This is a genomic window from Xanthomonas bromi, from assembly GCF_900092025.1.
Lineage (GTDB): Bacteria > Pseudomonadota > Gammaproteobacteria > Xanthomonadales > Xanthomonadaceae > Xanthomonas > Xanthomonas bromi.
On record NZ_FLTX01000008.1, the window covers coordinates 171,492 to 220,128 of the forward strand.

37 protein-coding genes and 5 pseudogenes (1 of these 42 running past the window's edge) are annotated in these 48,637 nt (G+C 64.3%); 27 read left to right on the top strand and 15 right to left on the bottom strand.

The window, feature by feature from the left end; all coding sequences use genetic code 11:
* From recG to XBLMG947_RS03425, 4 genes are all read left to right on the top strand, one after another.
* Nucleotides 1-2,099, top strand: partial view of an ATP-dependent DNA helicase RecG gene (gene recG, locus XBLMG947_RS03410; protein WP_065466384.1) — the 3' portion only. It extends 55 nt beyond the left edge of the window; the window shows 2,099 of its 2,154 coding nt (coding positions 56-2,154); its start codon lies off the left edge, out of view; its stop codon occupies nt 2,097-2,099.
* A gap of 138 nt (nt 2,100-2,237) precedes the next feature.
* A complete protein-coding gene (locus XBLMG947_RS03415) occupies nt 2,238-3,176 on the top strand; it encodes a nucleoside hydrolase (protein ID WP_065466385.1) in 939 nt (312 codons plus the stop codon).
* Between the two features lie 71 nt (nt 3,177-3,247).
* Nucleotides 3,248-3,490 (top strand): type B 50S ribosomal protein L31, encoded by a 243-nt coding sequence (locus XBLMG947_RS03420; RefSeq protein WP_065466386.1) that lies wholly within the window; start codon nt 3,248-3,250, stop codon nt 3,488-3,490.
* A gap of 227 nt (nt 3,491-3,717) precedes the next feature.
* Nucleotides 3,718-5,007 (top strand): citrate synthase, encoded by a 1,290-nt coding sequence (locus XBLMG947_RS03425; protein ID WP_065466387.1) that lies wholly within the window; start codon nt 3,718-3,720, stop codon nt 5,005-5,007.
* A gap of 250 nt (nt 5,008-5,257) precedes the next feature.
* On the opposite strand, the gene XBLMG947_RS03430 is transcribed toward XBLMG947_RS03425, so the two are convergent.
* Together XBLMG947_RS03430 and XBLMG947_RS03435 are read right to left on the bottom strand one after the other, a co-directional pair.
* Nucleotides 5,258-5,908: a hypothetical protein gene (locus XBLMG947_RS03430; protein WP_065466388.1), complete on the bottom strand. Its 651-nt coding sequence runs from the start codon at nt 5,906-5,908 to the stop codon at nt 5,258-5,260.
* Between the two features lie 345 nt (nt 5,909-6,253).
* A complete protein-coding gene (locus XBLMG947_RS03435; RefSeq protein WP_065466389.1) occupies nt 6,254-8,680 on the bottom strand; it encodes a penicillin-binding protein 1A in 2,427 nt (808 codons plus the stop codon).
* A 215-nt stretch (nt 8,681-8,895) separates the two neighbouring features.
* On the opposite strand from XBLMG947_RS03435, the gene XBLMG947_RS03440 reads away from it, so the two are divergent.
* From XBLMG947_RS03440 to XBLMG947_RS03505, 15 genes and pseudogenes are all read left to right on the top strand, one after another.
* On the top strand, nt 8,896-9,954 hold the full coding sequence (locus tag XBLMG947_RS03440) for a pilus assembly protein PilM (protein WP_065466390.1): 1,059 nt from the start codon (nt 8,896-8,898) through the stop codon (nt 9,952-9,954).
* On the top strand, nt 9,954-10,739 hold the full coding sequence (locus tag XBLMG947_RS03445; RefSeq protein ID WP_065466391.1) for a PilN domain-containing protein: 786 nt from the start codon (nt 9,954-9,956) through the stop codon (nt 10,737-10,739). Before XBLMG947_RS03440 ends, XBLMG947_RS03445 begins: the two co-directional genes overlap by 1 nt.
* On the top strand, nt 10,736-11,401 hold the full coding sequence (locus XBLMG947_RS03450; RefSeq protein ID WP_065466392.1) for a type IV pilus inner membrane component PilO: 666 nt from the start codon (nt 10,736-10,738) through the stop codon (nt 11,399-11,401). The genes XBLMG947_RS03445 and XBLMG947_RS03450 overlap by 4 nt, the downstream gene beginning before the upstream one ends.
* Nucleotides 11,398-11,931 (top strand): pilus assembly protein PilP, encoded by a 534-nt coding sequence (locus XBLMG947_RS03455; protein ID WP_065466393.1) that lies wholly within the window; start codon nt 11,398-11,400, stop codon nt 11,929-11,931. Before XBLMG947_RS03450 ends, XBLMG947_RS03455 begins: the two co-directional genes overlap by 4 nt.
* A 19-nt stretch (nt 11,932-11,950) precedes the next feature.
* The gene (locus tag XBLMG947_RS03460; protein ID WP_065466394.1) at nt 11,951-13,912 is read left to right on the top strand and encodes a type IV pilus secretin PilQ; all 1,962 of its coding nucleotides are present in this window, start codon (nt 11,951-11,953) and stop codon (nt 13,910-13,912) included.
* Between the two features lie 151 nt (nt 13,913-14,063).
* On the top strand, nt 14,064-14,696 hold the full coding sequence (locus XBLMG947_RS22435) for a hypothetical protein (protein ID WP_139074351.1): 633 nt from the start codon (nt 14,064-14,066) through the stop codon (nt 14,694-14,696).
* Nucleotides 14,697-14,899: 203 nt separating this feature from the next.
* Nucleotides 14,900-15,919, top strand: coding sequence for an AAA family ATPase (locus tag XBLMG947_RS03465; RefSeq protein WP_065466395.1), 1,020 nt, complete (start codon nt 14,900-14,902; stop codon nt 15,917-15,919).
* A 20-nt stretch (nt 15,920-15,939) separates the two neighbouring features.
* Nucleotides 15,940-16,902 carry a DUF58 domain-containing protein gene (locus XBLMG947_RS03470; RefSeq protein ID WP_065466396.1) on the top strand — a complete coding sequence of 321 codons (963 nt, stop codon included), beginning with the start codon at nt 15,940-15,942 and terminating at the stop codon, nt 16,900-16,902.
* Nucleotides 16,903-16,904: 2 nt separating this feature from the next.
* Nucleotides 16,905-17,366: a DUF4381 domain-containing protein gene (locus tag XBLMG947_RS03475; protein ID WP_065466397.1), complete on the top strand. Its 462-nt coding sequence runs from the start codon at nt 16,905-16,907 to the stop codon at nt 17,364-17,366.
* Complete coding sequence (locus XBLMG947_RS03480; RefSeq protein ID WP_065466398.1) at nt 17,363-18,370, top strand: vWA domain-containing protein; 1,008 nt, start codon at nt 17,363-17,365, stop codon at nt 18,368-18,370. Before XBLMG947_RS03475 ends, XBLMG947_RS03480 begins: the two co-directional genes overlap by 4 nt.
* Entirely contained in the window at nt 18,367-20,184 is a 1,818-nt protein-coding gene (locus XBLMG947_RS03485) for a VWA domain-containing protein (RefSeq protein ID WP_065466399.1), read from the top strand. The genes XBLMG947_RS03480 and XBLMG947_RS03485 overlap by 4 nt, the downstream gene beginning before the upstream one ends.
* Nucleotides 20,181-21,950, top strand: a complete 1,770-nt coding sequence (locus XBLMG947_RS03490; RefSeq protein WP_065466400.1) for a BatD family protein — start codon at nt 20,181-20,183, stop codon at nt 21,948-21,950. Before XBLMG947_RS03485 ends, XBLMG947_RS03490 begins: the two co-directional genes overlap by 4 nt.
* A gap of 1,094 nt (nt 21,951-23,044) precedes the next feature.
* Nucleotides 23,045-24,325, top strand: a complete 1,281-nt coding sequence (locus XBLMG947_RS03495) for a dicarboxylate/amino acid:cation symporter (protein WP_083992821.1) — start codon at nt 23,045-23,047, stop codon at nt 24,323-24,325.
* Between the two features lie 225 nt (nt 24,326-24,550).
* Nucleotides 24,551-26,551, top strand: a complete 2,001-nt coding sequence (gene tkt / locus XBLMG947_RS03500; protein WP_065466402.1) for a transketolase — start codon at nt 24,551-24,553, stop codon at nt 26,549-26,551.
* A 140-nt stretch (nt 26,552-26,691) separates the two neighbouring features.
* Nucleotides 26,692-27,082 (top strand): annotated as a pseudogene (locus XBLMG947_RS03505) (TonB-dependent receptor domain-containing protein); the annotation flags it as partial.
* A 491-nt stretch (nt 27,083-27,573) separates the two neighbouring features.
* Here XBLMG947_RS03505 and XBLMG947_RS03510 read toward each other — a convergent pair.
* A pseudogene (locus XBLMG947_RS03510) lies at nt 27,574-28,376 on the bottom strand (LysR family transcriptional regulator).
* 34 nt (nt 28,377-28,410) lie between these two features.
* On the opposite strand from XBLMG947_RS03510, the gene XBLMG947_RS03515 reads away from it, so the two are divergent.
* A complete protein-coding gene (locus tag XBLMG947_RS03515) occupies nt 28,411-29,178 on the top strand; it encodes an SDR family NAD(P)-dependent oxidoreductase (RefSeq protein WP_065466404.1) in 768 nt (255 codons plus the stop codon).
* Nucleotides 29,179-29,384: 206 nt separating this feature from the next.
* Here XBLMG947_RS03515 and XBLMG947_RS03520 read toward each other — a convergent pair whose 3' ends face one another.
* The 5 genes from XBLMG947_RS03520 to XBLMG947_RS03540 form a co-directional block, all read right to left on the bottom strand.
* Nucleotides 29,385-30,092, bottom strand: coding sequence for a M23 family metallopeptidase (locus tag XBLMG947_RS03520; RefSeq protein WP_065466405.1), 708 nt, complete (start codon nt 30,090-30,092; stop codon nt 29,385-29,387).
* Nucleotides 30,093-30,094: 2 nt separating this feature from the next.
* Complete coding sequence (locus XBLMG947_RS03525) at nt 30,095-31,024, bottom strand: L,D-transpeptidase family protein (protein ID WP_181093065.1); 930 nt, start codon at nt 31,022-31,024, stop codon at nt 30,095-30,097.
* Between the two features lie 378 nt (nt 31,025-31,402).
* The gene (locus XBLMG947_RS03530) at nt 31,403-34,117 is read right to left on the bottom strand and encodes a TonB-dependent receptor (protein ID WP_065466407.1); all 2,715 of its coding nucleotides are present in this window, start codon (nt 34,115-34,117) and stop codon (nt 31,403-31,405) included.
* A 137-nt stretch (nt 34,118-34,254) separates the two neighbouring features.
* Nucleotides 34,255-35,430 carry a phosphatidylinositol-specific phospholipase C1-like protein gene (locus XBLMG947_RS03535; protein WP_065466408.1) on the bottom strand — a complete coding sequence of 392 codons (1,176 nt, stop codon included), beginning with the start codon at nt 35,428-35,430 and terminating at the stop codon, nt 34,255-34,257.
* 135 nt (nt 35,431-35,565) lie between these two features.
* A complete protein-coding gene (locus XBLMG947_RS03540; RefSeq protein WP_065466409.1) occupies nt 35,566-37,524 on the bottom strand; it encodes an acetyl-CoA hydrolase/transferase C-terminal domain-containing protein in 1,959 nt (652 codons plus the stop codon).
* Nucleotides 37,525-37,699: 175 nt separating this feature from the next.
* Here XBLMG947_RS03540 and XBLMG947_RS03545 point away from each other — a divergent pair, with 175 nt between their 5' ends.
* From XBLMG947_RS03545 to XBLMG947_RS03575, 7 genes and pseudogenes are all read left to right on the top strand, one after another.
* The gene (locus tag XBLMG947_RS03545) at nt 37,700-38,347 is read left to right on the top strand and encodes a thermostable hemolysin (protein WP_065466410.1); all 648 of its coding nucleotides are present in this window, start codon (nt 37,700-37,702) and stop codon (nt 38,345-38,347) included.
* Nucleotides 38,344-39,069 (top strand): annotated as a pseudogene (locus XBLMG947_RS03550) (AMP-binding protein); the annotation flags it as partial. The gene XBLMG947_RS03545 and the pseudogene XBLMG947_RS03550, both read left to right, overlap by 4 nt.
* Before the next feature lie 2 nt (nt 39,070-39,071).
* A pseudogene (locus tag XBLMG947_RS03555) lies at nt 39,072-39,560 on the top strand (winged helix-turn-helix domain-containing protein); the annotation flags it as partial.
* A 17-nt stretch (nt 39,561-39,577) separates the two neighbouring features.
* Nucleotides 39,578-40,939, top strand: coding sequence for an ATP-binding protein (locus XBLMG947_RS03560; protein ID WP_065466426.1), 1,362 nt, complete (start codon nt 39,578-39,580; stop codon nt 40,937-40,939).
* 98 nt (nt 40,940-41,037) lie between these two features.
* Nucleotides 41,038-41,403 carry a BlaI/MecI/CopY family transcriptional regulator gene (locus XBLMG947_RS03565; RefSeq protein WP_065466411.1) on the top strand — a complete coding sequence of 122 codons (366 nt, stop codon included), beginning with the start codon at nt 41,038-41,040 and terminating at the stop codon, nt 41,401-41,403.
* On the top strand, nt 41,393-42,691 hold the full coding sequence (locus tag XBLMG947_RS03570) for a TonB family protein (protein ID WP_065466412.1): 1,299 nt from the start codon (nt 41,393-41,395) through the stop codon (nt 42,689-42,691). The genes XBLMG947_RS03565 and XBLMG947_RS03570 overlap by 11 nt, the downstream gene beginning before the upstream one ends.
* Nucleotides 42,688-43,272, top strand: a complete 585-nt coding sequence (locus XBLMG947_RS03575; RefSeq protein ID WP_065466413.1) for a hypothetical protein — start codon at nt 42,688-42,690, stop codon at nt 43,270-43,272. The genes XBLMG947_RS03570 and XBLMG947_RS03575 overlap by 4 nt, the downstream gene beginning before the upstream one ends.
* A 205-nt stretch (nt 43,273-43,477) precedes the next feature.
* On the opposite strand, the gene modC is transcribed toward XBLMG947_RS03575, so the two are convergent.
* From modC to XBLMG947_RS23330, 7 genes and pseudogenes are all read right to left on the bottom strand, one after another.
* A complete protein-coding gene (gene modC, locus XBLMG947_RS03580; protein WP_065466414.1) occupies nt 43,478-44,092 on the bottom strand; it encodes a molybdenum ABC transporter ATP-binding protein in 615 nt (204 codons plus the stop codon).
* Nucleotides 44,092-44,778, bottom strand: a complete 687-nt coding sequence (gene modB / locus XBLMG947_RS03585; RefSeq protein WP_181093067.1) for a molybdate ABC transporter permease subunit — start codon at nt 44,776-44,778, stop codon at nt 44,092-44,094. The genes modC and modB overlap by 1 nt, the downstream gene beginning before the upstream one ends.
* A gap of 16 nt (nt 44,779-44,794) precedes the next feature.
* Complete coding sequence (modA, locus tag XBLMG947_RS03590; RefSeq protein ID WP_065466416.1) at nt 44,795-45,571, bottom strand: molybdate ABC transporter substrate-binding protein; 777 nt, start codon at nt 45,569-45,571, stop codon at nt 44,795-44,797.
* Between the two features lie 68 nt (nt 45,572-45,639).
* Nucleotides 45,640-46,473: an MBL fold metallo-hydrolase gene (locus tag XBLMG947_RS03595; protein WP_065466427.1), complete on the bottom strand. Its 834-nt coding sequence runs from the start codon at nt 46,471-46,473 to the stop codon at nt 45,640-45,642.
* Nucleotides 46,474-46,486: 13 nt separating this feature from the next.
* Nucleotides 46,487-47,260, bottom strand: a complete 774-nt coding sequence (locus XBLMG947_RS03600; RefSeq protein WP_065466417.1) for a S1/P1 nuclease — start codon at nt 47,258-47,260, stop codon at nt 46,487-46,489.
* A 259-nt stretch (nt 47,261-47,519) separates the two neighbouring features.
* Nucleotides 47,520-48,134 (bottom strand): annotated as a pseudogene (locus XBLMG947_RS03605) (OmpW/AlkL family protein).
* Nucleotides 48,135-48,349: 215 nt separating this feature from the next.
* Nucleotides 48,350-48,637 (bottom strand): hypothetical protein (locus tag XBLMG947_RS23330; protein ID WP_209437461.1); only part of this gene is annotated, 288 nt, incomplete at its 5' end.

Consider the following 48,637-nt stretch of genomic DNA (forward strand, 5'->3'; position numbering starts at 1 on the left):
TGTCCAGCCTGCCTGGCGTTGGCCCAAGAGTGGCCGACAAATTCGCCGCGCGCGGCATCCTGAGCGTGCAGGACCTGTGGTTGCATCTGCCACTGCGTTACGAAGACCGCACCCGCTTGACCACCATCGCGCAGCTGCAGAGCGGCGTGCCGGCGCAGATCGAAGGGCGCGTGGAGGCGGTGGAGCGTGGCTTCCGCTTCCGGCCGGTGTTGCGTGTGGCAGTGTCGGACGCGTCGCACGGCACGCTGGTGCTGCGCTTCTTTCATTTTCGTGCGGCGCAGGTGGCGCAGTTCGCCGTCGGCACGCGCGTGCGGGTGTTCGGCACGCCCAAGCCCGGCCAGCATGGCTGGGAGATCGTGCACCCCAGTTACCGGGTGCTCGCGCCGGGCGAAGAGGCCGGGTTGGGCGACAGTCTGGATCCGGTCTATCCGGTGCTCGAAGGCGTTGGCCCGGCCACGCTGCGCAAATTGATCGGGCAGGCGCTGGAGCGTCTGCCGCCCGACGCTGCGCTGGAACTGCTGCCGCCACACTGGCTGCAGGACGAGCGCTTGCCATCGCTGCGCGCGGCCTTGCTGACCATGCATCGCCCGCCGGTCGGCACCGACCCGCAGCAATTGCTCGCCGGTGGGCATCCGGCCCAGCAGCGGCTGGCGATCGAAGAACTCCTGGCGCATCAACTCAGCCTGCGCCGCCAACGCATCGCGCTGCAGCGTTTCCACGCGCCCAGCCTGCCTGGCAATGGCACGTTGGTGCAGCAGATGCGCAGCGCCCTGCCGTTCCAGCTCACCGGTGCGCAGCAACGCGTGTTTGAACAGATTGCGCACGATCTTGCACAGCCCTCGCCGATGCTGCGACTGGTGCAGGGCGATGTCGGCAGCGGCAAGACTGTGGTCGCTGCGCTGGCGGCGATGTTGGCGGTGGAGCAGGGCAAACAGGTCGCACTCGCTGCGCCCACCGAGTTGCTGGCCGAGCAGCACCTCAACAATCTGCGCAGCTGGCTGGAGCCGTTGGGGGTTCGCATCGTCTGGCTCGCCGGCAAGGTCACCGGCAAGGCACGCGCTGCCGTGATGGCCGAGGTCGCCTCCGGCCAGGCGCAGGTGGTGGTCGGCACGCATGCGCTGATGCAGGAGGCGGTGGTCTTCCACGATCTGGCCTTGGCCATCATCGATGAGCAGCACCGCTTCGGCGTGCATCAGCGGCTTGCGCTACGCGACAAGGGCGCGGCGGCGGGCAGCGTGCCGCATCAACTGGTGATGACCGCCACGCCCATCCCGCGCACGTTGGCGATGTCGACCTACGCGGATCTGGATGTGTCGGCCATCGACGAACTGCCGCCCGGTCGCACGCCGGTGCAGACGATCGTGTTGAGCGCGGAGCGCCGCCCTGAGTTGGTCGAACGCATCCGCGCCGCCTGCGCGGAGGGACGTCAGGCGTATTGGGTGTGCACGCTGATCGAAGAAAGCGAAGAGCCCGAGAAAGGCGCGCAAGGGCAGCAAAGCGGGCCGCCACGTATCGAAGCGCAGGCCGCGCAAGTCACTTTCGAAGCCTTGTCGGCGCAACTGCCGGGCGTGCGTGTGGCGCTGGTGCACGGCCGCATGAAGCCGGCCGAAAAACAGAAGGCCATGCTGGACTTCAAGCAAGGTCGCAGCGATCTGCTGGTTGCCACCACCGTGATCGAAGTCGGCGTGGATGTGCCCAATGCCTCGCTGATGATCATCGAAAATGCCGAGCGGCTGGGCCTGGCCCAGTTGCATCAGTTGCGCGGTCGGGTCGGACGCGGCGCAGCCGCATCCAGTTGCGTGCTGCTTTACCAGGGGCCGCTGTCGATGATGGCGCGTCAGCGCCTGGAAACCATGCGTCAGACCAACGATGGTTTCGTGATCGCGGAAAAGGATCTGGAATTGCGCGGGCCTGGCGAATTGCTGGGCACACGGCAAACCGGTCTGGCCAGTTTCCGCATCGCCGACCTGGCCCGCGACGCCGGCCTGCTGCCGCGCGTGCAGGTGCTGGCCGAGCGACTGCTGGACGAAGCGCCGGAGATCGCCGACCGTGTCGTCGCACGCTGGATCGGTGGCGCGGTGCGGTATGCGGCGGCTTGAGCGGCGGGGAATCGGGAGTCGGGATTGGGGATTCGCCAAAGCGGGGTTGCTGCAACCTGGACGTCTCCGGGATTCGCGCGGCTCGCCGATCCTTGCGAAGATGCGGCAACGAATCCCGAATGCCCAAGCTCCAATCCCATGACAAAAAAAATTCCGCTGCTGATCGATACCGACCCGGGCGTGGACGACGCGCTGGCGCTGCTGATGGCCTTCAACGACAGCCGCCATGAGGTGGTCGGCCTGACCATCGCCGCCGGTAACGTAGGCCTGGAACACACCGTGCACAACGCCTTGAAGGTCTGCGAGATCGCCGGCCGCGCCGATGTACCGGTCTACGCCGGCTGCCCGCAGCCGTTGCTACACCCCTCGGTGGACGCGGCGCACGTGCACGGGATCGACGGCTTCGGCGATGTGGGGCTGGCACCGGCCAAGCGCACTGCCGAAGCCGAACATGCTGCGCTCGCCATCCTGCGTCTGTCGCACGAACATGCCGGCAAGCTACTGCTGGTCGCGCTCGGCCCGCTGACCAATCTTGCCCTGGCACTGACCCTGGACCCGACCCTGCCGCAGCGCGTGGCGCGGCTGGTGGTGATGGGCGGGGCGTTGACCGGCCACGGCAACATCACCGCTGCGGCCGAATTCAACATCGGCTTCGACCCGGAGGCCGCGCACATCGTGTTCCGTGGTTTTCCGCACTTCGACGTGTCCGACTGGGAAGCCACCATTGCGCACGGACTACTGCACCGGGACGTGGGGCAATGGTTGGCGGCCGATTCCGCCTGCGCCCGCTTCTACGAGGAGATCTCACGCAAGACCCGCTTGTGGTCCGAAGACAGTCGCGGCGAGTACTGGTATGCGGCCGACGCGCTGGCGATGGCGTTCGCCCTGCACCCCGACGGCGCCCAGCGGTTGGAGCAGCGCCCGGTGCACGTCGAACTGGCCGGCACCCACACCCGCGGCATGACCCTGGTGGACTGGAACCGGCAGGGCGGCGCGCCCGACAACGCCAATCTGCTGCTGGAGTACGACCGCCAGCGGTTCTACGGGCTGGTCGGGGCAGCCCTGGCAGCCGGCTAGGGCGACCTTGCGCCGGGCGAACGGAGGCCGCTATAATGACAGGCTTATCCAGGCAGCCCGGCGCCAAGCCCATGAAAGATAACGTGCATCCCAGCTACAAAGAGGTCGTCTTTCAAGACGTGACGTCCGATTTCAAGATCCTGACCCGTTCCACCATGAGTTCGAAAGAAACGGTGAAATGGGAAGACGGCCAGGAATATCCGCTGATCAAGGTGGAAATCTCTTCCGAATCGCACTCGTTCTATACCGGCAAGCAGAAGAAGATCGACACCGGCGGCCGTATCGACAAGTTCCAGAAGCGCTACGCGCGCTGAACTTGCAGGACGGGTTGTCCGGCACCGGCCGCGCATTGCGCGGCCGTTGTCTTTTGGGGCGTCAGCTGCGTTGCGCACGTCCCTGCGCTGTGCATCTACGACTTCTGTCCAAGCGACGGCCAAAATGCTGCTGTGCGATAATGACGTGATCCGAGGCGAGGCCTTGGACTTCCATCATGTGCCTGCCCATGTGGGATCAGGCGCCTTCCACTGAAGGAGCGTACACAGTGTCCGATCTTGATCAGGTCACGCTCAACGCCGGCGACAAGTCGGTTGTTCTGCCGGTTCTCAAGCCCACGTTGGGCAACGATTGCGTCGATATTTCCAAGCTGACCAAAGAAACCGGTCTGTTCACCTACGACTCGGGCTTCACCGCCACCGCCAGTTGCAAGTCGGCCATCACCTACATCGATGGCGACAACGGCGTGCTGTTGTACCGCGGCTATCCGATCGAGCAGCTGGCCGAGAAGTCCAGCTTCCTGGAAGTGTCGTACCTGCTGATGAACGGCGAACTGCCGACGGCGGACGCATTCAAGAAGTTCGACCACGAAGTCACGCATCACACCATGATGCACGAGTCGCTGAAGAACTTCCTCGGCGGTTTCCGCCACGATGCGCACCCGATGGCCATGCTGGCCGGCTCGGTCGCCTCGCTGTCGGCGTTCTACCACGACACCCTGGACCTCAACGATCCGGAGCAGCGCCGTCAGGCTGCCATCCGTCTGATCGCCAAGGTGCCGACCCTGGCAGCTGCCGCGTACCGCTATTCGATCGGCTGGCCGATCCGCTACCCGCGCAACAACCTGAACTACGTCGATCGCTTCCTGCACATGATGTTCGAAGTGCCGAGCGAGCCGCTGGAGATCAACCCGGTTGTGGCCAAGGCGCTGGATCTGTTGTTCATCCTGCACGCCGATCACGAACAGAACGCCTCGACCTCGACCGTGCGTCTGGTCGGTTCGACCGGTGCCAACCCGTATGCGTCGGTTGCCGCCGGCATCACCGCACTGTGGGGCCCGGCACACGGCGGCGCCAACGAAGCGGTGCTGAAGATGCTCGAAGAAATCGGCACTGCCGATAACGTCGAGTCGGCCGTGGCCAAGGCCAAGGACAAGAACTCCTCGTTCCGCCTGATGGGCTTCGGTCACCGCGTCTACAAGAACTTCGACCCCCGCGCCAAGATCATCCGCGAGATGACCCACAAGGTGCTGGGCGAGCTGGGCGTCAACGACCCGCTGCTGGAAGTGGCGCTGAAGCTGGAAGAGGCTGCGCTGAAGGACGACTACTTCGTGCAGCGCAAGCTGTACCCGAACGTCGACTTCTACTCGGGCCTGATCTACAAGGCGCTGAATATCCCGGTGGAAATGTTCACCGTGATGTTCGCCATCGCCCGCACCGCCGGTTGGGTATCGCATTGGCTGGAACAGCAGGTCGACCCGGAAATGAAGATCGGCCGTCCGCGCCAGATCTACACCGGTTACGACAAGCGCGATTACAAAGACGCCGGACAGCGCTAAGCGCCACCTGGCAGATGCTTGAACGAACGCCCCGCACTGCGGGGCGTTTGCATTTGGTGTGGCTGCAGGTGTGATCGATCTTCCAGTTGAGCGTGATGCAGCTATCAGCTATCGAGGATCGGTGGCGGATGGCTTGGTCCCGTCGTGTCTACGCTCATATCAACGGGCGCTGCCGCAGCGACATCGGCGCGCCGAAGCGCATGTGTCCAGGTCTCCGCGCTCGCAGGCTCGGCGGCGCAATGAGCGCGACTCAGCGCAGTAGCTGTGGCAGGTCCGGGCTGGCGTCGTCGCTCAACAACTGTCGTACCTGGGCCGCCGATGCACGCGGCATCGGCTTCTCGTCCAGCTGCGATAGCGGTGCCTGCCGCAACGCGTCGTAGGGCAGCACGGTGAGGTCGAAGGTGAGGTCTTCGGCGCTGAACAGCCACACCGGAAATTCGCCATTGCGTTCGCGATCCAGATGCAATCGTCGCGTCCGCGATTCGGCCGGAATGCGGTGCTCTTCCAGAAACCGCTGCACCGCATCCACATCGTCGCTGTGCAACTGCAAGTGCACTGGCGAATTTGCATCGGCGGTGCCTTCCAGTACCGGGCCGGTCAGTCGCGGCTTGAAGGCACTGAGAAACTCCAGCGCCCGCAGTGCGGCTTCGCGCCGTTGGCGCAGGCGCGCGCCGTGTGCAGGTCCGGCAAACAGGCGCTGGTATTCGCGCAACGCATCCTCGATCTCGCGATTGCGTGGCAATGAGGCGTCGTCGTGAATGCCGAGCCGGCTGGCGGCCTTGAGCTTGGCTTGATGGAAATCGCGGATGCCGCCTTCGGCCATCAAGCGTGCGGCCTCGTGCGCCAGGCGATGGCGACGTTCCCGGGTTCGTGTATCGGCGTGCGCGCGTGCGTGATGCATGACCGGGCTCCCCTGATGAACCTGATCTGGACTCTACATCAGCTGCATGAAGACATGGCGAATGCGTCATGCCATTGCAAACAAGCGATCACGTAGCGGTAATCGATTGCCGTGTTTCGTGCAGGCGGCGCACACAGACCGCCGCTGCATCAGCGGCACTGGCGTGGCGTCATGCAGTGGACAGGGAGCTGTTGCCGGAATCGGCAGAAATGAAGACCAACTATCCGGTTCGGTCCGCTATCCACCACCCTGACACCAGTCAGCGCCGTTCCAATCGGTCGCTACGCGTGGTGGGGAACCGGACAGCCGCGCCGTCACGATTCCCGATTCCCGGATCCCCCGCCATCAGAAAATATCAAACGCCTTTTCGTCCTGCTGTTGCTGCTGGCCGTAGTCGTAATCCTGCAGGCGATCCAGATCTTCGTTCTTTACCCATTCGACCGCGCCATTGATGGTGGCCTGGGTCATGCCTTCCGGCGGGTCATTGGCAGCGATCGGCTTGTCCTTGAGCGCTACGCGCATGTAGTCGATCCAGATCGGCAGGGCGGCCTTGCCGCCGTACTCGCGATAACCGAGCGAGCGGAAGTCGTCGCGACCCACCCACACGGTGGTGGTATAGGGGCCGCCGAAACCGGAGAACCAGGCATCGCGGTGATCGTTGGTCGAGCCGGTCTTGCCGCCCACATCCTCGCGGCCGAGGACCTTGGCCGCAGTACCGGTACCGCGCTGGACCACGTCTCGCATCATCGAGACCAACTGGTAGGCAGTGCGCCCGTCGATGACGCGTGGGGCGATCTTGGTTTCCGCGGCCGCCGCAGGTGCGGTCTGCGCCGGTGCCGGGGTGGCTATGGCTGGGGTCGCGGGAGGCGTCTCCGGTGCCTGCGCGCCGAAGTTGAAGCCATCCACGACCTGGCTCACGGGCGCCGCATTGCCGCCTTGCAGCGCGCAGGTGCGGCAGGCCACCGCCGGCACTTCCTTGAACACGGTATTGCCGTCACGGTCCTTGACCTCATCCACGATCCAGGTGTCAACGCGCGAGCCGCCATTGGCGAACACCGCGTACCCACGTGCCATCGACAATGGCGTCAGCGACGCGGTGCCCAGCGACATCGACAGGTTGGGCGGCAACTCGGCTTCCTGGAAGCCGAACTGGCTGATGTATTTGCGTGCGAAATCGACGCCGATCGCGTCCAGCAGACGCACCGAGACCAGGTTGCGTGACTGCACCAGTGCCTCGCGCAGGCGCATCGGCCCGCGGAAGCCGCCACCATCGTTCTGCGGCGACCACGTCTTGCCGCGCCGGTCGCGGAACACCACTGGCGCATCCAACACGATCGAGGCCGGGTTGAATCCCTTTTCGAAGGCGGCGGCATACACGAACGGCTTGAAGCTGGAGCCGGGCTGGCGCCGTGCCTGGGTGGCGCGGTTGAACTTGTTGCCGGCAAAGCTGAAGCCGCCGACCAGCGCGCGCAACGCGCCGCTGTTGGCATCCAGCGAGACCAGGGCCGCCTGGCCGCGCGGCAGCTGATCGATGATCCACTCGCCTTCCTTTTCGCCGCTGCGGATACGGGTCAGGTCGCCGCGGGTCAACAGCTTGGCCGGTGTCTTGCCGGTCCAGCTGCTGGCGCTGGCCGGCAGGGTCAGTTCGGTCTTGTCGTTTTGCACGACCGTGACTCCGCCATCGGGATTGGTGCGCGCCACGATCACCGCACGCAGGCCACCCTGGACGAACGCACCCGCCAGGTGCTTGGCCAGTGCAGGCGCATCCGCATCGGCGGCCACGTCGAAGTGCTGCTCTACGCCATGCCAGCCATGGCGATGATCGTAAACGCGCAAGCCGTCGGCGATCGCCGCATCCGCACCGGTCTGCAAGGTCGAATCGATGGTCGTGGTGACGTGGTAGCCCTTGTTGAGCACGTCGCCGCCGTACTTGGCGATCATCTCCTGGCGCACCAGCTCGGCCACGTACGGGGCGTACACCTCCACCGGCGGCTCGTGCGGCTTGGCATGCATCGGTACCGCCTTGGCGGCATCGGATTCTGCCTGGGTCACGAAGCCCAGGTCGGCCATGCGCTGCAGCACGTAATAGTCGCGACGTTCGCGCGCGCGCTCGGGGTTGCTGATCGGGTTGCCGCTGGACGGGAATTTGGGGATGCCGGCCAGCGACGCCATCTCGTCCAGGCTCAATTCGCTCATCTTCTTGCCGTAGTAGTACTCGGCAGCGGCGCCGACGCCGTAGGCGCGGTTGCCGAAGAAACTCTTGTTGAGATACAGCTCGAAGATCTCGTCCTTGCTCAGCTCACTTTCGATCTTGCGTGCCAGCAGGATCTCCGCCAGCTTGCGGGTGTAGCTGTATTCGGAGCTGAGGAAGAACTGTCGCGCCACCTGCTGGGTGATGGTCGAGCCACCCGGCACGCGCTTGGCGTCGGTGGTGGTCAGTAACCACACCGCGCGGGCGATGCCCTTGTAGTCCACGCCCCCGTGCTCGTAGAAGCGCGCGTCCTCGGTGGCCAGGAAGGCCTGCTTCAAGCGCAGCGGCACATCCTTCATCTGGATGGGGTAGCGCCGGGTCTCTCCATAGACGGCCATCAGGCGCCCGTCGCTGGAGTAGACGTACATCGGCTCCTGCAGCTCGACTTGCTTGAGCGACTGCACGTCCGGCAACTTCGAGGAAATGGCGTAATACAGGCCGCCGGCAGCAATAGCGCCGAGCAGTGCGAGCACAACGAGCGTGGCCAGGATCCAGCCCAGCCAACGGCGAATACGGGGCATGTAAGAGAGATTCCGATTGCAGATTTCTTGGTCGCAGAGTATAGATGACGCCGAGTTTGGCTGGGGCCGAACTCTGGGGATCGCAGACGACGGCACTGGGGTCACGGTCGCGGGGGCATTGCCTGGCGCGTGAAGGGCTTGTCAACTGTTAAGATTTGATTGTTAATACGAGGGCGCAGACATGCGTCCAAGTGCCCGTCGGCAGGGGAGTTACCGTGGGGCTTTTACCCAAGAGTCAGTCGCCACTGATTGGTGTCGACATCAGTTCCACTGCCGTGAAGCTCTTGCAGCTGTCGCGCAGCGGGAACCGTTTTCGCGTGGAACATTACGCGGTGGAACCACTGCCGCCGAACGCGGTGGTGGAAAAGAATATTGTCGAGGTCGAAGCGGTGGGCGAAGCCATTCGCCGCGCCATCAATCGTTCCGGCAGCAAGGCCAAGAACGCGGCAGCTGCCGTGGCTGGGTCGGCGGTGATCACCAAGTTGATCCCGATGCCGGCCGATCTGGACGATAGCGACATGGAGGCCCAGGTCGAACTGGAAGCCACCAATTACATCCCGTACCCGATCGAGGAAGTGAATCTCGATTTCGAGGTGATCGGCCCGATGCCCAACAACCCGGACATGGTCCAGGTGCTGCTGGCCGCCTCGCGCTCGGAAAACGTCGAACTGCGCCAGTCGGCGCTGGAGCTGGGCGGTTTGACCGCCAAGGTCATGGACGTGGAGGCCTTCGCGGTCGAAAACGCTTTTGCCCTGGTTGCGAGCGAACTCCCCGTCGCTGCCGATGCGGTGGTGGCGCTGGTCGATATCGGCGCAACCATGACCACGCTGAGCGTGCTGCGCTCCGGTCGTAGCCTGTACAGCCGCGAACAGGTCTTCGGCGGCAAGCAGCTCACCGACGAAGTGATGCGCCGCTATGGCCTGACCTACGAAGAAGCCGGCCTGGCGAAGCGTCAGGGCGGGTTGCCGGAAAGCTATGAGGTCGAAGTGCTGGAGCCGTTCAAGGAAGCGACGGTGCAGCAGATCAGCCGTTTGCTGCAGTTCTTCTATGCGGGCAGCGAATTCAATCGCGTGGACTGCATCGTGCTCGCCGGCGGCTGCGCCGCGCTGTCGCGCCTGCCTGAAATGGTGGAAGAGCAGCTGGGCGTGACCACCGTGGTCGCCAACCCGCTCGCGCAAATGACGCTGGGTCCGAAGGTTCAGGCCCACGCGCTGGCGCTGGATGCGCCTGCATTGATGATCGCCACCGGCCTGGCCCTGAGGAGCTTTGACTGATGGCAAGAATCAATCTATTGCCCTGGCGCGCCGAGCGCCGGAAGGCGCGCGAGCGTGAGTTCTATTCGATGCTGGGCTTCGCCGCGCTGGGCGGCGTGCTGTTGTCGGCATTGATCTGGTTCTACTACGACGCGCAGATCAGCGGCCAGACCGAGCGTAATGCGTTTCTGACCACCGAGATCGACAAGGTCAAGGCGCAGAACGAAGAGATCAAGGAACTCGACAAGAAGAAGGACCGCCTGCTTGCGCGCAAGAAGGTCATCGAGGAACTGCAGGCCAACCGCTCGCAGATGGTGCATCTGTTCGATTCGCTGGTGCGCACCATTCCCGATGGCGTGGCGCTGACCAACATCAAGCAGGACGGCGACATCCTGACCCTGGAGGGTCGCTCGCAGTCCAATGCGCGCGTCAGTGCGTACATGCGCAACCTGGAAGGCTCGGGCTGGATGACCAATCCGGACCTGTCGATCATCGAGGCCAAGAGCCAGGACAAGGCGGCCGGCCAGCCCGCGGCCTCATCGATGGATACCAAGGCATTGCCTTATGTGTTCACGTTGAAGGTCAAGCTGGCCAACCCGAACGAGGCCGACAAGAACGGCGCCGCGCCCGCGGTGGTTGATCCGGCCGCGCCGGGCACCGCTGCACCGGGTGCCACGCCGGCTGGGACGACGCCTGCTGCTCCGGCAGCGGCGCCTGGGCCTGCAACGCCGCCGAGCGCACCTGCGACAGCACCGCAGGCCGCGCCGGCGGCCGCCAATCGGCCGCAGGAGGGGGCGGCGTCATGAGTAAGAAATCATTCAAGCTCAGCGATCTGGACTTCAACAACATCGGCGGTTGGCCACAGCAGGCACGCATCGTGTTCTGCGTGGTGGTCGGCCTGTTCATCATGGTGCTGGCCTGGTTCCTGTTGATCAGCAGCAAGCGCGATGAACTCGAAGGCCTAGAAGGTACCGAAACCCAGCTGCGCACCGAGTTCGAGACCCAGCAGGGGCGCGCGGTGAATCTGGAGCCGCTCAAGCAGCAGCTCGCGCAGATGGAACAGGTGCTGCAGCAGATGCTGCGCCAGCTGCCCAGCAAGACCGAGATGCCCGACCTGATCATCGACATCTCGCAGACCGCGTTGTCCAGCGGGCTCTCTAACGAGCTGTTCCAGCCGGGCCCGGAATCGCCGAGAGAGTTCTACGCCGAAAAGCCGATCGCCTTGCGCATGGTGGGCAGCTACCACCAGTTCGGTGCCTTCGTCAGTGGCGTGGCCTCGCTGCCGCGCGTGGTGATCCTGACCATGCACGACATCAATCTCAAGCCCAAGGATCCCAAGGCAGGCATCGGCCCACGCGGCGCACTGGAGCTGTCCGGCACGGTCAAGACCTATCGTTATCTGGACGATGAGGAAATGGCCGAGCAGGAAAAGGCGGCGGCCAACGCTGCGAAGAAGGGCGGCCAATGACCATGAAATTGCTCAAGATCCTGTCCTGCGTGGCGTTAATTGCAGTATTGCCGGCGTGCACGCGCGGTGTGACCAGCACGCCGGGCGATGCGCCGAATCTGGAAGCCTGGGTGGCCGAAGTGCGTGCGCGTCCTGCGCCGCCGCTGGAGCCATTGCCGGTGATGCAGCAATTCGAGACATTCGAATATGCAGCCCAGGCGATGCGCGACCCGTTCAGCGATGCCTGGGTTAGTGCGGAAGGTGGTAACGGCACACGTCCGGATCCGAACCGGCGCAAGGAACCGTTGGAAGCCTTTCCGCTGGACGCCCTCGACATGGTGGGGACCATTGGCGGCGGCTCGGGCCTGATCGCCCTGGTGATGGCGCCTGACAAGGTGACCTACCGGGTGCGGCCGGGTGTTTATCTGGGACAGAGCGATGGCCGGGTGACCGGGGTCTACGAAGACCGCATCGAGCTGATTGAACTTGTGCCGGACGGTGCGGGTGGATGGCTTGAACGGCCGGCCTCACTCGCATTGGATGATCAATAAAGTGATAGGGGATAGCACGATGACGTTTTCCAATGCCCGGCGGCTGCGTCCGGTACGACGCCACGCGATCTTCCAGGCCTGCGCGTTGGGGTTCGCGCTGGTACTGGCGAGCGGCAGCGCGTTCGCAGCGGCGGAGCTGACTCAGCCCGCGCAGGATCCGGCCAAGGTCGCTCCGACGAGCCTGGCGGTCTCCAAAATCGACTTCAAGCGCGGCGAAGACGGCGCTGGCCGGTTGATCCTGCAGTTCGACGGCCAGGGTGCAAGCCCGGACCTGCGGACGCAGGGCGACAAGGTGCTGGTGGACATCAGCAACGCCAAGTTGCCGCCGGAGCTGCAGCGCCCGCTTAACGTCACCGACTTCGCCACGCCGGTGCAGCGCGTGGAAGTGAAGCCGTCCGGCTCCGGTTCGCAGCTGGTGCTGTCGACCAAGGGCGCCTTCGACTCGCTGGCCTACCAGACCGGCAACGAATACGTGGTCGAGATCACCCCGCGCAAGGGCCAGCCGGCCGTGGGCGGTGTGAGCCCGGCGGCGGTGACCCAGGCGGCCGCGCAGATCGCGGCGCGTGGCTACAGTGGCCGCCCGGTGACGTTCAACTTCCAGGACGTGCCGGTGCGCACCGTGCTGCAGCTGATCGCCGAGGAATCCAACCTCAACATCGTCGCCTCCGACACCGTGCAGGGCAACGTCACGCTGCGCCTGATGAACGTGCCGTGGGACCAGGCGCTGGACATCGTGCTGCGGGCCAAGGGACTGGACAAGCGCCGTGATGGCGGCGTGGTGTGGGTGGCCCCGCAGCCGGAATTGGCCAAGTTCGAGCAGGACAAGGAAGACGCCCGCATCGCGATCGAGAACCGTGAGGACTTGATCACCGACTATGTGCAGATCAATTACCACAATGCGGCGGTGATCTTCAAAGCGCTGACGGAAGCCAAGGGAATTGGTGGTGGCGGTGGCGGTGGGCAGGGCGGACAGGGGGGGGCGGGGCAGCAGGACAATGGTTTCCTTTCGCCACGCGGTCGGATTGTTGCCGACGAACGCACCAATACATTGATGATCAGCGATATTCCGAAGAAGGTCGCGCAAATGCGCGAGCTGATTTCGCATATTGACCGCCCGGTGGATCAGGTATTGATCGAGAGCCGGATTGTCATTGCGACCGATACGTTTGCGCGTGATTTGGGTGCGCGGTTTGGTATTTCCGGAGCGACGGGGCGAGGTATCCTGAGTGGCTCGCTGGAAAGTAATACCAATTACAAGAATACGCTGGCGCAGCGCAACAACGAAATCAACAGCACTCGCACTGCCACTACGCCTGGAACGAGTAATACTTTGCCGGCGTTTCTTTTTCCGTCTGGATTGAACATAAATCTAGGTGCGGGTGGCGGATTTACCAATAGCACGCCTGGCGGTCTAGCCTATACTTTGCTGGGCTCGAACTTTAATCTGGATATTGAGCTATCGGCAATGCAGGAAGAGGGGCGTGGTGAAGTCGTGTCGAACCCCCGTATAGTTACCGCGAATCAGCGAGAGGGCGTAATCAAACAGGGCCGAGAAATTGGCTATGTGACCATAAGCGGCGCTGGTGCAGGTGGAGGATCTCAGGCCAACGTACAGTTTAAGGAAGTGCTGCTTGAACTCAAAGTTACGCCAACAATTACCAATGACAACCGGGTATTTCTTAACATGAACGTCAAGAAGGACGAGGTTGCACGGCTAATTAATTTGCCGTTGTATGGCACCGTCCCTGAAATCAATCGTCGTGAGATCAATACCGCTGTCCTAGTAGGAGATGGTGAGACCGTGGTGATCGGCGGCGTCTACGAATTCACTGATCGCGAGAGCGTCTCAAAGGTGCCTTTCCTGGGCGACATACCGTTTCTGGGCAATTTGTTTAAAAAGCGCGGACGCAGCAAGGAGAAGGCTGAACTCTTGGTGTTCGTGACGCCAAAGGTTTTGCGGGTGGCTAGCGCCACGCCCTGAGGCTCCTATGCATGGCACAAGAACCGCGGACAGCGGTTTCTTGTGTCGGACTGCTTAACTGCTAAGCTCGCAGGTAAGCACTCTGGCTTTAGTAATAAAGTAAATTTTTGCAGCGAGTGGTTTTAACTGAATCCATAGATAGGAGTGAACTATGGAAAATAAATCGAATTTTATTATTTATTTTATCCTCGCTGTTATTATTCTTTTTTCTGATACCGTAGTTGCCTCTACTGCCATTACCGCAACAGCCCGCAACGGGCAAGTTATTCAGGGTACTGCATCTACTACAACGTTGTCGTTGATTACCTGTATCCAGGCAATTGGTGGAGGAGAAGGTGGTACGCGTTGCAATATACAGGCGCCTGGATGGAATGGCGTCGTATCGGAAGGAGAGTCGATAGGTACTACCGGACCAGGTAATGTTGTTCTCGGCTGCGATGGGACCTATGCGGCTGCCGGTGGGAGTCTGACATGTATAGCGAGAATCGATGACACCACGTGCTCGCCGGAACAGACGATTCTCGCCTCATCCAGAGATGGCAGCTCCTTCCGTGGATTGGCGCCAATAAAGTCTGCAGCAATTGTTGAGTGCACTCAGGCTTCAGGCAGTGTAACTGGAGCGACATGTGGGATTCAGGGGCCGGGATATACCGGGCAGTTGACTCCAGGTCAGTCGATTCCAACCAGCGGCGCTGGAACTGTGGCCCTTGCTCGCGGCGGACAGTATTCAGCAAATGGCGGTGGATTGTCTTGCTCTGCGCTGGTGAGCCAGGCTTGTCCCTGATAAACGCGCTTTAGTGATATGGGTTGGAGACAGCAAAAAAGGAGCTTGCGTACTCTCTCCAGAATGATTGCCATCCCGGGTGTGTGAGAGTGCCCGCCGGATGCTGGTCGTTAAACAGCCATCACTACGAAAGTGTGTCACTCGCTGAACATCCAGATGCCCCGCAGTGAACCAATCGCATTCGAATCGGTCACACTGGACCTATGAACGCACCGCCGCTGCTACCCCCTGAAGCCGTTGCCGCGCCCGCCGAGGACCGGCTGCATCGTCAATTCACCTTGCTGCGCGAGTCGCTGGCGCAGCGCATCGTTGGTCAGTCAGCGCTGGTCGAACGGCTGCTGATTGCCTTGCTCGCCGATGGCCATTTGCTGGTCGAGGGTGCGCCTGGCTTGGCCAAGACCACCGCCATCCGTGCACTGGCTTCGCGGCTGGAGGCGGATTTTGCGCGGGTGCAATTCACTCCTGACCTCCTGCCGGCCGATCTGACCGGTACCGAGATCTGGCGGCCGCAGGACAGCCGGTTCGAGTTCATGCCCGGGCCGATCTTCCATCCCATTCTCCTGGCCGACGAGATCAACCGTGCGCCGGCCAAAGTGCAGTCGGCCTTGCTAGAGGCGATGGGCGAACGGCAGGTCACGGTGGGCCGACACACCTATGCGCTGCCGCAGCTGTTCCTGGTGATGGCAACGCAAAACCCGATCGAGCAGGAGGGCACGTTCCCGTTGCCCGAAGCGCAGTTGGATCGCTTCCTGATGCATGTGCGCATCGGCTATCCGCAGGCCGACGCCGAGGCGGAAATCCTGCGCCTGGCACGTGAGGCGGCCCGCGATACGCTGGAAAAACACGAGACCGTTCCCGACAAGATTCCGCTGGAAGACGTGTTCGCGGCGCGGCGCGTGGTGCTGGACGTGCATCTGGCCCCGCAGCTGGAGCGCTATTTGATCGAAATCGTGCTCGCCTCGCGCGATGCCAAGCGGTATGACCCGGCCTTGGCGCGGCGGATCGCCTGGGGCGCCAGCCCGCGTGGCTCAATTTCATTAGAGCGCTGCGCACGTGCACGCGCGTGGCTTGCCGGGCGCGACTACGTGACGCCGGACGATATCCGCGCCATTGCCCCGGACGTGCTGCGGCACCGCGTGCTGCCCAGCTACGAGGCCACAGCCGAAGGTTGGGATGGTGAACGCCTGGTTGCCGCATTGCTCGAAAAGATTCCGCTGCCCTGATCGGGTAGCGTCGCTGAGGTATGCCGTCCTCTCGCCAGACGCCGATGTCTTCGATGCCGTTCTCGTCCCCTGCACTCCCCCCGTCGCCTGTCGCTGGCGATGGTCTGCGCCCAACGCTCGCGGAACTGATTGCGCTGCGCGGCACCGCAGTCCCTCGCGGTCAACCGGGACGCGGCCGGCATGGTTTGGCGGGGCCGGTGCCTGCCGCCACGCGCGGGCGCGGCATGGAATACGCCGAGTCGCGTGAGTACGTGGCTGGCGACGATGCGCGGCATATCGATTGGCGCGTGACAGCGCGTACCGGACGGGCACATACCAAGTTGTTTCAGGCCGAACGCGAGCGCTTGAGTCTGATCGTGGCCGATACCTCGCCTGCGCTCTTCTTCGGCACGCGCGTGCGCTACAAGTCGGTACAGGCAGCCCGCGCCGGGGCGGTCGCCGCGTGGCTGGCACAGCGACAGGGCGACCGCATCGCGGCCTTGCGCGGCACCGCCAGCGAAGCGCCGATTGCGCCGCGGTCTGGGCCGCGTGGCGTGTTGCCGGTGTTGGATGCCTTGGCGCGTTGGTATGCGCAGCCGCCGTCCGGCGATGCGGGGCTGGATGTGGCGCTGGATCATGCTGCGCGCTTGCTCCGGCCCGGTGCGCGCCTGACCGTGCTTGCCGATGCGCGCAGCGCCGGCGGTATTTCTGCCGCGCGCTGGTCGGGGTTGGCCCTGCATCACGAGGTGGTGGTGATCGTGCTGGTCGATCCGCTGGAACTGGCGCCACCGGCAGGTGCACTCACCTTCGACGTGCGTGGCGCGCGCATCGCGATCGATCTGTCCACGCAGGCTGGGCGTGCACGCTGGCAGGCTGAATTTGTCGCGCCACTGGATCGGTTGAGCGCGCTCTTGCAGGCACGCGGCGTGCGCTTGCATCGACTGTCCACCGACGATGCCAGCGATGCCTGGTTGGGCGGCAGCCCCACCGTGCGGAGTCGTTGACGATGTCGGCGCAATCGCTGCCGCTGCGCGATGTCCATCTTCCGCCGTCGCCGTCGTGGTGGCCGCTGGCGCCAGGCTGGTGGCTGGTGATCGCGGTCATCGTGCTGGTGGTGGGCAGCGCTTGGCTCTGGTGGTGGCGCCGTCGTCAGCGGGAGCGTCGCTGGTTGGCTGCTTTCGATGCGGAATTGCAGCGCGCCACTACGCCGGCGCAGCGCCTGGCGGCAGTGTCGGCGCTGTTGCGGCGTGCGGCGCGCCGCGTCGATCCGCAGGCCGATCGTCTGCAGGGCGATGCCTGGTTGCAGTTTCTGGACGGTCGCAAGAGCAAGGACCACGTATTTTCGCAAGGCCCCGGTCGAGCCGTGCTGGAAGGCGGCTTTCAACGCGCGCCCGCAGTGGGCGATCTGCCTGCGGTAGAAGCGCTGGCGCGGCAGCGCTTTGTGGCGCTGATGCGGGGCAAGCGATGAACTGGTTGCAATGGTCCCAATGGCAGGATGCGTTGGCGCATTGCGCCTGGCCGTGGGCATGGTGGTTGATGCCGTTGCCGTTGCTGATGTGGTTCTGGCCGCAACGGCGCGCCGATGCGGCTGCACTGCGCGTGCCGTATGCGGAGCAGTTGCAGGCGGTGGCGCAGGCGAAAAGCGCGCCGACGTTGCGGATGCCGCGTTGGTTGGCGTGGCTGGGTTGGTTTTTGTTGTGTGCCGCGCTCACGCGTCCGCAGCAGCTGGGCGAAGTGATCCAGCCGCCGCGCGAGGCGCGTCAGATGATGCTGGCGGTAGATCTTTCCGGCAGCATGAGCGAGCCGGACATGGTGCTTGGCGGCAAGGTGGTGGATCGCCTCACGGCCGCCAAGGCCGTGCTGTCGGACTTTCTGGATCGGCGCGACGGCGACCGCGTCGGCCTGCTGGTGTTCGGCCAACGCGCGTATGCGCTGACGCCGTTGACCTCGGATCTGACCTCCGTGCGCGATCAGTTGCGCGATAGCGTGGTGGGCTTGGCCGGGCGCGAAACGGCGATTGGCGATGCGATTGCGCTGTCGGTCAAGCGGCTGCGCGAACAGAAGCAGGGCCAGCGCGTGGTGGTATTGCTCACCGATGGCGTCAACACCGCTGGCGTGCTCAATCCGTTGAAAGCCGCGGAACTCGCCAAGGCCGAAGGCGTGCGCGTACACACCATCGCGTTCGGTGGCAGTGGCGGTTACTCCTTGTTCGGGGTGCCGATTCCGGCCGGTGGCAACGACGATATCGATGAAGACGGGCTGCGCAAGATTGCCCAGCAGACCGGTGGGCGCTTCTTCCGCGCCCGCGACACGGAAGAACTCGCCGGTATCTATGCCGAGCTGGATCGGCTGGAACCGGTCAAGGGGCTCGGGCCTTCGATGCAGCCGCGGGTTGAGCGTTACTACTGGCCATTGGGCGCGGCCATCGTCATTGCGCTGCTGGCCTATGTGCTGCCGCGGAGGTGGCGATGAATGCGCTGACCGAGTTGGCCGCGTCGCTGCAGGCCTTGCATCTGTTGCGTCCCATGTTGTTGTGGGCGCTGCTGGCGATCTTGCCGGCGGCGGCACTGTGGCACTGGCGTCGGCGCGATGCCGATGTCTGGCGGCAAAGCGTGGATGCGCATCTGCTGTCGAAATTACTGGTCTCCGGGGGGCGGCGTGGATGGCGGGGCTTCGTGCTGGCTGCGCTGACCTACACGCTTGCAGTAGTCGCGATGAGCGGGCCGAGTTGGCGCCAGACCGAGCGCCCGGTGTATCACTCCAGCATGCCGTTGGTGGTGGTGCTGGATCTGTCGTCCAGTGCCAACGCAACCGACTTGCCGCCATCGCGCCTGCTGCAGGCGCGTGCCAAGCTGGCGACGCTGCTGCGCAAACGCGCGGGTGGCGAGGTTGCCTTACTGGTCTATGCGGACGAGAGCTTTACGGTTGCGCCATTGACCGAAGACAGCGCCAATGTGGCCTTGTTTCTGGATGCGCTGTCGCCGTCGGTGATGCCGGTCGACGGTAAGCGTGTCGACCGCGCTATCGATGCGGCCGCTCAGCTATTGCAGCAGGCCGGGTTCAAGCAGGGCGAAATTCTGCTCGTCAGCGATAGCGCGGATCGTTCCGCCGAAAGTGCCGCGCGGACGGCGCGTTCGCGCGGCTTTACCGTCTCTGCGCTCGGCGTGGGCGGCGAGCGTGGCGTGGCGTATCGCACGGCCAGCGGCGAGATTGCGCAGGCCAGGCTCGACGAAAGCAGTCTGCGCGACCTGGCCGGGCAGGGCGGTGGACGGTATGCGCGCATCGCGCCGGACGATGGAGATCTGCGCGCCTTGGGTGTGCTCGATCCGTCGCAGCAGCCACTGGCAGATGAAACCGCAGAGTCCGATGGCGGCAAGACCTGGCTCGACGACGGCTATTGGCTGGTGCTGCCGGTGATGCTGTTTGCCTTGCTGGCGTTTCGCCGCCGTGCGGTCGTGGCAGTGCTGGCAATGTTGTGCGTGCTGCCGCTGGCGCAGACTGCCCACGCGGCCGATGGCAGCTTGTGGCAGCGTGCCGATCAGGTGCAACAACAGCGCCTGGATGCCGGCGTGCAGGCGTATCGCAAGGGCGATTTTGCCGCGGCGCAGAAGGCGTTCGAAGCGGTGCCAACCGATGAAGGCCTGTATAACCTCGGTAACGCACTGGCACGACAGGGCCAGTACGACGCGGCGATACAGGCCTACGATCGTGCGCTCAAACACCATCCCAATCAGCAGGACGCCATCGCCAATCGCGCGGCGGTCGATGCGGCGCGCAAGCGGCAGCCGCGGAACAACAAGAATGGCAAAGGCCAGTCCAAGGACCAGAAACAATCTGCTCAGAATGGGAACGGGCAACAGCAGTCGGGCCAGAATCAGCAGAACAGCAAATCCGGCCAGGACGAGCAGAAACAGCAGGACGGCAAGACCCAGCCCTCTGATGTGCAGAGGCCGCAGGACGGCAAGTCGCAAGATGCGCAGTCCAAGAACGGGCAGGGCGAGCAACGCAAGCAGGACACGCCACCGCAGTCTGCCGATGCCAAGGCACAGCAGCAGGCGGATGAGGCGCAGCGTCGCAAGATGCAACAGGCCATGGCGCAGGCGGGCGACAAGCAGGCGGAGGCAAACGGCAAGCAGGAGGCCGCAGCCGCCAGCGAGACGCCGGAGCAGCGCGAGCAACGCCAAGCGGTGGACGCGTGGTTGCGGCGGGTGCCGGACGATCCGGGCAGTCTGCTGCGCACCAAATTCCGGCTGGAATACGAACGTAGGCAACGGGACGGACGATGATCGGCAGATACCACTTGCGTCGCGCGGCAATCGGCATGCTGGCCAGCGTGGCACTGTTGGCGTGCGCGCCGGCGGGTGCGGTCACGCGCGCGTGGCTGGATCGCGACAGCGTCACTGCCGGCGACGTGGCGATGTTGAATATCGAAACCGACCAGCGCGGCGTCGACCCGGACTACTCGCCGCTGCGCACCGACTTCTCGCTGGGCGCCAAGAGCGCCAATCAGCAGATGCAGGTGACCAATGGTTCGGTGACGGTGCGCGCGCTGTTCGGCGTGGTGCTGACGCCGCGCAAGAGTGGCGAACTGATCGTGCCGGCAATACGCGTGGGCAATGAGCGCACCGAACCGCTGCGCTTGCAGGTGGTGGCGTCGGCGAACGATCCGATGAGCAACGGCAATCGCAGTGGTGGTAACGGCAGCGCCGCTGCCAGTGGACCAAGCGAGGCGCAGGATAATGAAGACGTCTTCGTCCAGACGCAGGTGGACGACCCGCAGCCTTACGTGCAGCAAAGTGTGGGCGTGGTGGTGCGGTTGTACTACGCCAATCAGCTGGCATCGGGTGAGCTGGATCTTGAGGCCCCGGATGGTGCATCGATGCAGCGCGTCGGCGACGACGTCAGCTCGGTCAAGGTACTCAACGGACGCCAGTACCACGTGGTGGAGCGGCGCTATCTGTTGGTGCCCGAGCGTAGCGGCCGTCTGTTGCTGCCGCCGGCCCGTTTCAACGGGCGTTCGGTGGGTGGGTTTTTCGACGATTACTTCGGGCGCGGCAACGGTGAGCTGAGTGCGCGCAGTGCCAGCATTCCGCTGCAGGTGCGCGCGCAACCGGCCAACGCGCCGCAGCCGTGGCTGCCATTGCGCAGCCTGCAGTTGCGCTACACCAGCACGCCGCAGCGGGCGACCGCCGGTGAGGCGGCGCAATTCGTGGTGGAAGCCAGCGCGCGCGGCGCCACCCAGGCGCAGTTTCCCGAATTGCCGACGCCCAGCGTGCCCGACGCGCAGGTCTTCGCCGAGCCGCCGCAGTTCGAAGAACGCTTCGTGGATGGCTCGCCGCAGCTGCGATTGATCCGACGCTATTCGATCGTCCCCAACCGCGCCGGTCCGTTGGTGGTCCCTGGGTTGCAGGTGGCATGGTGGGATGTGGCTGCAGCTGCAGCCAAGACCGCTTCACTGCCCGATCTGACGCTGAATGTCGCGGCGGGGAGCGGTGCTTTTGCGACACCCGCGCCGTCACCGGCTGCGAACCCGGCGCCAAATCAATCGACGCCGACGACCGATCGCACGCTCACCCTGCAACCACCATCGCCGGCCCGACCGCCGTGGGGCTGGATCGCGGCGGCGATGGGGTTTGCGATTTTATGGATTGCCACGCTGGTGTGGGCAGCGATGCGTCGGCGTCATGCTCCGCGCGCGACATCAGGCGGGAACGACGGCAATGGCAGCGCTGTGCCAGCGATGGGCAGGCGCGCGACCCACGGCGTGACCGAGTTGCGCCGCGCGCTCGACAGCGGTGGCATGGACGATGTGGCCACCGTGCTGTGCGGCATGGCCGGCGTGGGCGATATCGACAGCGTGTTGGCAGCGCTGGCAGATCCTGCCCAACGCGCTGCAGTGGCGCGAATGCAGCGCGCCCGCTGGGGCGGCGATGGCGATGTGGCGGGTGCGCGGTCGGCACTGCGCGAGGCCTTCGCCAAGGGGCCACGCTGGCGGGACGCGAGCGCTGCAGAACCTGAGGTGCTGGCGCCGTTGTATCCGCCTGCGCGCTGATCGCCTGCGCGGCATCGGCAATTGACTGAGGGTCGAGAAGCGGAGCTTCCTTGTGCATCGCTGTAGCTCTTGGATCGGCTAACAAGGTCTATGCGGTCGCCAGGCGGGCGTGGCTGGCGTTCGAAACTTGCTTCCTACTCGTGCGCTTCGGTTCTTGGCGCCTCGCCACATCCATCTGGCAACTGCTCGCTACGCTTTGTGGGTTTTGTTGGCCGCGCTTGATTCGGGATATCTGCCGTGTTGCCGAGGGCAAGGCGTTGGCGGCTGCCATTTGGCTGCAGGGCCCTTGCCCGCCCACCATCGCGGGACGCGCCGCAAGTACGTCCCTGAAGGCTCCTTGGCGGCATCCATGCCGCCAAAGGTCCCGCGACGGTGAGCGGGCAAGGGCCAGTCGTGTCGGTCGGTGCGGATGGGCGAGCAATGCACCACGTCGCTCTGCGATCCATGGTGCTCGCTGGCGACACCTCTCACTTTTGCACCAACGTCTGTCTGATGCGAATGCTGACGTTTGCATCGGCAAGTCAGCGCGCGCGCCGCGATCAGCGCTTTCAAGCAAGCACCGACCAACGTCATGGCGCGGTGTCCCTACCGCCTGCGGGACCGTGTGGCGGCATGGATGCCGCCACCGAGCCTCCACGGACGGATTCACGGCGTGTCCCGGAAGTGGTGAGGGCACCGCGCCCTCGACCAGCTCGGCTTTAGCGCATCCCTTCGACTCAAGGCTCAAGGCGTGAGCCGTATTGAAATTAGTTGATGGCACTGGAAGCTCACGCGCCAATCGCTAATGGCAATGGCAATGGCAATGGCAATGGCAATGGCAGCCTGCATGTACGCGAGCATCCAACCACGAGCACTCAGCAAACCCACCCACCAACAAGGTGCTGCAGTCAGCGAATCGCTCCCTGATTCACGCCGAGCCAAGTACCGGCCGCAGTTGCCTGGCCTTGCTCGCGATGGGTGTTTTGCCGTTGCAACGCTCGCACCAACTGCCCTCTCAGGGCACGCCTACCCTTGGGCAGTTGCAGCGCGGCGTGGCCGCCTCGATGGCGTTTGTTAAGCTCCAGTCTTTCGTATCCAGATCAAGGCTTGACCAGATGACAGCGTCCCCAGCCACGCGCCGCCCGGGCCTGCCCCTGCATTGGAAGATGGGCATTGGCTTCGCCGTCGGCCTGTCGTTGGGTCTGGCTGTCTACTACCTGGCCGGCAGCGACGCCGAGTGGGTGCGGCTGGTCACCAAGTACGTCACCACGCCGTTCTCGCAGATCTTCCTCAATCTGATCTTCATGCTGATCGTGCCGCTGCTGTTTTCGGCGCTGGTGATGGGCATTTCCGACATGGGCGATATCCGCGCGCTCGGTCGGGTGGGCTGGCGCACCCTGGGCTATACCGTGGTGCTGTCCGGCATTGCGGTGCTGCTCGGTCTGGTGCTGGTCAACGTGCTCAAGCCCGGCGCGGGCGTGGACCCGCAGCTGGCCAATCAACTGATCCAGGAAAACGCCGAGCGCACCCGCGAGATCATTTCCAGTTCCGGTACCCAGCCGCAGGGCATGGATATGCTGTTGTCGATCGTGCCCAGCAACGTGATTGCCGCAGCGTCCAACAATGGGGCCATCCTGTCGCTGATGTTTTTTGCGGTGATGTTCGGCGTGGGCATGGTGCTGACCGCCGATGAAAAGGTTGCCACGTTGCGGCGTGGGATCGAAGGCGTCTTCGAGATTTCGATGACCTTGATCGGGCTGGTGATCCGCCTGGCACCGTATGCGGTGGCCTGTTTCATGTTCAACCTGGCTGCGTTGTTCGGCTTCGATCTGTTGATTCGCCTGGGGGCCTACGTGGGCGTGGTGGTGCTGGCGCTGGGCCTGCACATGGTGGTGAGCTACGGGCTGGCAGTGAAATTCGCCGGGCGCTCGCCGCTGGGCTTCTTCAAGCAGACCCAGGAGGCCACACTGATGGCGTTCTCCACCGCCTCCAGCAACGCGACCCTGCCCACCGCCTTGCGCGTGGCCGACGAGATGGGCCTGCCGCCGCGCGTGTCGCGTTTCGTACTGACGGTGGGAGCCACCGCCAACCAGAACGGCACCGCGCTGTTCGAGGGGGTGACGGTGATCTTCCTGGCGCAGTTCTTCAACGTGGACCTGAGCATTGGCCAGCAATTCATGGTGATGCTGGTCTGCATCCTGGGCGGCATCGGCACTGCCGGCGTGCCGTCGGGCTCGCTGCCGGTGGTGGCGCTGATCTGCGCGATAGTCGGGGTCAACCCGGTGGGCATCGGCATGATCCTGGGCGTCAATCACTTCCTGGACATGTGCCGCAGCGCGCTCAATGTCACCGGCGATCTGGCGCTGACGACCCTGGTGGCCAAGGGCGAGGAATAGGGAGTCGAGAATCGGGAATGGGTAAAGCGGGCTGTTGCGATCGGTACGTGTGACGGGAGCTCATCTGCTACCGCGGCAGGGGTTGCGCTGCCAGTGGCGTTAGCGGCCCACCCGCAACGCTGCATCCGATTCCCCATTCCCGACTCCCGATTCCCCTAACGCTGTGTATGGGAGAATAGCGGTCTCCGCTTCCAGCGGTGTTCCCCTCCGCTTCCATAGACGCCCATGACCCAGCCCACCCGCCGCCAGCTGGCCAACGCCATCCGTTTTCTCGCCGCAGATGCGGTCGAAGCCGCCAAATCCGGCCATCCCGGCATGCCCATGGGCATGGCGGACATCGCCGAAGTGCTGTGGAACGATTATTTCCGGCACAACCCGAACAACCCGCAGTGGTTCAACCGCGACCGGTTCGTGCTGTCCAACGGCCACGGCTCGATGCTGCAATACGCGCTGCTGCACCTGTCCGGCTACGACCTGCCGATCGAGCAGCTCAAGCAGTTCCGCCAGCTGCACAGCAAGACCGCAGGCCACCCGGAGCGCAGCGAGACCCCCGGCGTGGAGACCACCACCGGTCCGCTCGGGCAGGGCTTTGCCAATGCCGTGGGCTTTGCGCTGGCCGAGAAGTTGCTGGCGCAGCGCTATAACCGCCCGGAGCTGGAAATCGTCGATCACCGCACCTGGGTGTTCATGGGCGACGGCTGCCTGATGGAAGGCATTTCGCACGAAGCCGCCTCGCTGGCCGGCACCTGGGGCCTGGGCAAGCTGGTGGCGTTCTGGGACAACAACCAGATCTCCATCGACGGCAACACCGCCGGCTGGTTCAGCGACGACACCCCGGCACGCTTCGAGGCCTATGGCTGGCACGTGATCCGCGATGTAGACGGGCATGACGCCGACAAGATCAAGGCGGCGATCGAAGCGGCGCTGGAAAACGGCGACAAGCCGACCCTGATCTGCTGCCGCACCAAAATCGGCTTCGGTGCGCCCACCAAGGCCGGTAAGGAATCCTCGCACGGCGCGCCGCTGGGCAAGGAAGAGCTGGAAGGTGCGCGCAAGGCGCTCGATTGGCCGTACGGCCCGTTCGAAATTCCCGAAGAGATCTACGCCGGCTGGCGTGCAGGTGGCACCGGCACGCTGCGCCAGGCCGAGTGGGAGCAGTTGTTCGATAAGTACGCCACGCAGTACGCCAGCGAAGCCGATGAGCTGACCCGCCGCTCGCATGGCGAGCTGCCGGCCGACTTCATCGCCCAGGCCGATGCCTACATCGCCAAGGCGCAGCAGGACGGCCAGACCATTGCCTCGCGCAAGGCCTCGCAGCTGGCGATCGAAGCGTTCGCGCCGCTGCTGCCCGAGTTGATCGGCGGCTCGGCCGATCTGGCGCATTCCAACCTGACCTTGTGGAAGGCCAGCAAGTCGGTGGCCACCGACGACCCGGATGCCAACTACGTGTATTACGGCGTGCGCGAGTTCGGCATGACCGCGATTGCCAATGGCCTGGCGCTGCATGGTGGCTTCATTCCGTTCGACGCCACCTTCCTGGTGTTCAGCGATTACGCCCGCAACGGCGTGCGCATGAGCGCGCTGAACCCGGCGCATGCCATCCACGTGTACACGCACGATTCGATCGGCCTGGGCGAAGACGGCCCGACCCATCAGCCGGTGGAGCACCTGGCTTCGCTGCGCTACATCCCCAACAACGATGTGTGGCGCCCGGGCGATGCGGTGGAATCGGCAGTGAGCTGGAAGGCTGCGATCACCCGCAAGGACGGCCCGAGCTGCCTGATCTTCAGTCGCCAGAATCTGCAGCACCAGCCGCGCAGCGCCGAGCAGATCAAGCTGATCGAACGCGGTGGCTACGTGCTGGCCGATGCCGAAGGCGGCACGCCCGACGTGATACTGATCGGTACCGGTTCGGAAGTGGGCCTGGCGGTGGAAGCCAAGAAGACGCTGGATGCGGCCGGCTTGAAGACGCGCGTGGTATCGATGCCGTCGACCGATGTGTTTGATCGTCAGGATGCGGCGTATCGCGAATCGGTGTTGCCGAATGCCGTGCGCAAGCGCGTGGCGGTGGAAGCGGGCGTGACCGGCTTCTGGCGCAAGTACGTCGGCCTGGATGGCGATGTGGTCGGCATCGATACCTTCGGCGCCTCGGCACCGGCTGATCAGCTGTACGCGTACTTCAAGATCACCGCCGAGCACGTAGTGCAGGCAGCCAAAGCACTGTAACGCCTTGCGCGGTGCGTGAAAGAAAAAGCCGGCGGAAGCCGGCTTTTTTGTTGGATCTCGTGCGCGATGCGCGGTCCGTCATCGTTCAACGGACGCCTTGCGTGTTTCAGCGCGCGTCGTTGGCCAGCGCCGCTGCACGGATCTCCGGGCGTCTGACCCAGGGTTGGAACGCTACCTTCGTACACCGCCCGCGATGCCGATGACGTGTCCGTCAACAAGCAGCTTCCGCCCACCACCATCGAGCTGTTCAGCAGCTACACACCGCAGGGCGAGTGGAGCGACCTGACCGTTGGCGGAGGCGTCAACTGGCAGAACCGCATCTACTACGTGGGCCTGCTGTACGGCACCGCGCAGCAGAGTGCGTACGCCCTGGTCAGCGTATTCGCGCGCTATCGCCTGTCGCCGCAGTTCTCGGTGCAGTTCAATGTCGACAACCTGCTCGACAAGCGCGACTACGCGCAGATCGATGCGGGCCATGGCGCCTGGGGCGCATCGCGCAACGGCATGCTGACCTTCAACTACACGTTCTGAAGGCGCACTGCATCGGGCGTTTTGACGCTCGCTGTGATCGACACATGGCACAGGCATTTTGCGAACGATGCCTGTGCTTTTTTATGTGAGTCTGATGTGTCGCAACGTGCAGAGATCACGTCGCGCGTCCTGATGTGGCAGCTCCACGTTCTGACCCGGCACATAGTGGGCGTCGGTGACGGTCGGTGACGGTCGGTGCCTGGCGACCACTGGCACAGCAACGTGTGAACGATGCGGTTGCATATCGCGTGACTATTTTGCGGCCTGCATATCGCGCAAAGAGTCTCCCAGGCGTCCGTGTCGAGCAGTCACGTTGTCTGGCCGATATGCAAGTTTGTGCGTTGAGACAGCGGACTGCGTCGTTGGGGGCACGGCCTTGCGGCGCATGACCGTCGACAACGCCACGACTGCGATGCGAGAACTGCACTGCCAGCGTTCGCGTCGCACGCCGCCCTCCGCTACACGGCAAGCTGGGCATCTACGCATGCGGCTCAGGGCACGAGCGGCCGCAGATGCGGTGCCATCAGCTCCGCTACCCAGTCCATGAAAGCGCGCACGCGTTGCGGCAGATGGCGGCGCTGCGCGTAGAGCAGCGTCACCGGCATCGGTTCGGCGGCCAGGTCGGGCAGGATTTCGATTAGCGCGCCGCTGTCCAGATATGCGCGGAGCGGGCTGGCCGGGTCGTCCAGGCAGTGCGGTGTGCCGCGGCGGGCGAGGTACTGCGCGCTGGCGCAGCTGACGATGCGAAATGCACCGAGCGGCCGTGCGACCAGACTGGTGTCTTCCAGTGTGCCCACGCGCAGCACGCAGTCGAAGCCCTCGCGCACCACATCCACGCGGCGATCGGTGCCGCTGATTTCCACTTCCAGCTGCGGGTGCTGCGCGAGGAACGCGGGCAGGGCCGGAATGACAAGTGACGTGCGATGCCAGCCGACATATCTACGCGCAAGCGCCCACGCAACTGGCTGCGCTCGCGCTGGAACATGCCCTGCAATTCGTCCATGTCATCGAGCAGGTCGCGGCTGCGCTGATAGAACGCGGTGCTGTCGCCGGTGAGCTGCACGCGCCGTGTGGTGCGGTGCAGGAGTTGCGTGCCGAGCGAGGCTTCCAGCCGTTGCACGGCGGTGGAGACGCTGGCCTCGGGCAACCCCAGGCTATCGGCAGCGCGGGTAAAGCTGCCCAGCTCGGCCACGCGCAAGAAGGCTCGCAGCGACTCCATGGTGTCCATCGATTGGTCGGTAGTCTTGAACGGTGTAATCAGGGTGAGCGGATTTATGCGGCATCGCAAGCGCACTAGCCTGGGCGCTCACTACTCGCGGAGCACACGCATGTCGACCACCACCACTACCCCCATCACCGTGATGACCGGCGGCAGCCGCGGCCTGGGCCGTAACGCGGCGCTTGCGCTCGCTGCCGATGGCAGCGACATCGTGTTGACCTACCGCAGCCAGGCCGATGAGGCCGCCGCTGTGGTTGCCCAGATCCATAAGCACGGCCGGCGCGCGCATGCCTTGCAACTCGATGTTGCCGACGCCGATTCTTTCGCCGCCTTCGCCGCGCGGTTGAAGCAGGTGCTGGCCGGTTGGGGACGCAGCCAGTTCGATGCGCTGGTCAACAATGCCGGTACCGGCCTGCACGCGTCCATTGCCGACACCACGCCGGCGCAGTTTGATGCCCTGGTCGCCATCCATCTCAAGGGCCCTTATTTCTTGACGCAGGCGTTGTTGCCGCTGATTGCCGATGGCGGGCGCATTCTCAACGTGTCCAGCGGCCTTGCGCGTTTTGCGCTGCCCGGTGCATCGGCCTACGCGATGATGAAGGGTGGGGTGGAAGTGTTCACCCGCTATCTGGCCAAGGAGCTTGGGGCACGCGGGATTCGTGCCAACACGCTTGCGCCGGGCGCGATCGAGACCGATTTCAACGGCGGCACCGTGCGCGACAACGTGCAGGTCAACGCGATGGTGTCCTCGGTCACTGCGTTGGGCCGCCCTGGTCTGCCAGATGACATCGGACCGGTGGTGGCTGCGCTGCTTGCACCTGGCACCGGCTGGGTCAATGCGCAGCGCATCGAAGTCTCGGGTGGGATGTTGATCTAAGTGCTAGGTGCGACGGGTCAATCGATGAGCACGCTGGGGAGCGCTGAAACAGCAATGTTTTCGCATCGCCATCCGCTCGCGCTGTTTGGGCGGCATGTGCCCGCACGCGAATCAGCGTGCGGATTTTCATCGACATCGAGAGCCACTAACGAAAACAGCCTGCGCACATGCGCAGGCTGTTGGAGACTTCCACTCGGGCGACTGCCCTACTGCAAGGGTTGATTGCCGTGCAGCACCGGATAGGGATTCAACGCCTCGCCCTTCCACCACTGTTTTTCCGGCCCTAGCCGATGAATCTCGAAGTGCAGATGCGGTGCGGCGGGGTTCGCATTGCCGGTGCTGCCCACATAGCCGATGACCTGGCCGCGCTTGATCGATTGCTTCTCTGCCAAACCGTCGGCATAGCGCTCCAGGTGCGCGTAGTAATAGCAATACTTGCCGTCGGGTTCGAACTGGTAAACGGTCAGGCCGCCGCGGTCGCTGGTGAAGAGTTTCTCCACCGTGCCGTCGGCGACCGCCACAACCGGAGTACCGGTTGGCGCAAGGATGTCGATGGCATCGTGCACGCGGCCTTCGCTACGCGCATCGGTGAAGGTGTCCTGCAGCTGGTTGGCGCCGACACCCTGTACTGGAATCAGCAGACCAGCGCCCGGTGTCGAGGTATCGACACCAGGCGCTGGCGTTGATGCCATCGGCGTGTGGGCTGGCGCCGCAGCGGTTGCCGGCACTGCGGCAACCGAGGGTGCTGGAGCGGGCGCTGCCATCGGTGCGGCACTCGCGGTATTGCGGTCTGCTGCCATGGGTGCCGCGCTCGAGGAGGGCTCCACTTTTGCTTCCGGCGCAGTGCGTTCCAGCCACCAATAACCGGCGGCACCCAGCACGACACCCACCAGCAAGGTCATCAGCAGCTTCATGCTTACTCCTGCATCACCACCGGCACAGAAGGGCCAACGACGCTGGCCAGGTTGACCACGTCCCAGTTGGTCAGACGCACACAGCCGTGCGATTCGGTCTTGCCGACATGGCCGGGTTCCGGTGTGCCATGCAAGCCATAATGCGGCTTGGACAGATCGATCCAGACGCGCCCGACCGGATTGTTCGGGCCCGATGGCAACGTGGCCTTTTGATCGCCCTTTTTCGCGTCCCAGAACAGCTTGGGGTTGTACTTGAAGACCGGGTTGCGCGAGATGCCCAGGATTTTCCAGTGGCCGATCGGCAACGGATCGTGCTTGCTGCCGGAAGACACCGGAAATTGCGCATACACCTTGCCGTCGGCATCGAACAGCCGCAGCGTCGAATCGGATTTATCCACCACCAGCTTGGCCGGCTTGGCCAGCGGCGGCACGCCGTCGATGTTCGGTACCTGGATCACGCTGCCGGCCTTGCTCAGATCCACGCCAGGATTGAGATGGCGTAGCAGAGCGGGATCTGCATGGAAACGTTCGCCCAGTGCTTCATCGACCGAGACGTATCCCAGCGTTGTCAGCTTGGCCTGTTCCGCAGGTCCCTTGGGAATCGCCTGGAACGGGCCGGCGACATCTGCGTCGGTGAGCGTGTACTGCACCAGGGCCGGCGTGGCGTCGGCCTGCAAGGCCTGCCAGGTGGCGTCATCCAGCTCGCCGGTGACCTTGATGTTGTGGGCGGCCTGGAAACCGGACACTGCGCGCTTCTGATTGGAACCGCGCGCTCCGTCGATCTGGCCCGGCGAAAAATGCGCGCGATCCAGCAATACCTGCGCGTGCAGATCCGAACGCGCTCCGGTGGGGACCACCTTGCCCGCAGGAGCGGCCGCGGGTGCCGGTGCAACCGCAGGCGCGGGTTGCGGCGCTTGCGCCAGAGCAGACAAACAGGTGCCCAGTGCCAGGGCAAGCAGGCAAACGCGAACGTAGGGGCGTGATGGCATGTGCAGGTCCGAAAGAGGCATGCGCGCACCTTGCCGCAAACGGCTGCGCTTTCTGCGTGAAATCGCTGCACCGCTACTGACTGAGCGCGCAGTGCGATACGGCAGCGCCTTGCCAGTCGCCACGTGTGTTGTGCACAACATCACGTGGCGACCGCGCTGGTCGAGGACCAGCAGGCCGATGGCGTGGCGCGACGATGGGGGCGAGGCAGTTGCGCGTGAGGCAATGACAGCGCGCCAGTCGTGACATAGCGCTCAGGTAACAGCTGCAGCGGCGTACTTGCATACGCAAGGCCACCGCTGCAGCGAGCCTGCGGCGTTAGATCAGTAGGTATAGCCCAAGGTCAGCATGTAGGTCCGCCCGGTTTGCACATAGGCACCGTCGGCGCCGGGATCGTAGGCCATGTAGCGCTTGGACTTGCCCTGCGTTTCATAGAACGTGGCGGCATTGAGCAGGTTCTTTGCCGAGACCCCCACATCGATGTGGTGTGGCAAGTGATAGGTCGCATTGAAATCCAGCGACTTCACCGGCTGCAGGTAGTAGTTGAGGCGGTCGGTGGTGAGCCCTAGCAGTTGCAGGCCGGTGTAGTTGTAGCTGAGGTCCGCGCGCAGATGCGTGTTGTCGTAGAACAGATCCAGGTTGTAGATGCGCTCCGGCGCGCGCGGTAACCAGGTCTTTTCCGGCTGATCGCTGCGTTTGCTGTCAGCTTCGCTGTGTTGCAGCGTGAGGTTGGCGGTGACGCCCAGATTGCTCCAAAGTCCGGGCAACTGCTGCAGCCGTCTGCTCGCTGCCAATTCCAGCCCATAGAGCTTTGCGGTGCCGCCGTTCTGCGGCATGGTCACCGGCACGCCGTTTTCGAAGGTGGTGCCGGTGGGCACCAGGCCACCCAGGGTGCTGTCGTTGCTGGTGGCCGATTGCGAGGTGTAGATGAAGCCGTTGATGCGCTTGTAGTAGGTCGAGGCGCTGAGGACACCGCCATTGTGATCGTAGAATTCGGCAGACAGGTCGGCGTTGTCGGCAGTGCTCGCCTGCAGGTTGGGATTGGGCTTGGAGATGCCGACCACTTTTTGGGTGTCGTCGATCGAATAGACCGTCTCGCCGGAAACCAGCCCGAATGCCGGGCGGCTGAAACTGCGGCGTAACGCCGCGCGATACACGGTGAGATCGTCCGGCCGATAGTTGATGCTGATGCCCGGCAAGACCTTGCCATAGGTACTGCCGGTGCCGACGAAACTGCCGGTGCTGCCATCGCCGCTGGATTGCCAGGAATCGGCCGAGTACCGCGTCAATTCGTAGCGCACGCCGGGCAGCACGCTCACCGCGCCGATATGCAGCGCGGCCATCGCATAGCCCGAATAGATTGCCTCGTTGCTGGAGGTGGTGTTGGCGTTGTAGTCGTTGGCGGTGTAGATACCTGCGCCGTTCGGATCGTCGACGTATTTGTAAGGCAGCGCCTGCGCGCGCATCCAGCCGCGATCCAGCAGTTTGAACGGCCCCGCGTAGTGACCGTCGAATGCGTTGTAGGTGATGCGGCCGGGAATCGCGCCTAGCGGCGGGCCACCGGCGGTGGGAAACGCGTAATTGGGGCCGCCAAAGTACGGGCCGTTGCTGACGAAATTGCCATCCTTGTGGAAGAACGGATGGTCGTACGCGCCGCGGTCGGAGTGATCGGCCGACAGGCCGAGCTTGACGCTGTCCAGCACAGTGCCATCGACCTGGTACGCGATGTCGGTATGCGCGTTGAAGCGGTTGTCGTGGCTGCCGGCATCGTGGCCCTGTACCTTCCACAACAGCGACGAATCCAGGTTGTAGAAAAAGTCCTTCAACGCCGGCGAACTCGGGTCGATGCTCGGGTAGGTGGTGTCGCTGAGATCAAAGGCGAAACTACCGGGCGTAAATCCATAGAGGCTGGCGGACACGTAATCCGGCCGGCTGCGGGTGCCGCGACCGAACGAGCTGCCGTAATCGAAGCGCAACCGGTCGAGCGTGGTCTGTCCACCCAGTTGCACGGTGGCCAGCGTTTCGTCGATGTCGTGCGTATTGAAGTACCCGCCGCGCACCGCCGTGGGCTGGTTGCGATAGGTTTCCAGGCGCGCACTTGACTGGTCCTGCTGGCCGGTGACGCCGTAACTGCCGTAGATGGCACGCGCATACAGCGCGCTGGTGTCACCTTGCCAATCCAGCGACAGGTTGGCGCCATAGCGTTCGATCTGGCTGGTGTAGAGGCTGTACTTGTAGCGTGTGCTGATCAATGGGCCAACATCGCGCAGGTCGGTGGCGTTGGTGAGGGCCGGATTTGCCGGCACGTACTTGCTGTTGGGCGCCGGTGCCTGCGCCATGTTGTTGTTCTTGCCGTAATAGGCCGATGCGTAGAGCCCGAAGGCGTCGCCTTGCCCGAATTTCCAGGCCAGCTCTTGCTGGAAGGTGCCGCCGCTGTCCTTTCCACCCAGATGGTGGGCCAATGCGTTGAACTGACCTTGCGCCGTGCTCTTGGCATAGACGTCTTGATCGAAATCGAACGCATTTGGAGTGCGCATTTCGATCGCGCCGCCGATCGAATCGCCGGGCATGTCGGGCGTGGGCGATTTCGACACTTGCACGGACTGGATGCCGAACGGTGCCAGCATGTTCAACGAAATGGCGCGTGTCGATGAGTCGGTTTCCGGCATGCCGAATCCGTTGAGCGTGTACGCGTTGTAGCTGGCGTCCATGCCGCGGATGCTGACGTAAGCGTTCTCGCCGGTGGTGGCCTGGCCAAGATGCATGTCGCTGTAGGAGGATAATCCCGGCAGATGCGCCACCACATCGGCGATGCCGCCGGATGGAATTGCATCGATTTGCTGCTTGCTCATCACGCTGTTGACGCTGTTGGACAGTCGCTGTTCGTTGAGCGATCCCGGCGCCGCGGCCTGCGTGGCTTGCACGTTGACCGAGTCCAGCGTGGTAGTGGTCATCTCGGCAGCGCACGCAAACGAGGGTGCTGAAAGCACCACTGCAATGGCACAGCTCAAACGATGGAAGGTGCGGGGAAACTGCATGCTGGGGACTCGTGTGATTGGAAAGGAAAGCCCGCGCCCGATCGACGGGCGCGGTCATGGATCGCCGACGCCTTCCATTGCGACAGGTCTGATGCGTGGGGTTGCTTGCACGGGTGCGCGGGTGCGCGTTCGTGCGCTCAGTGGCGCAGGTCGAGGTCGCCGCAATGCACGCTTGGTCGCTGCGGATTGCAACGCGCCACGGCATCGCCATCGAAGCGCACCACGTAGCCGTTATCGGCCGGCTCGTTGATCGGGAAGTCGGTACTGAGCAGTTGCGCTCCGCTGGCCAGCATGGCGTTCCGCCGGCGGGTGTCGTTGTGCTGTGCTTCTTTCAGGTCCGCATCGGTACGCGTACGCACCAGATAGCCGGCCTTGACCAGTTTCTTGATTTCATCGGCGGGGCCGTCGTTACGCTCGACGAAGGCCGCATCGTCTTCGCCCGGCACCGCATTGGTGAAACACACACGGCCACGCAGTGACGGATGGCCGGGCAGGTAGCTGGCGCCGGCAATGCGTTGGTCGAGCAAAAACACCACCTTGCCGCGCGCTTGGGCCAACGACGGCCAGCCATGCGCACGCACGCCGGCATTGAGCGTGGGCGCGCTGCCACGCACCTGGTCGGGGCTGATGTATTCGTCGGGCTGAAACACCGAGCGCAATTCGGCATCCAGCGCATCCATTGTCTTCGTATCGAACGGTTCGGGTTGCACGGTGGGGAACGCCAACTGGATCGGCGACTGCTTGGTTTCGAGCAGGATGAAGATCGGCACATGGCCCGGGTGCTGCTTCGACCAGCTGCGGATCTCCTGCAGGCAGGCGATCAACGGTTGGCAGTTGCTGCGCTGATCCAGATCCTGCACATGCATGACCTTGAAGCCGGGCCTGTCCATCACGCCAACGGGTGCGCTAGCCGGCGCGGCCGACAGACCCGCCTTGGCGATCTGCGTGGCGATTGCCGGGTGCGCATAGCGCCCACCCTGTGCATCGGCGAAGACGTCCAGTTCGACTTGGCGCACGCCATCGTCGAGTTGCCGCGCCAATGCGGGATGGCGGTAATCCAGCGCGGCAAACAATGCCGGATCCAGTTGCGTCAACAGCGCCGCTTCGCTGGGCGCAAAGCCGGCGTGGTAGCTGTTGTGGCTTCCGATGTACTGCAGATCGGTCAGACGTGGCGCCGCTTGCGCGACAAGACTGCTCAGCAACAGCGCGGAAAAAACGGCGGTGCGCGGGGTTTTTCTTCGCTTTGCGCGCATCAACTTCGTTTGGCGATTGATCCCTGACGTAACAGCAGTAAACGCGCGAAAAAGAGGCATGCAGCACAACCGGAAAGCGACGAGGTCGCCATCATCGCGGCTCAGTTTGACGCATATCTTTCCGCTGTGTGTCCGTGATGCGTCAGGCCTCGCCGCAATGCAGTCGTGTCGGTTGCAACTCCGTGACAGTGAGTTTCACGGTGAGGCGGTCTGTCGCAGCGCATGGGTCAGCAGCCGCGCCTGCAGGCGATCGCCCAGGCGGCGTGGCGCATCCAGCGTCATGCGTTGCAGGCAGGCAACTTCGGTGGCATGCGAGGCGTTGCGTGCGAGCAGTGCGCGACTCACCGTGGCGATTTTTCCGCCAGTGCTGGAGGTTGCGCGCTTGAGCCAATTCAGTGCCGGCAGCAGACGTTGTTCGATCTCGGTGAAGTCGCTGCCGAGCGGATAATCGGGCAGGCTGCCGTCGCGCCGAAATGGCGCCAGCGCCTGTTCCAGTGCCTGTGGCGTGTTGCGGCGCGCACGACTCGGCAGTGTCGGTTCTGTGCGTAGCTTGTGCGACTGTTTCGCCTGGGCGAGCAGGTCATCCTGGAAGCGCGCATCGCAGATGGTGAGCATTTCCAGCATGCAGTCCTGATCTGTCTTGTGGCGCAGATCGGCGATGCCGTATTCGGTGATGTAGAGATCGCGCAGATGGCGCGGAATGGTGGTGTGGCCGTAGTTCCAGCGCACATTGCTGTGCGTGTGCGCGCCAGACTCGCGGGTGGCGCGTAGCATCAAGGTACTGCGTGCCTGCGGCAGCGCATGCGCCATCGCCACGAAGTTGTATTGCCCGCCAACGCCGGACACGATGCGGCCATCTTCCAGTCCATCGGATGCCGCCGCACCCAGCGCGGTGGCCATCATGCAGGAGTTGAAGAAGCGGGCATCCTTGCGCTGTAACCGGTCCAACGCCTCGTTGCCGCCGTAGAGCTGATTGATCTCGCTGATGCGGCGCATGCCGATCGCGGCGCGTGTTGGCGCATCCAGATCGCGCAGCCATTGATAAAACGCAGGCGAGCCGAGGTAGAACGCGCCATGCAGGAATTCGCCTTCTTCAGCCAGACGGGCGTGGTCGGCTGCGTCGGCGCTGCCATCGCTGATGCGCTGCATCAGCGGCAGATCGTCGTGCACCTTGCGGCGGATCACGCCGCTGTCCACCAGTTGCTTGAAGCCTTCGTTGAGCATTTCGCTGCAGCCGTACAAGCCGATTGCGAAGGGCTCCAGGCTGCCGCTGGCCTGCACGGCCGGGTGCTGTTCCAGTGCCGGGTCCAGTGCATGCAGCACGCGGCGATAGGTTGCGTTATCGGTATGCCGCAGCACCAGGGCATGGCTCAGTGCATCGGCGAGCGTGCCGATGCCGATCTGCAAGGTGCCGCCATCGCGCACCAGGGTGCTGGCATACAAGCCGATGGCGTAGTCCACGCTATTCACCGCCTGTCGCGGTAGGCCGAACAGGTGGGGCGACGGACCGGGCAGGTCGATGATCAGATCGAAGAATGCGGCATCGACCGCGGCCGTCCCACCCATCCACGGCAACTGCGGATCGACTTCCGCAACCAGCATCGGCCGCGGCAAGCCGAGCGCCTGTACCGCATCCAGGGTGTCCTGGGTGATGTCGTTGTTGCACGACAACGACAGCTGCGTGCCGCCTGTTTCGCGCGCGACCTTTTGCACGATCAGGTTGGGCGCGCGCTGCGCCACTGCGGCAGCGGCATGCGTGTAGTTGAGGCTGGTGTAGTCGGCCTGGGCCTGGGTGGAATGCAGCAGCCCGCCGGACTGCATGTAGAACTCTTCTATTTGCACATGCGCGGGCAAGGCATCGCGCAGCATCGCATCGACATAGGCAAGGCGAGGGAAATCGTCACCGAAATGACGCGCGATGAATGGCGCGGCAAAACGTGCTTCGAGTCCGGCACCCGGCTTGGGCGGGTTGAGCGACAACGCCGTGTAAATGGCCAGCGGCCGCGACGGCGTGTCCTTGAGCTGGGTGTACAGCGCGTTCAACAGCCGGTGCGGCTTGCCGATGCCCAACGGTGCGCCGACACGTAGCGGTCCATCGATGTGTTGCAGGATGTGCGAAACCGCAGTGCTCAACTCAGTGACATGTGTGCTCATGCGCGAGAGCGTAGCCGAAAGCGCTGTCGTGCAGGCACCGATAGTTGTCAGGCCAGGCCTGACGCCGCGCAACGAATTGCTAGTGCAGAACTTACAACTCGGTAACACACGGCTCATGGTCACTTAATCGAGCTGGCCCAGCATGCGCTGCATGATCGTTTCCACGCCCTCTCGCTTGTACTCCCGCCCTGCATTTGCCAGTGCCAGCCTGATCGAGGCTGGGCATGCGCAGCGCCAGGAGGTGGAACGCTTTATCGCGGCGGTTTACCTGCGGCGTTATGGCGCGCAGCTGCGTAGCTTCCTGCCGCAGCTGCTGGTTTACCGCGATGCGGACGGCGCACTGATGGCGGCAGTGGGCATGCGGCTGGGTAGTGCTGGCGGGTTGTTCGTAGAGCAGTATCTGGACGAGCCTGCCGAGTCGGCGCTGGCCACCCGCATGGCCGCGCCGGTGGCACGCTCGGGCTTGGCCGAGGTGGGCAACTTCGCGGCGATCAGCTCCGGCAGCGCACGCGCACTGATCCCGCAGATGACCCATGCGCTGCACAATGCCGGTGTGCGCTGGGTGTTGTTCGCCGCGACCCGTGGCCTGCGCAATACCTTCGATCGGCTACAGCTAGGGATGGTGGTGTTGGCGCCTGCGTTGCAGTCGCGCCTTCGCGACGATGACACCGACTGGGGCAGCTACTACGCCACCCAACCGCAGGTGGTGTGCGGCGACGTCGCCGCCGGTCATGCATTTTTACTGGAGCGGCAGGCGTTGCATCCGCAGGCCACACGGCCGTGCATCGAGACGCTGCCGTACCTGATGGGAATGGGCGCATGAGCGCACGTTTCGCCCAATTGCTCGCTGAGTCGCACAGGCATGCGCCGCGGGTGCTGAGTGCCGCCGGCAGCCTGGACGCACAGACCCTGGCCGACGCGGTCGCGCGCTTGGCAGCACGCCTCCAGACCGCAGGACTGACGCGGGTTGCCAGCCGGCTGGACAACGGTCCGGACTGGTTGATCCTGGATCTGGCGCTACGTCTGATCGACGCCGTGCACGTGCCGTTGCCCACGTTCTTCTCCGATGCCCAGGTGCTGCATGCGCTCACGTCCAGCGGCGCGCAATGCGTGGTGACCGACGCGGCCGCCGCTGCGCCGCCCGGCACCAGTGGTCCGCTCCCAGCGCTGCAGCAAGAGACGCTGCAGTTCTGGCGGGTGGCGGCGGTCGTCGAGCGGCCCGCACTGCCGGAGGCCACTGCCTGCATCACCTATACCTCCGGCACCACCGGTCGTCCCAAGGGCGTGTGCCTATCGGCCGACAGCTTGCTCACGGTGGCCGCGTCGCTGGTGGATGCCTCGGCTGCGATCGCACCGCGTCGGCATCTGTGCCTGATGCCGTTGTCCACCTTGCTGGAGAACGTGGCCGGGCTTTACGCGACCTTGTTATCCGGTGCGCAGGTGGCGCTGCCGTCGCTGGCGCAGATCGGTTACACCGGCGCCAGTGGACTGGATGTGCCGACGCTGCTGCGCTGCCTGCAGCAGTATCAACCCGAAAGCGTCATCCGTTGGACACGCCGATTCTGGTGCTCAGCGCACGCGAGCGTGCAGCCGACCGCGCGCTTGGCCTGGATGTCGGTGCAGACGATTATCTAGGCAAGCCGTTCGACACCAATGAACTGTTGGCGCGCACGCGGACCATTCTGCGCCGCTCGGCCGGGCGCACGCAGCCGGCACTCCAGGCCGGCGCGCTGCGGCTGGATCCGGTCGGCATGTCCGTTCGCTGGCATGGCCGCGATCTGGATCTGACCCGTCGCGAGTTCGCACTGTTGTGGCTGCTGATGGAGCAACGCGGCCGGCCGATCGGTCGCGAACGCATCCAGCAACATCTGTATGGATGGGACGAAGACGTCGCCAGCAATGCGGTGGACGTGCATGTGCACCAGTTGCGTCGCAAGCTGTCGGCGTCTGTGATCCGCACCGTTTGCGGCATCGGTTATGCGCTGGACGAACAGGCCGCACAGGCCGCCGCGGTGCTGCCGCAAGCGCCGCAATGAACTCGATTCGGCGCGTGTTGTTGCTGGCCCTGCTGGGAGTGTTGTCGCTGCTGATGCTGGCGGCAGCCGGTTTCAGTTATCGCGCAGGCCTGCAGGAAGCCGGTGAAATGTCCGATGCACGCCTGGTGCAATCGGCGTGCGTGCTGCTGTCGTTGGTGGATCAAGCCTTGGACGATCTGCCCCAAGGCGAGCCGATCGTGATCCGCGGATGGCACGGGCAGGCACAAGGCGTGGGCGAAGCGCTGGCGTTCAAGGACGGCCATGCCTACGAAACCAAACTGGCATTCCAAGTGCGCCACCCTGCCGGCGCGCTGCTGTTGCGTTCGGACAGCGCGCCGACGCAACCGCTGGCGCCGCTGCGTGCCGGCTATGCAGACGTCCAATTTGCCGACGGCCAGTGGCGCACATTCACGCTGCGCTCGCCGGGCGGGCGCTGGTTCCAATCGGCCGAACGCGCCGACATTCGTGAGGAACTTGCCGAAGACATCGCGCTGGGAACCTTGTTGCCGCTACTGATGGCGCTGCCGTTGATGGTGCTGCTGATCTGGGCGGTGGTGAATTGGGCAATGCGCTCGCTGGTGCGTGTCTCCGACGAGATCGGCGAGCGCGACCCCAAGCGCTTGCAGCCGTTGCAGCCGCAGCATATGCCGCGCGAGGTGCACGGCCTGGTGCGCGCAGTGAACGGATTGATGGACCGCGTGCAGGATGGCTTGGAACGCGAACGTCGCTTCATCGCCGATGCTGCGCATGAATTGCGGACACCGATCGCCGCACTCAAAGTGCATGCGGCCAATTTGCGTCTGGCCGCCAATGCGCAGGAACGCGATGAATCGCAGCACCAGCTCGATGCCAACGTGTTCCGCATCGAACGCATGATCGCGCAACTGCTGGCCTTGAGCAGGGTCGAAGCGGCGGCTGCGCTCCCACAGCGCAGCGTGAGCCTGGACACCTTGGTACGCAGCGAGTCCGAAGACGTGCTGGTGCTGGCAGTGCAGCGCCAGCAGACCGTGGAGCTGGCACTGCAACCGGTGATGGTCATCGCCGACGAAACCGCGTTGTCGTTGCTGCTGCGCAACCTGCTGGAGAATGCCGTGCGCTACACACCGGTCGGTGGTCGCATCCGGGTCAGCACGCACCACGCACCGCTGCCGACCCTGGTGGTGGAAGATTCCGGTCCCGGCATACCGGAAGCCGCACGCGCAGGCGTGTTTCATCGCTTCCATCGGGAACTCGGTACCGGTGTGGAAGGCAGCGGGCTGGGGTTGTCGATCGTGCACGACATCGCCGTGGCACATGCCGCACGCGTGCAGCTGGATGAAGCTCCCACGTTGGGCGGCTTGCGGGTCAGCGTGCAATTTGCCGGCAACCCGATCAGCTGACAGTCGATCCGCAGGGCGGGGCATCACGCACCGACGAACGGTGCTTGACATCGGGTTCGTTTACGCGCGTAATCGATAAAAATTACGAGTGTAATCGCATGTCGATCAGTGACGCTGAAGCCGTGGTGATGCAGGTGCTCTGGGATGGCGCGCCGCGCACGGCAGACGAGGTGGTTGCCGCGTTGGCGCACACCGGCTGGGCCGAGCCGACCATCAAGACCTTGCTCAATCGGCTGCTCACCAAAGGTGCCGTTGCGGCAGAAAAACACGGCCGCAAATATCACTACGCGCCGCTGCTGGCGCGTGAGCACTGGGTGCAGCAGCAGAGCGAAGGACTACTGCAGCGACTGTTCGGCGGGCGGATTGCGCCACTGGTAGCGCACTTCAGCGAACGTGGAAAACTCAGCGCGTCCGACATCGCGGAATTGAAGCGTCTGCTCAAGGAGTTGGACGATGCACCTTGACCTGCCATTGCTGTTGCGCGTCACCCTGTACAGCAGCGCCGCGTTGCTGACATGTCTCGTTCTGCGTCGCGCACTGCGTGCATGGCTGGGCGCAACAGCGGCGTACGCGATCTGGGCCGCCGTGCCGCTCGCAGTGCTGGCAGCCGTCATGCCGGCCCCGCAGATCGCCACCGCATTGCCCAAGATGCCGGCGTTGGTCGCGATGCCGCTCGACCTGCAAGGTAGCGAACCCACATGGGCGGGGACATTGCTGGCTGTCTGGGGGGCCGGTGCGGTCGCGATGGCCGTAGCGCTCTGGTGGCGACAGCAGCGTTTCGTGCGCAGTCTGGGTGCATTGCATGCGCTCGACAGCGGGCTATGGACGGCAACGCACGATGTGGGCCTGCCGGTGTCGCTGGGTATCTTGCGCCCGCGCATTGTGCTGCCGATGAATTTCGACACGCGCTACACCGCCGCCGAGCGCACCTTGATCCTGGCGCATGAGCAACTGCATCTGCGGCGTGGCGATCTGTATGCCAATCTGCTGGCGGCACTGTTGCTGTGCATCGGCTGGTGTCATCCGTTGATGCATCTGGCATGGCGCGCGTTCCGGCTGGATCAGGAACTGGCCTGCGATGCAGACGTGCTTGCGCGCTATCCAGGCAAGCGTCGCAGCTACGCCACCGCCATGCTCAAGACCCAGTGTGGTGCCGACTGGATGCCCACCGCTTGTCACTGGACCGCGCCGCACGCAGTCACGCAACGCGTCGCGGCCTTGTTGGAGCCAGCGATGGAGGTGCCGCGCGCGCGCTGGAACCTGCGCATGGTGGTCTTATTGGCGGTGATGGTCAGCGGCGCCTGCTGGGCGTTCCAGCCTGCGCAGCTGCAGGGCAGGCGCGTCCCCGGCAATGGACTGGACTTCCACACCATGCAGCCGCCCAGGTATCCGCCTGACGCGTTCGCGGCAGGCGTGGCGGGATTTGTCGAATTGCAGATCGCGGTGAGCCCAACTGGAACACCCGACCACATCGCCATCGTGCGCAGCACCCCGGCTGGCGTGTTCGATCAGACCGTGCTCGACGCAGCACGCCACTGGCGCTTCCCACCTGCACTGGAGGATGGCAAAGCGGTTGCGTCCGAGGTGCGCGTGCCGGTGAAGTTCGAATTGGATTCACCGGACACGGCGCCGGCGACCGCAGAACTGGATATGGATATCGGTGCTGCCGGGACGTCGCCCACTGCCGCAGCGACCGAGCGTGCTGCCGGCTGCGCAACAGCGGAATGCGCCACACGCGGAACGCTGCAATGAATCAGCGTCTGGTCTGCAGCGTCGCACTGGCCCTGGCCGTGAGCAGTTGCGCAACCCGCCAGGTCGCGGAGCAGGAACGCAGCGAGCGCGAAGATTCAGTGGATCAACGCATGCTGCCCTCGCAGCCGGATGGCGCTGGCGCTGCGGGCATCGCGTCCTACACGCTGGAACCAGCGCAGCGCTTCCGCATGCCGCGCGCGCTGCACAGCGAGGCGCCGGTACTGCCCGCCGATTCGCCGCGCCAGACCTTGGCGCCGACCACCGTCTGCGCGCATCTCATCCTGAGCGCCGATGGTACGGTGCAGCGCGTCGACCCGATGTCCGACCGTGACGAATGCGCGGCGGGACTACTGCCGGACAACGCCGATCTGATGCAAGCGGTGTGCACCACCGCGCAGCGATGGCAGTTCGTTCCGGCCGCGATGTGTACCTATGCACCAGGGGTCGCGCAACCGGCAGCGCCGGACGACTGCACTGACGCGACGCAGATCGAGCCGGTGCCGGTGACGCTATCGTTCGCGTTCACCTTCGAAGTGCGGCAGGGCAAGGTGAGTGTGCGGACCGGGAAGGTCGCACGCTAGGTGCTGCAGCCATTGCGCAGCGTGTGGGCACGCGTGATCGAAGCTGGCGAGGTAATGCCCGCCGGTTCGCGTCTACTGCGCGGCACGGCAATGGCGCGCAGTGAATGGAGTGGTTGACGAAGACGGACCAAGATCGTCAAGGCCGTCCTCGATATCCGTGCGACACCGCAAGACACGCAAGCGCAGATCGACACCCACACCGCCCTCAATCCAGCACATGGACGCTGTCGGCAATGCGCTGTACTTCATCGGGGTGATGGCTGACGTAGAGCATCGGCAGGCGAATTTCGTCGCGCACGCGCTGCAGGTAAGGGATCAATTCTTCGCGGCGCGCGTGATCCAGGGCCGACAGCGGTTCGTCGAACAGCAGGATGGAAGGTTGCGCCAACAAGGCACGGCCGATCGCCACGCGCTGCGTCTCGCCACCAGAGAGGTTGCGTGGCCGGCGTTGCAACAGCGGCGCGATGCCGAGCAAGGCCACCACATCGTCGAAGCCAAAAGGCGTGGTGCCGCGCGCATGCCGGCCATAGCGCAGGTTGCGCCGCACATCCAGATGCGGGAACAGCCGCGCATCCTGAAACACGTAACCGATCCGGCGCTTGTGCGTGGGCAGGTCGATGCCCTGCCCGGCGTCGTACAGGCAGCGTCCATCGATGCGGATGTGCCCGGCCTGCGGGCGCACCAATCCGGCAATTGCGTTCAGGACTGTGGTCTTGCCGGCACCGGAGGGCCCCACCAGTGCGACGACGCGCGCATCGTCGTGGATACGGATGCGGCGTTCGAACGTGCCGCGTTGCAGCTGCAGATCCAGATCCAGCATCACTCGTCCTCGTGCGGATGCGGCCGGCGCACCAGCCACTCGGACAGCAGCAACGCCGCCAGCGAAATCGCCAGCGCCACGCCGGCCAGCCGCCAGATGCCCGATTCCATGCCCGGCACCTGCATCAGCCCGTAAATGGCCGACGACAAGGTCTGCGTTTCGCCAGGGATATTCGACACGAAGGTGATGGTGGCGCCGAACTCACCCAGTGCCTTGGCGAACGCGAGCACCACGCCGGCGACCAGGCCCGGCCAGGCCAGTGGCAAGGTGATGCTGAAGAACACGCGCCACGGCCCGGCGCCCAGCGTGGCGGCGGCCGCTTCCAGGCGGCGATCGGTGGCTTCGATCGACAGACGAATCGCGCGCACCATCAGCGGGAATCCCATCACCGCACACGCAAGCGCGGCGCCGGTCCACCGGAAGGCGAACCGGATACCGAGGTGTTCCAGCAACCAACTGCCCACCGGCCCCTGCGTGCCCAGCACCACCAGCAGCGCATAGCCGGTGACCACCGGCGGCATCACCAAGGGCAGATGCAGCAGCGCGTCCAGCAAGGCCTTGCCCGGAAAGCGGCGCCGCGCCAACAGCCAGCCGCAGGCAATGCCCGGCGGCAGGCTGGCGAGCGCCGCCACGATCGCGACCTTGAGACTCAAGCCGATCGCGGTCAGCTCTTCCGGGGTGAACATCGACAAACCGTGTGCCTCAATCCTTCAACGAAAAACCGCGGCGCACGAAGATCGCCTTCGCCGGTTTGCTGCGTAGCCAGGTCACGAATGCGGCGGTTGCGGGATTGCGGCTGTTCTTCAGTGCGGCAACCGGATACACGATGGCGTCATGGCTGTCGTCGGGAAAGGTGGCGACCACGCGCACCTTGGCATCGGCACGTGCGTCCGAGCCATACACGATGCCCAACGGGGCTTCGCCGCGCGACACCAGCATCAGTGCCGCGCGCACGCTGTCCGATTCGGCAAGACGGTTGCTGACGCTGTCCCATTGGCCGAGCTTGCGCAGCGCAGCGGCGGCGTATTTGCCGGCCGGCACGCTGGCGGTCTGGCCAACGGCCAGGCGCCCGCTCTGTCCAAGCGCCTTGGCGATGGCGCCGGGCGTGCGTGGGTCGAGGCGCAGCGTGCTGTTCGCCGGGGCGACCAACACCAGGGTGTTGCCGAGCAGGTTGTGGCGCTGCGCCGGCAGCACCAGGCCGCGCTGTTGCAGATAGTCCATCCATTCCAGGTCGGCCGAAAAGAAGACGTCGGCGGGTGCGCCTTGTTCGATCTGGCGTGCCAGCGCGGAGCTCGCCGCATACGACACCCGCACCGGGGTGCCGGTCGCTTTCTCGTACGCGGCTGTGGCTTCGTCCATCGATTCTTTCAGGCTGGCAGCCGCAAACACCGTCACCGGTGCGGTTTGCGCACTCGCCAGCATCGGCATCGCCGCCGTCAGCACGCATAACGCGCGCAGCCAGAAACCGATCATGCGCATGGGAAGCTCCTCACCAGTCAGGTAGGCCCCGATCATAGCGGCTACGCGATGCGCCCCGCGTGGCGAGCCTACCCGCGCGGTAGAGTGACTCCGGAGTAGTGTCCCGCCTGAAGATTGGTCTGCAAGGCCGGCCGGATCAGCTTGGGTTCGGACAAGCTGGCATCGCGCGCCTGTCGCTGCGCCACGAAGGCATCGACATCCACGCCGTCGCGCACGTGGATATTGCTGCGCCGCTGCGCGCCGATACTGGTCTGGTGCGCCACCGCGCGCCCGCCCGGCCCGTAGTCGTGGCAGACGAAGACGCGAGTGCTCTCCGGCAGCGCGTACAGGCGCTGGATCGAGGCAAACAGCTGGCGCGCATCGCCGCCGGGGAAATCGCAACGCGCCGTGCCCGCATCGGGCATGAATAACGAGTCGCCCGGAAACAGCGCATCGCCGATCAGATACGCAATGCTGTCGCTGGTGTGGCCGGGCACCGCGATGACGCGTGCTTCGATACCGCCAAGCAGGAAGCGCTCGTCGTCGGCAAACAGATGATCGAACTGCGAGCCATCGGCCCGAAAGTCGTCCGGCAATGCGTACTGCGGTGCGAGGGCTTGCTGCACCTGGCGAATGCCTTCGCCGATGCCGATGCGCGCCTGCGGCCATTGCTGTTTCAGCCACTGCGCAGCAGACAGGTGATCGGCATGCGCGTGGGTTTCCAGTAGCCACTGCAGCTGCCATCCGTGCTGCCCGATGGCATTGAGGATGGCTTGCGCCGCCTGGGTGCCGATGACGCCGGTCTCGGCTACGTAGTCCAACGCCGGGTCGATCACTGCCGCCGCACCGGTGGCCGCATCGGCGACCACATAGGTGAAGGTGTTGCTGTCGGCATGAAAGAACGCACGCACCCGGGGCTGCAGCGGCGTCTCCACGTCAGGGGCTGGCCAGCGCCGCGTTGAGTATCGCGGCGAGCCGGTCACCAGCGACGCGTAGCTGGGTTTCGGCGATCGGGCGATAGGTGGCGATGTAGGTGGTGGGCAACACGTGCGCGCTCGGGTAAACGCCCGGCGTGACGGCGATCTTGCACGACGCCTGCGCCCATGCCGCAGCCGGCGGTGGCAGAACCGGAGACACCGGCGCGGCCGCTGGTAATGCGAGCAGGCGTTGCAGATACGCATCGTCGCTCAGATGGCGTTCGTTGAGCATGCCGCTGTCCCACAACGCATGCAGGTTGCTGCCCTTGCCGTCGATCTGCAGCTGGAAGTCGTTGCCGCCCTTGTCGTGGGCATAGCCGGCGTGCATGGGCTGATGGATGTCGCCGACGAAATGCACCACGAACTTCAAGGCCTGGCGGCGCACGTCCAGCGGCTGTGTGCGATCTGCGAGCAGGGCGGTTTGCCGGTCGAGCGCGGCAATCACACAGTTGCCGTCCGGGCAGTCGCGCGGCGGCGAATACGTGCAGTCGTGTTCGCCGAGATTGACGTAATGCCAGGGGCCGGAGCGCTTGCCCAAATCGGGGTCGTGCTCGCGCAACTCATCGGCCCAGGAGGCCACGCCGTGCAGTGTCGGGTCGGGCTCGCCGGCCAGCAATTGCGCCACTTGTGCGCGTGCCTGCGGGCTCAGTTCGGTTTCGGCGATACGCGCCACCAGACGGTGGCCTTGCGGGCCCCAGGCCAACGCGGTGGTGGGGTGAAGCGCGGCGGCCATTGCCGTTGCAACAACGAATGCTGGGAGGGGGAAAGTTTTCATTTCGCGATTGTACGCATCGGTCCGGGACGGTTTGATGGCCGTCCCGCACATGCGACAGCCGCGCCTCAGCATGAGGCCGGTACTGCCTGGAGCGGCTGACAAAAATGCAGCAAGCAATCGTCAGGCGGGAGTGGGCGGCGCGCAGCAACTTGCGTATAGGCGTGGTGCCTGTCGATCCTCGCCGGTCTGGCGGCTGCACGGACCTGGCTAGCCGCTCTTAGTAATACACCAGGTACGACACACCGAAGGTCAGTGGATCGATCCGCGCCTTACCCTGCCGCGCACCATTGAAGTCGACGTCGCTGCGCGAATCGGTCCAGCGCGCATCCACGCGCAGGCCGCTGCGCTCGTTGAAGATGAAGTCCACGCCGACATGCGCGGTGGCGCCGACCGAATCGCCGAAGCGCGGATCACCGTTATTGATCGTCGGCTCGGTGTCTTCGCCCAGAAACGTGGTGTAGTTGATGCCCACGCCCACGAACGGCGACACCGTGCCGTAGCCGTTGATGTGTTACTGCAACAACACGTTCGGCGGCACCGACCAATAGCTGCCCACCTTGCCGATGCCCTGCAGTTCGAGGTCGTGCTTGCCGGCCACTGCGGCATGCACTTCGATCCCAAGGTTGTTGCGCAGGAAGTATTCGTAGGTGAACGACAGCGCCGGCGCGCTCGTGATCTCGGCCTGCGTACCGCCGAAGGTGCCGCTGTTGGACTTGGGCGAGACATAGCCGGCACCGTAACCGGTCGTCCAATGACCGGCCGACTGTGCAAAGGCGGGTGCGGCCGAGGCGGCCAGTGCGATGGCGAGGGCGGTGCGAGTCAGCGTGTTCATGGAATCCCCGGTAGGTCGGACAGACGGTCGACGTGATCGACCTGTCCGCAACTCCGGCGGTGGATGCACGTCCCTGGGCAGCAAGTGTGCCAGAGATGCGCCGCCCACGCCGCAGGGGATCAGAGTCGCTGTACGTACGCAATGCGAAGGTGTTTAAACGGCAAGCAGTAGATGCAGGGCTTCAACGTTGGCTACCGCTGGCGCGCAGGATTGCGCTACTGCGGGACGCTGGCGAACGCGGTGGCCAGGCTGGCGAGCAGCAGGATGGAGCGCAGACGCATCGAAACTTGCGTGGGGGCAATGGATGCAGGACGCCTTGTGGCTCGGTGCTGCCGCTGCCTCGATCCTGATCGATCCGGTAGCGTTCCCGGGTGCCTGGCCTTGCGGTCTTGTCGATCGACATGAAGGCGTAAACGCCAGCACCGACTGCGCTCTCGATTATCGAGCACGGGTACCGTGCGGTAATCGACCGCGTCCTGCGGCTTCCGGGTCAGGAACTTAGG

Excerpts from the sequence above, each read along its gene's own strand:
- XBLMG947_RS03535 (WP_065466408.1), bottom strand. The coding sequence starts at position 35,430 with ATGCCTCTTTTTCGCGCGTTTACTGCTGTTACGTCAGGGATCAATCGC.
- XBLMG947_RS03420 (WP_065466386.1), top strand. The coding sequence starts at position 3,248 with ATGAAAGATAACGTGCATCCCAGCTACAAAGAGGTCGTCTTTCAAGAC.
- modC (WP_065466414.1), bottom strand. The coding sequence starts at position 44,092 with ATGCTGGATCTGGATCTGCAGCTGCAACGCGGCACGTTCGAACGCCGC.
- tkt (WP_065466402.1), top strand. The coding sequence starts at position 24,551 with ATGACCCAGCCCACCCGCCGCCAGCTGGCCAACGCCATCCGTTTTCTC.
- XBLMG947_RS03455 (WP_065466393.1), top strand. The coding sequence starts at position 11,398 with ATGACCATGAAATTGCTCAAGATCCTGTCCTGCGTGGCGTTAATTGCA.
- XBLMG947_RS03475 (WP_065466397.1), top strand. The coding sequence starts at position 16,905 with ATGTCGGCGCAATCGCTGCCGCTGCGCGATGTCCATCTTCCGCCGTCG.
- XBLMG947_RS03445 (WP_065466391.1), top strand. The coding sequence starts at position 9,954 with ATGGCAAGAATCAATCTATTGCCCTGGCGCGCCGAGCGCCGGAAGGCG.
- XBLMG947_RS03430 (WP_065466388.1), bottom strand. The coding sequence starts at position 5,908 with ATGCATCACGCACGCGCGCACGCCGATACACGAACCCGGGAACGTCGC.
- XBLMG947_RS03565 (WP_065466411.1), top strand. The coding sequence starts at position 41,038 with ATGTCGATCAGTGACGCTGAAGCCGTGGTGATGCAGGTGCTCTGGGAT.
- XBLMG947_RS03490 (WP_065466400.1), top strand. The coding sequence starts at position 20,181 with ATGATCGGCAGATACCACTTGCGTCGCGCGGCAATCGGCATGCTGGCC.
- XBLMG947_RS22435 (WP_139074351.1), top strand. The coding sequence starts at position 14,064 with ATGGAAAATAAATCGAATTTTATTATTTATTTTATCCTCGCTGTTATT.
- XBLMG947_RS03530 (WP_065466407.1), bottom strand. The coding sequence starts at position 34,117 with ATGCAGTTTCCCCGCACCTTCCATCGTTTGAGCTGTGCCATTGCAGTG.
- XBLMG947_RS03480 (WP_065466398.1), top strand. The coding sequence starts at position 17,363 with ATGAACTGGTTGCAATGGTCCCAATGGCAGGATGCGTTGGCGCATTGC.
- XBLMG947_RS03465 (WP_065466395.1), top strand. The coding sequence starts at position 14,900 with ATGAACGCACCGCCGCTGCTACCCCCTGAAGCCGTTGCCGCGCCCGCC.
- modA (WP_065466416.1), bottom strand. The coding sequence starts at position 45,571 with ATGCGCATGATCGGTTTCTGGCTGCGCGCGTTATGCGTGCTGACGGCG.
- XBLMG947_RS03520 (WP_065466405.1), bottom strand. The coding sequence starts at position 30,092 with ATGAAGCTGCTGATGACCTTGCTGGTGGGTGTCGTGCTGGGTGCCGCC.
- modB (WP_181093067.1), bottom strand. The coding sequence starts at position 44,778 with ATGTTCACCCCGGAAGAGCTGACCGCGATCGGCTTGAGTCTCAAGGTC.
- XBLMG947_RS03570 (WP_065466412.1), top strand. The coding sequence starts at position 41,393 with ATGCACCTTGACCTGCCATTGCTGTTGCGCGTCACCCTGTACAGCAGC.
- XBLMG947_RS03540 (WP_065466409.1), bottom strand. The coding sequence starts at position 37,524 with ATGAGCACACATGTCACTGAGTTGAGCACTGCGGTTTCGCACATCCTG.
- XBLMG947_RS03460 (WP_065466394.1), top strand. The coding sequence starts at position 11,951 with ATGACGTTTTCCAATGCCCGGCGGCTGCGTCCGGTACGACGCCACGCG.
- XBLMG947_RS03495 (WP_083992821.1), top strand. The coding sequence starts at position 23,045 with ATGACAGCGTCCCCAGCCACGCGCCGCCCGGGCCTGCCCCTGCATTGG.
- XBLMG947_RS03435 (WP_065466389.1), bottom strand. The coding sequence starts at position 8,680 with ATGCCCCGTATTCGCCGTTGGCTGGGCTGGATCCTGGCCACGCTCGTT.
- XBLMG947_RS03575 (WP_065466413.1), top strand. The coding sequence starts at position 42,688 with ATGAATCAGCGTCTGGTCTGCAGCGTCGCACTGGCCCTGGCCGTGAGC.
- XBLMG947_RS03415 (WP_065466385.1), top strand. The coding sequence starts at position 2,238 with ATGACAAAAAAAATTCCGCTGCTGATCGATACCGACCCGGGCGTGGAC.
- XBLMG947_RS03470 (WP_065466396.1), top strand. The coding sequence starts at position 15,940 with ATGCCGTCCTCTCGCCAGACGCCGATGTCTTCGATGCCGTTCTCGTCC.
- XBLMG947_RS03450 (WP_065466392.1), top strand. The coding sequence starts at position 10,736 with ATGAGTAAGAAATCATTCAAGCTCAGCGATCTGGACTTCAACAACATC.
- XBLMG947_RS03485 (WP_065466399.1), top strand. The coding sequence starts at position 18,367 with ATGAATGCGCTGACCGAGTTGGCCGCGTCGCTGCAGGCCTTGCATCTG.
- XBLMG947_RS03600 (WP_065466417.1), bottom strand. The coding sequence starts at position 47,260 with ATGGCCGCCGCGCTTCACCCCACCACCGCGTTGGCCTGGGGCCCGCAA.
- XBLMG947_RS03515 (WP_065466404.1), top strand. The coding sequence starts at position 28,411 with ATGTCGACCACCACCACTACCCCCATCACCGTGATGACCGGCGGCAGC.